Genomic DNA, 52,574 nt, shown 5'->3' with positions numbered 1-52,574 from the left:
TTTGGCCGGCCGAACCATCGCGGGAGGCCGCCCGAAGGGCGGCCGACCTCTTCTACTTGATCTCGACGGTGGCTCCGGCGCCTTCCAGGATGGCCTTCGCCTTCTCGGCGTCTTCCTTGGAGACGTGCTCGAGAACGGGCTTGGGCGCCTCGTCGACGAGAGCCTTCGCCTCCTTGAGCCCGAGGCTGGTGAGGCTGCGGACTTCCTTGATCACCTGGATCTTCTTGTCGCCGGCACCGGTGAGGATGACGTCGAACTCGTCCTGCTCCTCGACGACCGCGGCAGCGCCACCGCCGCCTCCCGCCATCGCCATCGCCATCGGGGCGGCGGCCGTCACATCGAACTTCTCCTCGAACTCCTTGAGGAACTCGGAGAGCTCGAGCACGGACATGTTCGCGAAGACCTCGAGCAGGTCGTCGTGGCTGAGCTTGGTTGCCATTGGTCTATTCCTCCTCGGCCTTTATGGCCGTTTCATCTTCGGTGATTACCTCGGCCGCGGCGGCCGCATCGTCGTCAGTGGTGGTTGCCTCAGCGGGGGCGTCGTCGCCGGTGACGACAGCCTCGGCTGCAGACTCCTCTTCGCCTGCCGAAGCAGCCGGTTCGGCTGTTGGAGCCGGGGACTTGTCGATCAACTGCTTGATCATCGAGGCGAGGTTGCGCGGCATCGCCGCCATCAGGCCGGCCATCGCCGCCATCGGCGCCTGCAATGCGCCGGCGATCTTCGCCAGCAGCACATCGCGCGGTTCGAGATCGGCGAGAGCGGCAACCCGCTCCGGCGTGAGGACCTCGGTGCCCAGCAGAGCGCCCTTGATGATCAGCCTGGCATGGTCCTTGGAGAAGTCGCGCAGCACCTTCGCGGTCGCCGCCGCGTCGCCCCTGGCAAAAGTCAGACCCGTCGGACCGACGAGCATCTCGAGTATCTCGTCGCGTCCCATCTCGGTGGCGGCAATTCGGGCGAGGGTCATCTTGTAGACCTTGAAGTCACCATCGGCGTCGCTCAGGGCACGACGCAGAGCCCGCTGCTCCTTCACCGAGAGGCCGGCGAATTCCGCCATGAAGACGGCCGACGAACCCTCGAGACGCTCTTTGATGTCGGCAACCGCCTGGACCTTTTCTGGTCGTGGCATGGCCGTTCTCCTTGTTATGGGGATCGCTCCCCTGAAACGGAAAAACTCCCGACGCGAGACATGCGCGGGAGCGGCAGAAACCTCTCTCGCCCACCTACGTTGGCGGCCTCATGGCCTTATCCCCAGCGGGGACCAACGGTCTCGGGTCGGCTCTTGATTGTCGAGCGGGAGCGTAGCGACACCGGCGGGGTTGAACAAAAGAGAGCTCGCCCGACGCCAGTCCGCGAAAAACGTCATTGGACACCGCCGCCGAGGGGGGAGACACTTAGGCAGCGGGAGCACCGGCGCTGGCGGGGCCGACCACCACCGCCCCGCACCGGCAACTCGGAGACGCAGGCTTGGATCCCTACCCCGGCCCGTCTGAGAAGAGGGGGAATGCGGCAACCCTGGCCGGCCGCAGGTCCCAGTGCCGACGAAGGCCCCGGTGCTCCCGCATTTCTTCCCGCCTCGGCGGGAGAAGCGCCGGCTGCGGGCTACTCGTCCAGGGTGTCCAATGCTCCGACGTCCACCTTGACGCCGGGGCCCATCGTCGAGGCGACGGCGAGCTTGCGGATGTAACGGCCCTTCGCCGAAGCCGGCTTCACCCTCATCAACTCGTCGATGGCCGCGGCGAGGTTCGCCCGCAGCTGGTCTGCGTCGAACGACACCTTCCCGATGGGCACATGGACATTGCCAAATTTGTCATTGCGATACTCGACCCGACCAGTGCGGAACTCGTTGACCGCCTTACCAATGTCCTCGGTGACGGTCCCCGCCTTCGGGTTCGGCATCAGGCCGCGCGGGCCCAGCACCCGGCCCAGCTTCCCCACCGCCGCCATCATCGACGGCGCGGCGATGGTCACGTCCCAATCGGCGGGCTGGGCGCCCGACTCGACCGCGGCGGCGAGCTCGTTACCTCCCACGACATAGGCCCCGGCCTCTTGCGCGGCACGCGCTTGGTCACCTTCTGCAAAGACGAGCACCCGCACCGACTTGCCGGTGCCATGAGGGAGTGAGATCGTGCCGCGAACGGCCTGATCGGCCTGCCGGGCGTCGATGCCGAGGTTGAAAGCGGCTTCGACGGTCTCGTCGAAGCCGGCGGTGGCCGTCGCCTTCACTAAATCCAGGGCCTCTACGGGGGAGTGCAGCTTCTCTCGATCGAGCCGCTTGATGGCGTCGTCGCGCTTCTTGCCCATGTCGATCATCTCCTTGCGGTGCAAACGGCGCTCACGCGCCTCCCACATCTGTCAGTCGGTAGTCACTTGGTCGGTAGCCAGGCGCCTAGGGGCGCTCAGCCTTCGACCTTCAAACCCATCGATCGTGCGGTTCCCTCGATGATCTTCATCGCGGCCTCGACGTCGTTGGCGTTGAGGTCGACCATCTTGGTCTCGGCGATCTGCTTCACCTGGGCACGAGTGACCGTGCCCACCTTCTCGGTGTGCGGTACCGCCGAACCCTTCTCGATGCGCGCTGCCTGGCGGAGCATCACCGATGCCGGTGGCGTCTTCGTCACGAAGGTGAATGACCGGTCGTCGTAGATAGTGATCTCGACCGGGACGATCGTCCCGGACTGACTCTCGGTGGCCGCGTTGTAAGCCTTGACGAAGTCCATGATGTTCACGCCGTGCTGGCCCAGCGCCGGACCCACCGGAGGTGCAGGGGTTGCCTGCCCGGCGGGAATCTGCAGCTTGAGCATCGCGGCGACTTTCTTGCGGCCCATTGGTCAGTTCCTTCCTAGAACTTCTGAATCTGCTCGAAGTTGAGCTCGACCGGGGTCTCCCGGCCGAAGATGTCGACGAGAACCCTGACCTTCGACTGGTCGAGGTTGATGTCTTCGATGACGCCGTTGAAATCGGCGAACGGGCCTTCGGTGACCCGAACCGTCTCGCCCACTTCCCAATCCGGCTTGAACCTGGGTGCCTTCTTCTCCTCGTCCTTGCGGACGCCGAGGATCCGTTCGACCTCGCGCCGCGACAGCGGAGTCGGCTTGGTACCCGATCCGACGAATCCGGTGACGCCGGGAGTGTTGCGGACCACGCCCCATGAGTCGTCGTCGAGGTACATGCGCACCAGCAAATAACCCGGGAACTGCTTGCGGGCCACGGTCACCTTCCGCCCACTCTTGATCTCGACGACATCCTCCATCGGAATGACGACGTCGAAGATGGCGTCCTCCATGTGCATCGAGGTGATGCGGGTGGTGAGGTTGGCCTTGACCTTGTTCTCGTAGCCGCTGTACGAGTGGATCACGAACCACGATCCCGGCAGGTCGAACGGGCTCGAGGGCGGACGCACCGGTTCGGCCCCGCCTTCGGCCCCCTCGCCGGGGGCGGAACCAACCGGCTCCTCCTCCGCCGACACCTCGGCCTCGGGCTCCTCGGGGCGCTCCTCGGTGGCGATCGACGTACCCAAGAGCTCACGGGCGCGGTCGAGCGCGTCCCCCGGGGAATCGGCGGCATCGTCGGCCGGGTCCGGTGTTGCAGTCAGGTCGTCAAGGGTTTCGTCGTTCACCGCAACTCCAGAAGCGCCAGGATGCCGCGCTTGAGCGTGAGGTCGAGCCCGAGGGTGTAGAGGGTGACGAACCCTGCAGTGATGAGAGTGACCACGGTGAAGGTGATGGTCTCGCGCCTTCCCGGCCAGGCCACCCGACGAAGTTCGGTACGGACCTCGGATACGAACTGGCGGAAGCCGACGCGCTCCTTACGACGCCGTTGCGTCATCGCCTGAGCGCGACGATCCTTCGCCCGCTTCTCTTCCATCTCCTGTAGCCGCCGCAACTCGCGGTTCATGTCGTTACCTCTCGGTCCGGATCACAGGCCGCAGCCACCGGTGGTCCGTCCTCTTGTTGTTGGGGCATCCAGCAGGGGCGGAGGGACTCGAACCCCCAACCGCTGGTTTTGGAGACCAGTGCTCTGCCAAATTGAGCTACGCCCCTTTGGGGTGTTCGATCCCGCGCGCGAGCCTAGGAGGCGAACGGCGGGCATTGTAGGCCGGGAAACCCTCACTGCACACTTTGGGAGGGCCTCCAACCATGGCCGTGAGCCAACCGGCCACAGCCACGGCCAGAGTCAGAAGCAGATTGGTGGGGGGGCTCGGTCTGGCTGTGGCTGTGGCTGTAGCCGGAGCCGAGAGAACTCAGTGCTCTCGCTTTGCGAGGGCGTGGGCAATCAGGGCTGCTGCCGTTGCTACGGCTATCGCTGCGGCGACCGAGTAGCGGACTGCGAGGCGGACCACCAGGGGTCGTCGTGGATCCGAGCCATCCTGGAAGGGAAGCCGCGACATCACGGTCGTGGCCAGCCCCTCGGGGGCAACGAGGGTCTCATGCCCGATCGAGGAGAGGTCGCGGGACATGCCGGTCGAACGGGCGACATCGGCCTGGCATCGGAGGCACTGTTCGCGGTGGGCTTCCAATACTCGATTCAGAGGCGTGTCAGGCGGGACCGTCGAAACCAGTCGACAGATGAGAGCGCTCATTCCGACCCCTCGAGGATCGACCGAACCCGCTTGCGCGCCCGATGCAACCTCACCTTCGCAGTGGTCTGGGTGATGCCGAGCTCGCGCCCGACCTCGGCGTGGCTCCACCCATAGACGTCCCGCAACACGAGCACCGCTCGCTGACCGGGGCTCAACTGGTTGATCGCCGAACCGAGTTCCGCTCTCACCTCCGCCAGCTCCCCCGCTCGCTCCGGGCCGGTGGCAGGGTCGATCAGCATCTCGTCGAGCTGCTGCACCTCGTGCCGGTTGGCTCGTTTGCGAAGGGTCCACGCCGTATTGACTGTGATCCGATGCAGCCAGGTTCCCAGTGCGGCGTCGCCCCGAAACCGCGGCATGGCACGCCAGGCGCGAATCAGCGCCTCCTGGGTCACATCGGGGGCGAGGTCGGGACCGACGAGCCTGACGGCAAGCGTGTACACGCTGTTTCGATACCTCCAGACGAGTTCTCCGAATGCATCCGAGTCACCACCCCGGGCGGCCTCGATGAGCTCGGCCTCGTCGCGTTGGACCCCGCCCCCGGTCATCGCGTTACCCGGGCGCGGCCCGTCACCAGCCGGTCTCCCCCGGATTCGAGGACCAGATCGATATCGGCTCCGTCAGCAGCGATTGCGCCGACGGTGCCGGTGACCGTCGCCGGCTCGGCCGGTCGCAACGGCTTACGAAACCGCACGCTCATCGCCGCCAGCGAGTGGGCGTTCGGCGAGTAACGAGCCGCGGCCCGGCCCATCCATGCCGCCATGAGCAGGCCATGGACGATCGTCCCTGACAAACCGGCGGCGCGGGCCGAATCGTGATCCCAATGAATCGGATTCCAGTCGCGGGTGGCTGCGGCATAGTGCACCAGGTCGAGGCGGGATGCGCCCGCGTTCAGCGGGACGATCGGCTCCCCTTCAATCGGCAGTGGCCTCGACGGTGCGGGCGGGTCGGTCGCCGGTCGTTCCCCGACCGCGGGCTCGGGTTGCTCGGGGAGGGCGCCCGCGGCCGCGTCGGCCATCACGAACACTGCCCTCCCGTCGAGCCACTCGCCGGCATCCGATTCGGCTTGCAGGCCGAACGTGACGAGGTTCAGCCCCGACCGGGCCTTGGCCCCCTCGACCTTGCCCACTATTCGAAGCCGCTCACCAACCTGCAGGCTGCGATGCCACTCGAACGACTGCTCGGAGTGAATCAACGACGTAGTGAACGGCACCACCGCCGGGTCTTCGAGAAACGCTGGAGCCGCCGCGAACAGGGCGACATTGGCGAACAGCGGAGGCGCATGCTCCACCCACCTGGCGGCGTCGTCACCGGTGGCGTCGGCGAACTCGGCCACCCGATCGGCGGTCACCTCAACCGTGAACGGCCCGTAGGAATGGCCGACCAGGCCGGCGAGGTGGCTCATCGGCGGACCTCGGCTGGCGACGAATGGCGAGTACCGGGTGGCGGGAGGGCGCCGACCATCAGGTCGCCCGGCCCACTACCGGGTCTCTTTGTGAGCCGTGTGCTCGCGGCACCAGCGGCAGAACTTCTTCAGCTCGAGCCGATCGCGCGTATTCGTCTTGTTCTTGTTCGTCACGTAGTTGCGGCGTTTGCACGACTCGCACGCGAGCGTGATCGGAGGCCGCTTGTCACTAGGCATCTAGAAAACTCTTCTCTGTTCTTGTCTTGCTGGGGCTGTGGCTGTGGCTGGGTTACTTGATGATCTTGACGACGCGGCCGGCGCCGACGGTGCGGCCACCCTCACGGATCGCGAACCGCAAACCATCTTCCATCGCGATCGCGTGGATCAACTCCACCGTCATCTCCGTGTTGTCACCCGGCATCACCATCTGCGTCCCCTCCGGCAACGTGATCGAACCAGTGATATCCGTCGTCCGGAAATAGAACTGCGGCCGATACCCCGAGAAGAACGGGTTATGACGCCCCCCCTCCTCCTTCGTCAACACATACACCTGCGCCGAGAAATCGGTATGAGGAGTAATCGACCCAGGCGCACACACCACCTGACCCCGCTCCACATCCTCCTTACCAATCCCCCGCAGGAGAAGCCCCACGTTGTCGCCAGCCCGCGCCTCATCCAACAACTTGCGGAACATCTCAACCCCAGTCACCGTCGTCTTCTGCGTCGCCCGGATCCCCACAATCTCCGCCTCCGCCCCCACCCGCAAAATCCCCTGCTCCACCCGACCAGTCACCACCGTCCCCCGACCCGTAATCGAAAACACGTCCTCGATCGGCATCTGGAACGGCTTATCCACATCCCGCTCCGGCTCCGGGATATACGAATCCACCGCCGCCATCAACTCCATCACCTGACCCGCAGCCTCCCCATCACCCTCCAACGCCTTCAACGCCGAACCCCGCACCACCGGCACCTCATCACCCGGATACTCATACTCCGTCAACAAATCCCGCACCTCCAACTCCACCAGATCAAGAAGCTCGGGATCATCGACCATGTCCACCTTGTTCAAGAACACCACAATGAACGGCACCCCCACCTGCCGAGCCAACAACACATGCTCCCGAGTCTGCGGCATCGGACCATCCGCCGCCGACACCACCAGAATCGCACCATCCACCTGCGCCGCACCCGTAATCATGTTCTTCACATAATCCGCATGACCCGGCATATCCACATGCGCATAATGACGATTCGCCGTCTCATACTCCACATGCGCAATCGCAATCGTGATACCCCGCTCACGCTCCTCCGGCGCCTTATCAATCTCATCAAACGCCGTAAACCGATTCGACCCACCCACCCCCGACTCCGCCAACACCTTCGTGATCGCAGCAGTCAACGTCGTCTTCCCATGATCAATATGACCCATCGTCCCCACATTCACATGCGGCTTCGACCGCTCAAACTTCTCCTTACCCATGGGTTCCGATCTCCTCGTTGTGTCGATCCGACGTTGCCGGGTGCGTAGCGGCGGGTGGACTCGAACCACCGACTACCCGATTATGAGCCGGGTGCTCTACCTCTGAGCTACGCCGCCTCGGCGACAGCACAATACCGTCGCCGCCTGAGCCCCCTCCCGGGATCGAACCGGGGACCCCTTCCTTACCATGGAAGTGCTCTACCGCTGAGCTAAGGGGGCGCGTAGGCGTCGGCAGGATAGTCAATGCTCAGCGCCCAGCGGCCGCTGAGCAGCAGGGGGCAAGTTCGCCGCCGGTAAGGCGGCGAACGAAGGCCGCCGTGGGGGGCGAAGGATTTGAACCTCCGTAGGCGTTAGCCGGCAGATTTACAGTCTGCTCCCTTTGGCCGCTCGGGCAGCCCCCCGGAAGGCGCGGAGGATAGTGCCAGGCTCGAGCACCTCCTGCCCGGTGTCGCAACACGTCGATCGATCCGAACCTTCCCGAGGCGGCCTCACCTGAACGGCCAGCGTCGAAGGTCTGGGGGCGCGGCCGATAGGCTGTGCCCCGCCACCTACCAGGGGAGATCATGACTGACAGGGACCGCTTGGTCGACCGGGGGGTCATCTCTTTCGAGCAGGCGGAGCGCCTTCACGGCGATGCGCCTCCCGACAAGCCGGGTGGGCCGAGGACCGCCGAAATGCTCGGTTACATCGGAGCCATCGCCCTCTTCATCGCCACATTCGCGGCAGTCGTCAAGGTGATGTTTCCCGACGACCCGACGTTCGCGCTCCTCACCGGCGACTACGACCACCTGCAAGGCGGTGGGGTCGCCCTGCTCGGCGCCGCGATCGTGTTCGGTACCGGTTACCGATTCGCCGACCGGGCCGGCGCCGTCCGCCGCAGCTCGGGGTTCCTGATGCTTCTGGGTTGGTCGCTGGCAACCGTCGCGACGGGACTGCTCATGCTCGACCTGGACATCGGTGACTTCACCCCGCTCGTGGTGGTGATCCCTTCAGCGGTCGTGGCCCTGATCGGATACGGCAGGCTGCGATCGGTGCCGACGTTGCTTGCGCTGTTCGCAGTGGCGACGAGGGTCCTCTCCGCGATCCTCGTGCTCGTCCAGGTGGAGGAACCCACCGAGGTGAGCGACCTGGTGCTGACGGCCGCACTCGGGGCATCGCCCGACCTCGGCAGTTGGATCTCGTTCCTGGCAAGTGTCGGCCTCGGGCTGACATGGATCTGGCTCGCCCGCACCGGCGGAGTAGGCCCGCGAAATGCGGCGTTCTTCATCGGCGCGGTGTACGCGATGCTGTTCTCGATCGCGCTGTTCTCGACCGCGGATGGATGGCTCGTCCTCTCACTCGGTCTCGTTCTCGCCTACCTCTGGGGTGCCCGGCAGTGGGGTACCTCGGTGTTGGCCGCGGTCGGGTCAGTCGGGATGATCGTGGTGATCTTCCAGTTGATCACACTCGTCCACGACGGGATCGGTGCCAACGAAGTGCTGCTCTGGTTCGGAGTAGCCGGCGCAGTGACGACCGGGGCGTTCTGGATGCTGAATGGCAAGGGTGACTCGGGGTCGCCCTTGCCGGCCCCTGCTCCGGCTCCGGCTCCGGCCAGTCAGGCGGGAGGCGAGTAGCTGCGAGGAGTGAACCGTGGGGTAGAAGAGGGGGCCGGGATTCACCCGGCCCCCTCTCACTTATCTCGTTTGCTCGGCAGTTACCGAATGATCCCGCTTTGGGCCATGTCGGTGAGCCGCCGAACGCGCTCGGTAATCGGGGGGTGAGTCGAGAACATCCGGGCCAGGCCGCCGGTCGAGCCGCTCCGCCCGAAGGCCTTCAACGGATCGGCGATAAACAGCTGGGCGGTGGAAGGGTTCACCTGCATGGGGATCTTGGCCGTACCGGCCTCGAGCTTCTCCAGGGCACGCGCCAGATTGAGTGGAGACCCGGTGATCTCCGCCCCGCTCCGATCGGCCTGGTACTCGCGCGACCGGCTGATCGCCATCTGGATGACCATGGCCGCCAGCGGAGCAAGGATGAGCGACGCGATCATGATCACCCCGGAGATGGGGTCGTTGCGACGACGATCGCCGCCGGTCCAAAAAGCGATCCTCGTCAGGAACGATAAGGCGACGGCCACGGTCGCGGCGATCGTCGAGATGAGGATGTCGCGGTTCTTGACGTGCGACAGCTCGTGGGCCAGCACGCCTTCGAGCTCGGAGTGGTCCATCAGGGTCAAGATCCCCGAGGTGACCGCGACCGCAGCGTTCTTCGGGTTGCGGCCCGTGGCGAATGCATTGGGCTGCGGTGAGTCGATCAGATAGATCTTGGGCATCGGCATGTTCTCGCGCTGAGCCAGCGAACGCACGATCGAGTAGACGTTGGGTAGATCCTTCTCCTCCGCCGGCTTGGCCTTCGCCGAAGCGAGGGCGATCTTGTGCGAGAAAAAGTACATCCCGAAGTTGATGAGCCCGGCGATCACCAGAGCCGTGATCGCGCCACTGGTACCCCCGAGCAACTGACCGACCAGGACAAAGAGAGCCCCGAGCCCCGCCATCAGAACCATCGTCTTGAAGTTGTTACGCATCGTGAGAAGAGTAACGGCGGGGGGTTCGGAGAGATTCCGGGAGGCCCGACGCGTTCTTGATTTCTGATTCTTGCCGGTAGCCGGTAGCGGGTAGCGATTCATTTACTCGCTACCAGCACTCTGAAATCACCGAGACCCCTCGGATGCAGCAGTGCTTCTGCTCCGGTGAGCTGGCTGCGCAGGGTCAGCCGCTCCATGGTTCGGCCTGTGCGGGCGGCATCCAGCTCGGCTTCGCGCAGCCCTCGCAGTGTGTCGCGCAGGCCCCACCGAGTCAGGAAGTCGTCTTGCCGCTCGACGGTGACCGTGGCTCCGGCGGATTCGGCCGCCGCCGCCAGGGCGGTGAAGTTCACGTCCATGGTGATGTCCGTCTCACCGGGTGTGAGCAACGGATCCGGGCCGAGATGATGTGACCGGTAGGTCCTCACGGTGCCCTGGGCTCGCCGGTGGCTCAACCCGTCTGCCGTCTCGCCGTAGTCGAACACCACCACCGAACCGACATCGAACCGCCCCAATGCGGTCGTAATCCATTCGCCGGCGACGACTTGCACCTCCACCAGGTCACCCTCGACCACCGGTCCCGCGAACGCGTCGGCCCAGGAAGCGACCTCGCGGCGCGCCGGCACCTCCTTCGTCATCAGACCGGCGTCTTCGAGGTCGATGACTTGCTCGGTCCAACCTGCTCCCCGTCGCACTGCCACCGCTGCGGGCAGATTGTCGATCAACTCGTTGGCGATGACCACGGCCGCGCCCCCTCGAGGGACCTGGGCCAGGTCGGCGACGACAATGGCCTCCGGCACCGAGCCACCGAGGCGTTCGGTGGCGGCCGCCGACACCTCCACGGCAAACACGGCCGCAGGCGCCTCGGCCAACTCCTCGAGCACGGCGCGGAGCAGGGCGCCCGAACCCGCCCCGGCCTCGACCAGAGTGAGCGGCCCGACCCGCTCCACCTCGGATGCCACAAAGTGAGCGACGGTGCCTCCGAACAAGGGGCTCACCTCCGGGCTGGTGAGGAAGTCGCCCTCCTCGGAGGACCGCAGGGTCGTCGACGCGGCGAAGTAACCCCCGTCGGGGTCGTAAAGGGCAAGCGTCATGAAGTGGTCGAATGGCAGCGGTCCGTGCGCGGCGATCTCGGATCGGATGCGTTCCAGCACCGGAGCATTGTGCCCCGGGCTGTCAGGCGACCGCGGTCACGTCGATCGTCGCGCCCAGCAGGCGTTCCACCTGGGAGGCGAAGCGGGCTGGATCACCGGTGGTGAGGTAGGTGGCGTCGCCAGAACCGGGGGAGTCGCCGGCGACACGAACCACCTGCCGGGCGACCGCGCCGGCGGGATCGATCACCGTGACGCCAGGAGCAGCCGCTGATATGGCGCCGGCGAGGAAGGAGTAGTGGGTGCAAGCGATCACCAGCGTGTCGACTCCCTGGTCGATCAACGGGGCGAGGTGGGCCGCGATCTCAGGGCCCGAGCCGTCCCAGCCGTCCTCCACCGCTTCCGCCCACCCGGGGCACGGGTGGGCGATCACTTTGATCCCCTCAGAGAACCGGCCCACCAAGTCCCCCAAGACCGAGGCGGCGAAGGTGGTCGGGGTCGCGAGCACCCCCACCACACCCGATCGAGTTGCGGCCACCGCGGGCTTCACCGCTGGCTCCATGCCGACGAAGGGAATCTCGGAGTGCTGATCCCGTAGGTGCTGGAGCGCCGCCGCCGAAGCGGTGTTGCAGGCGATCACCACGGTGTCGGCACCCCGGTCGACGAGCCGTTCGGTGGCCTGCTCGGAGAACTCCCGTACCTGGGCGATGGACCGCTGGCCGTACGGGGCGTTGCCTTGGTCGGCCAGATACACGATGTCGGCGGAGGGCAGCAGCATCGTCACCTCGCGGAGAACTGCGAGACCGCCAACGCCGGAGTCGAAGAATCCGATCATGCGGTTGGAGCGTACCGACGGCTCTGTCGGTTCCGTCGCGACCCGCTAGTTCGGGTTGTTCACCCACCCCGGCCAGTCGGCATTGACCAGGACGAGCGGTGAGCGAGTGACCCAGAAGTGGAGTTCGCGTTGGGTGCGCTGGGGCGAGAAGCCGAATCCCTTGATCATCACGCGCTCCATCAAGGAGCGACGCGCCGACCAATCGGTGACCGGCACGGCGGTCGCCTCGATGTCGGCCTCCACTGCACCCCTCAACTGAATCGTGAAGTGCGGATCGGCCTGGACATTGGCGTACCAGTCCCGCGTGCCCGGGCGCCCGGCGATTACCAAATTCCGATCGACGTTGTGAAGCGTCACGTCGACGGTGTGGGGACGGCCCGACGTCCGACCAGTAGTGGTAATGCCGACGATGCCGCCGCGCGCCAGCGCGACGACCACTGGATCGGTCAAGTCATATTCCTCGTACGCCGGTGGCATCTTAGGTCCGACCCACCCGCGAGGGCCCGGGAACGATGCCGCGGTACTCATGCGAAGATGTGCACATGAAATCGCTCTTCACTCGCATTGTCATCGGGCTGATCGTCGCCAACGCCGCATTCGCCATCTTCGTCCTGCTGGGTGGCGACATCGGGGACGTCGAAGGCCGCATTCTCGGCACCTCGCTGATCGCTACGGCCTCGGCGATCCTGGCGATGGCGTGCGCCCCCGCCCTTTCGAAGGGACGACTGGGATTCGTCCCTCACCTGGGAATGGCTGCCGCCGCCGTGGGATTCGTCGCGGTCACCATCTTCATCTGGGCCGATCTCGACTCGCTCACTCTCGGGAAGGTCGCCGGGAGCGCCTACGTGGTTGCCGGCGCCGCTGCCCTTGCCTGCTTGCTGTCGGGTTGGAGGCTGCAGGGCGGTTCCGCCTGGGTCGGGATGGCCGCAAACCTCTTGATCGCCGCGGTGGCGGCAATGATCCTGCTTCCCATTTGGACCGAGGTCGGCGGGGACGGCGGATATTGGAGAATGTTCGCCATCGTGGTGGTGCTGCTGTCGGCGTCGGTACTGGCGGTGCCGGTGCTGTATCGGGGGGGCGGGGGGCGGCCAGGCGATCAGTTTAAGAACTGCCCCTTCTGTGGGGCCGCCATCGAGGGGACGGCAGGAAAGCCGGTCACCTGCGGCAGCTGTGGGCGGAGATACACCGTCAACCAATAGCCAGGGGCCGGAATCCTCAAGGGAGCGGCGTTTTCGGTCGAAATTGATCAGACGACCCCAGGAGTTCTCTGATCTTCGACCGCCACCAACGCGTCAGCCGTCTCTGGCTGGCCAGCGCGGCCCTGACGGCATTGATTGCCGCCACTGCGGCGATCGTCGCCGTCCGCCATCAGGCAGACCTCACCCGCCCCGTCGGCGAGGGCGAGCTGTTCACCCATGACGCCGCGATGGCGGCCGATTTCCTCACCGGGGCCCTCGACCCGTCGCAGGCAGTGCGGGAGGCTCGGAACACCCTGCGGATCGAGGCGGTGTCGCTGCTCGACGACAACCTGACGTTCATCGCTTCGAGCTCGCGCAACCTCGTCGGATCGCACCTCGAATCGCCCTTCTTTGCGGGCAGTCCGATGCCATTGCGGGCCCTCGCCGCCCCGATCGGCCTGCCGGTGATGATCGACGGCATCGAGGAGTGGCCGGCGGACGCCGTGCTGTACCAGGTGATGCGACCCCTCGATGACGGGCGAATCGCCGTGCTGTTCTACGACCTCCAGAGGCTGGTCGAGCGCAGGGCAATTCCGCGTGGAATCCACCCGGAGACCCTGCAACTCGCCGGAGTCGCCGTGTTCTTCGGGGTGATGACCCTGGTGCTCGCGGCCGGTAGGGCCGGCGCCCATCGCCGCGTTCGGCGGTCGATCGAGGAGTCTTTCGGCCTCCAGGCTCGTGCCCGTGAACTGGCCACGCACAACAAGGAACTCGACGAGGCCCGGTCGGCGGCCGAACGCGCCCTGGCGCTGGCCGAGGAAAAGAACCGAATTCGTTCCGAGTTCGTGCTGATGATCAACCACGAATTGAATACACCGTTGACAGGGGTGGTGACCAGCGCCGAGCTGCTGGCCACACATCCCGAGATGCCTGCCGCCGATCGGGGCGAACTCCTGGCCGACATGGTGCGCGAGGGTGACAAGCTCCGCGGTCTCATCGACCGCATGCTGACCGTCGCCCGAATCGAGAACCAGGGGCTCGGCTACAGCCTCCGCCGAATCGAGGCAGCGACTCTGGTCGAACTCCTCCGCCCGGCCACCCAGACCGGAACGCTGGTGGCGCCGGCGGCCGCCGATGTCATGACCGACCCCGAGGGCCTGGTCGCACTGGTCGCATCGCTCACCGAGAACGCCCGCACCCACGGAGCCAAGACTGTGGCGGTCGACTTCCTCGAGGCGCTGCCATTCGAGCCGGATCTGATCGTCGGCACCCCTTCGAACGCCGCCATGTGGGTTGCGGTTCGAGATGACGGCCCCGGCATCGACCAGGAGTTCCTCCCCCGCATCTTCGAGAAGTTCGAGAAGCGCAGCGACAGCCCGGGGACCGGCCTGGGGCTGTACCTCGCCCGGTTGATCGCGGAGGCGATCGGCGCGTCGATCGCCGTCAAGTCCGGGCCTGATGGCACGACGATGGCCGTCGGAGTGGCACTCGCCCGCGAGGCGGCAGCCGCATGAGGAGAATCCCGGCCCTGGCGTTCACCACGATGATCCTCGCAGGGTGCGGATCGACGCCGGTGGACTCCGCGGTGATCGTGCTCGACGAGTATTCGATCGAGGTGTCCGCTCCAGTGGTCCAGACCGGACCGATCGTCTTGACCGTCGAAAACGCCGGCGAGTTCTCGCACACTCTGGTCGTCGCCCGCGCCGATGGGAGCGCAGTCGCCGCCACCGAGACGATCGCTCCGGGGAGCGCGGTCGAGTTGCCTCTCGACCTCGAACCCGGCGGTTACGAAGTGTCGTGCCGGATCGTGGTTCAACTCCTCGACGGCACGATCGTCGACCACTACGAGCAAGGAATGCTCGCGTCGATGGCCGTCGCCAACCCTGGGTGATCACCACGCCCGGTTGAGAGACCTCAGCCGTCGATCGGGTGAGGTCGGACGAACGCAACCACGTACCATTCGCCCGATCCCGAATGAGTGCTCTCCGCAATGTCCGAGCGCCCCAGCTTCCCTGGCCCCTCGCCGTCTCGTCCGTCCTCCTAGTTGCCGCGTTGATGGCGGCGTGCAGCGGGGCCAAGTCCGCATTCGGCGAGGAGTGCGACTCATTCCAACCCAACCTCGACGATCCCTTCCACGCGGTCAACCGGACGCTCACCGACCCCAGCCCGCTCGATTGGCCGACCGCCGATCCGGGTACGGTCGGTCTGGACTCGGCCGTGCTCGAGCAGGCGGCAGAAGAGGTGGCGTTGTCACCGATGACCGCCAGCCTGCTGGTCGTACGCAACGGCAAGCTGGTATTCGAGCGCTACTTCAACGGCTTCGATGCCACGGACGCCAACAACGTCCATTCGCTCTCGAAGTCCATCCTGTCGGTGGTCACTGGTATCGCGATCGACGAAGGTCATCTCACCCTAGATGCGCAGGTCGGCGACGTCCTGCCGCCGAACCTGGTCGTGAACCACGGAGAACTGACCGTTCGCGATCTCTTGACGATGGCAGGCGGGTTGGAGGTACCGGAACCGGACACCAACTACGAGTGGCAGCCCAGCACGGTGCCCGGGGAACCCTCCTTGGTGCGGGCAGTGTTGGCAAGCCCACGTGTCGTCGCACCGGGCACAGAGTTCGCTTACAACACCGGGTTGACTCAGGTACTGGCTGCGATGCTCACCGAGGCGACCGGGATGTCCCTATGCCAGTACGCGGCCGACCGGTTGCTAGGACCCTTGGGAATCGACGTCGAGGGGTGGCATGTCGAGCCCGGCGGCTACCTCTCGGGAGGCTTCGACATGTTCATGACCCCCCGGGAGATCGCCCGGTTCGGTCAGCTCGTCCTCGATGAGGGCGCTCTCGGCGGCGATCAAATCGTCTCGTCATCGTGGCTCGACCAATCCCTGTCGCCACGGTGGGATTTGGGCTGCGTGCAGTATCCGCCCATCCCCATGCGCTACGGGTACCTCTGGTGGGGTTATGACATCGGGGGGCATGAGGTCTGGATTGCCTCCGGGTACGGGGGACAGGACATGATGATCGTCGACGATCTCGATCTGGTGGCCGTCATCACCCATGACACGACCGAGATCGGTGGTGCGAGGGTCCCGATGCGTGCACTGTTCTACGAGTTACTGCTCCAAGCCGTCCACGGTCAAGCCCCGCCTACAGAACCCACCGAATGTCAGTCGTCGGTGTTCACGTTGGCAACCGTTGCCGCCGACGGTTCCACGCCGCCGTCGCCGGTTCCCGGCTGGCCCGCCAACACTGCCGGGCCGTTCTCACCGGGCGCCGAGCGACTGGCGTACACCGAGCTCTATCTGGACTACTGGGACCTGTACACCATCAGTCGCAACGGAACCGATATTCGTCGAGTCACCCGCGACGCGGTGCCCGATGCGATGCCGTCGTGGTCTCCTGACGGGACGATGCTGGCGTTCGTTCGAGGCGAACCTGGACAAAGCGACCTGTACCTGATCAACGCCGATGGATCCGCACTGACCCAGCTAACCGACCTCGACGGATACGCGCACGCCCCCGCCTGGTCAACCGATGGGACCAGGATCGCGTTCATCTGGGGACACGGCGACATCAGAGGTTGGGGTCACCCCGGGGAGCTGTGGGTGATCGATCGGGACGGGTCGAACCTCCGCCAGTTGCGCGAGGCACCCACTACCAACCCGATCTGGTCCCCCGACGGTCGCCAGATCGTCTTTGACAGCATTACCGCCGCCGGCCGCATCGGGTTGCTCGATCTGGACACTGGCACGGTCTCCGACCTCGGTCTGGGCTTTTTCCCGCGCTGGTCACCGGACGGAACCCGCATCGCCTTTGCAGCCCTCGATGAAGCCGGCGGCAGCGACATATTCAGCATGGCCGCAAATGGGACCGACCGTGTCCAACTCACCGATGACCCCAACTTCGACGGCCTCCCATCGTGGACACCAGATGGCACGACAATCCTCTACTGGACGACTCTGGCCCCGTCCGAGGTGTAGGCGCTTGCTGGGCGAGGGAAAAGTCAGCCGTCGATCAGGCCGATCAACTCTGCAGACCAGGGGCAGTAGCGATCGCCGTGCTGGTTGACGTACTCGTCAAAACCAAGGTCATCGATGTATGAGACGGTGCCGTCGCACACCTCGATGGCGAAGTCGGCGAACTCGACCTCGACGATGTGCCACTCGTGGCCGATGTTCACGCCACCATCGCCCGCAAGGATCTTCCCATTGGGAATCCCGGGGTTGGTCCCGGAAGCAAATGCCGCCCGGGCGGCGACCGCGGCATCGCCGGTGAGAAGGATCCGATAGGTCTCGCCGTCAGGAGTCTGGAACTCGGCGATCACCGACCCATCGGGAAGGGTGGTGGGCGTGGTGGTGGGACTCGTAGTGGTGGGAGTGGTGGTGGTGGATTCGCCGGCATCGTCGTCACCACAAGCAACAGCGACCACGGCGAGAAGTGCAATGAGAGATATCAGTTTCTTCATGACGGGTGAGACGGAGAAGTAGGCCGCCAGGTTCCCCGGCGCCTCGCCCCCAGCCTCCAGCCGCCAGCAAGAGTCAAGAGTCAAGAACAGTGGCGGGCCTAGTTCTTGCGGAAGTGAAGGCCCTTCTGGCTGGAGGCTGGAGGCTGGAGGCTGGTGGCTTCCCTACGGCCCCGCTACCAGCCGCTCCGTGATTTCTCCGAAGAAGGCGAGGATCTGGGGGAAGAAACCGACGGCGATGACCATCGCCGCGGTGACGCCGATCGCCAGGGCGAGCGGGCGAGCCACCGGCGTCTGGGTGGCCCGGTCGACCGGGACCGTGACAGGCACCGCGTCCATGTACACCGTCTTGACCACCTTGGCGTAGTAGACGAGTGCGATCACCGCGTTCACCGCGGCGATCACCGCCAGCGCCACCGCCCAGGGAGACTCGAACACGCCGATGACCGCCCGGAACATCACGAACTTGGCGAACCATCCGGCCAGCGGCGGGATACCGGCCAAAGAGAAGAAGAAGAGCCCTAGTAGTGCCGCCAGTCCCGGCGCGTACCGGTTCAGCCCTCCCCAATCCTCGATCTCGCCGCTCTCGGTCTTGGCGGCCACTGCGATCACCACCGCAAACGCCCCCAGGTTCATGAAGGCATAGACCAGCACGTACGTCACCGAGGCGAAGAATGCATCCGACAGGCCCACGGTGTCGTACGAGGCCGCCATCGCGAACGGCACCAGGATGAAACCGCCCTGGGCGATCGACGAGTAGCCGAGCAGGCGAACGATGTTGGTCTGCTTGAGGGCGATGAGATTCCCCACCGTCATCGAGGCAACCGCCAGCACCCACAGGAGGGGACCCCAGATCTCGGGGACCGTCGAGAACGCCTGGTAGCAGAGCGCCAGCAGCCCCACCACTCCCGCGGCCTTCGAGCCAACCGAGAGATAGGCCGCCACCGGGGTCGGAGCGCCCTGATAGGTGTCCGGCGCCCAGAAGTGGAACGGCACCGCCGACACCTTGAACGCAAAGCCCACGAGCACGAACACGACCCCGAGGACGAACGCCGGCGAGTCACCCACACCGCTCACCGATGCAGCCGAGGCGATGCCCCCGAAGGTCAACTGGCCGGTCAGCCCATAGATCAGGGACATCCCCATCAGCATCACCGCCACCGAGAGCACCCCTGTCAGGAAGAACTTCAGCGAGGCCTCATTGCTCCGCAGATCGCCCTTCCTCCAGCCGGCCAGCAGGAACGCCGGCGCCGACACCAGCTCGAGGCCAACGAACATCGTCAGGAGGTCACGGGAGGAGGCCATGATCAGCGCGCCGGTGACCGAGGCGAGCAGGAGGAAGTAGAACTCGCCCTGGTAGTAGTCGTCGCTCTCGAGGTACCCCACCGACAGCAGCAGCGACAGCACGCCCGAGACGATGAATAGCCCCTTGAGGACGAGGGCGAAGTCGTCGACCACATACGACCCCCCGAAGAACGTCCTGGTGCCGGTGTCGGTGCATCCGCTGATATCGCCACAGAGCGCCAGGGTGAGCAGGGGAACGGCCGCAGCCACCAGCCCCAGCAGCGCGGTCACCCCCACCAGGTACTTGAGCCGATCGGGCAACACCAGGTCGGCGACGATCGTCGCCAGCAGGGCGATGCCGATGATCAGTTCAGGGGCGAGGGCGTGGTAATCGAACACTCAGCCCCCGAACGCCCGGCGAACCAGCTCGGAGACCGCGTCGTTGGTGGCGCCGAAGACGATCTTGGGGTACACGCCGATGGCCACGATGCCGAGCACCAGCGGCACCCACGCCGCCAATTCGAACTTGTCGGCGTCGTGGAGGTCCTTGCCGGCCCATTCCTCGGAGGGCTCCCCGAGGTTGACCTTCTGGAGCATCCACAGCATGTAGCCGGCGGTGAGCACGGTGCCGACCGCGCCGACCACCATCGCCATCCGGAACAGCGCAAGGCTGAGCCCGTCGAGCGGGTTGAACGACGCCAGCAGCGCCATGAACTCGCCCCAGAAGCCGGCGAGGCCGGGGAGGCCGAGTGAGGCCATCGCGGTGAACGCCAACAAGCCACCGATGATCGGCAGCGTCTTCATGTTCCCGCCGAGGCGGGCCATGTCACGCGTGTGGTACCGATGCTGCATCGATCCGGCGAGGAAGAACAGCATCCCCGTGATGATTCCGTGGGCGACCATCCCGATGACGGCGGCATTGATGCCCACATCCGTCAGGGTCGAGATGCCGAGCATAACGAAGCCCATGTGCCCCACCGACGAGAACGCGATGAGCCGTTTCAGGTCGGTCTGGGCCAGACAGGCCAACGCCCCGTAGATGATGGCGATCACCGCCAGTACCGCGATGATCGGCGCCCAGTCCTGTGCCTGCTGCGGGAGGATCGGCAGGCTGATCCGGATGAAGCCGTAAGAACCCAGCTTCAAGAGGATGGCGGCCAGGAGCACCGAGCCCACGGTGGGGGCGGCGGTGTGGGCATCCGGCAACCAGGTGTGCAGCGGCCACATCGGCACCTTCACCGCGAATCCGATGAAGAGGGCGGCGAACACCCACGCGCCGAAGGTTCCGTCGAATAGTCCCATCTGGCCGGCCTCGGCCAGGGCGACCATGTCGAAGGTGTGCGGATCGCTCTTGAAGTAGAGCGCCAGGAACCCGAGGAGCATGAAGGCGGAGCCGAACAGCGTGAACAGGAAGAACTTGATCGAGGCGTAGAGCCTCGTCTCCACTTCGCGGCGGAACCCCGGCAGCCGGATCTTGGCGCGGTCGCCCCAGATCCCGATCATGAAGTACATCGGGAGGAGCACCAGCTCGAAGAAGATGAAGAAAAGCACCAGGTCGAGAGCGACGAAGGTGCCGTTCATCCCGGTGGCAAGCAGCAGCAGCAGCACCAGGAACGCCTTCGGGTTGTGCGGCTCCGGCCAGTGGTGCCACGAGTAGACGATCGCCAGCACGGTCATCAGCGTCGAGAGGACGAGGAGGGGCAGGCTGATGCCGTCGATGCCGATGTGATACCGCGAGCCGATGGCGGAGATCCACGAGAGGTCGGTGCCGAACTGGAACTGCTCGGCGGCCCCGAAGTCGAACCGCAGAATGGCGACGACCGACGCCGCGAACGACAGCAGGGCAGACGCCAGCCCCACGAGCTTGATCAGGGCTTCCTGCGCCTTGGGCAACAGCAATATCAGCCCCGCGCCCGCAAGGGGCAGGAACACGATGAGGCTCAGGCCCCACCCGTCGTCGAACATCTCCATCACGCTCGTCCTCCTCCTACGTGAAGATCAGCAAACCGAGCACCAGGAGCACCGCTCCTGCAAACAAGGCTCCTGCGTACTGCTGTACCCGCCCGGTCGTCGTGTGGCGAAGGGCCTCCCCCGCCTCCCCGGTCGCTCCGGCGACGGCGTTGATCGCCAGGTCGATCCCTCGCTGATCGATCCCGCGGTAGACGCCCTTCGCCAAGACCATGCTCAACCCGCCAAAGGCGTTCACCACCGCGTCGATGACATAGGTGTTCGTCCAGTTGACGAACCGTGCCACCGGCCCCCTGATCGGATCGACCAGCGCCACCCGATAGAAGTCGTCGATGTAGTACTTGTGCTCGAGCACCGGATACAACACCGGAATCCGGAACCGATCGCGTTCCGCCTGGGTGGCGGCGTCCTTGCGCCACAGGCGGGTTCCGGCGCCGATTCCGGCGAGAGCAACCAGCAGCCCGATGGCGGCGAGGGCGAAGTTGATGGACTCGGCATGATGGTCGCCCATCGGGAACGGACGGGCGGCGAGCCATTCGGTGAAGCCGGTGTACACCCCCGGGACATTGACGAAGCCGGCCACGATGGACAGCCCGGCGAGGCCGATCAGCGGATAGGTCATGATCTTCGGCGACTCGTGCGGATGGGCATGACCCTTGTACTCGCCGAAGAAGGTGAGATAGACCGCCCGTGCCATGTAGAACGCGGTGACGAAGGCGCCCGCGATGGCGATCCACAGCACCACCGAGGCGACGGTCCCGCCCCCGTGCCCGGCGTCGTAGGAGATGGAGGCGAGGATCTCGTCCTTCGACCAGAAGCCGGCCAGCGGAAAGATGCCTGCAAGCGCGAGCGACCCCACCAAGAACGTCTTGTACGTCCAGGGCATCGATTTTCGCAGGCCACCCATGTCGCTCATGTTGTTGGAGTGGACCGCATGGATCACCGACCCGGCGGCGAGGAAGAGCAGGCCCTTGAAGAAGGCGTGAGTGAATAGGTGGAACAGGCCGGCGGTGTATGCCCCCGCCCCCATCGCCACGGTCATGTATCCCAGCTGCGACAGGGTCGAATACGCCAGCACCTTCTTGATGTCGTCCTGGACCAGGGCGATGAGGCCCATGGCAAAGAGGGTGATTGCCCCGATGACGATGATGATCGTTTTGACGTCGGCGGCGAACACGTCCGACTGATAGAACGGGAACATCCTTCCCAGCAGGTACACCCCGGCGGTGACCATGGTGGCGGCGTGCATCAGGGACGACACCGGGGTGGGGCCTGCCATGGCGTCGGGGAGCCACACATGGAAGGGGAACTGGGCGCTCTTGCCCATCGCCCCGATGAAGAGCGCCAGACCTGCCCAGAATGCCACCTGGGCCAGGGCCGAATCGCCCTCGAATACCGCACTGAGCACGTCGTTGAACCGGAACGACCCAACGGTGACGCCGATGATGATGATCCCGATGACCAACCCCACGTCGGCGATCTTGTTGGTCAGGAAGGCCTTGATCGCCGCGGCGTTGTTGGAGTGGTCCTCCCAGTAGTGACCGATCAACAGGTAGGACGCCAGGCCCACCAGCTCCCAGCCGACGAGCAGCTGGATCATGTTCGCCGAGGAGACCAGCACCAGCATCGCCCCGGCGAAGAGGGTGAACGCCGCGAAGAACCAGGTGTAACGGACGTCGCCCATCATGTAGCCCTTGGAGTAGGTGAACACCGCCAGACCCACCACGCCGACCACCGAATACATCATGATGGAAAGGCCGTCGACCACCCATCCCCACTCGATCGTGTAGGCCCCGATCCGGGCGATTTCGACCGACCCCTCGTGGTAGATGCCGCCTGAGGCGTTCATGACCAGCAGCGTCACGCCGTAGACGGCCACGAACAGCATCGCCGCCTCGGCCAGCTCCCATCCCTTGTACGGAAGGCGCTTGCCGACGAAGACGATGGCGACCATCAGCACCAGGGGGACGAGGGGTATCAGCCAGGCGAACTCGGCGAGCACCCCGCCGTCGGACAGGTGCCCCGGCTCGTGGGCCTGAAGAGCGAACAGCGCAAGGGTCGGGCTCATCGGCTCACCACCGCATCAGATCTAGTTCGTCGACGTTCGCCGACGACCGGTTGCGGAATATGAGCACCACGATCGCCAGGCCGATGCCGACTTCGGCCGCGGCGATGGTGATCACGAACAAGGCGAATGCCTGGCCACCGAGCATCGTGTCCTGGAGGAACGCACCGAATGCCACCAGGTTGATGTTCACCGCGGCCAGCATCAGTTCGATCGAGAGCAGCACCAGGACCGCGTTCCGACGCACCAATACGCCGTAGATCCCGATGGAGAAGAGGAGGGCGCCGAGGATGAGGAACTGGGTGACCAGCATCACTCAGGGTCCTTCCGGGCGAGGACGATGCCGCCGATCAGGGCGGCCAGCAGGACGAACGACACGGCTTCGAACGGAATCACGTAGCGGGTGAACAGCAGCTCGCCAAGTTCGTCGGTCCGGGTGACCTGCCCCTCGATCACCGCGTCCTCAAAGGCCGCCACGCTCACCGACGCCAAGGTGACGAAGGTGGCGAAAGCCACCAGCGCCGCCGGCCAGCGCCGCTTGTGGTCGAGGCGAACCGGGTCGCGTCCGGTTGGCGCCCGGGTGATCATGATGCCGAAGAGGAACAGCACGACCACGGCGCCGATGTAGACGAGCACCAGCGCCCAGGCCACGAACTCCGCCCCCAGCATCAGAAACAGCACCGCCGAACCCCCGAGGGCGACCACCAGCATCAGCGCCGCATGGACCACGTTGGGGCTGGTGACGACGCGCAAGGCCGCCGCCACCATCGCCAGCGCCATTACGACGAACAGCACGTTCTGCGCGTTCGACAGCCAGTCCAGGGTCCAGTCGATCCACGCCCCCACGTCCATCAGTTCTTCTCCAGCGGGGGAGCGGAGGGCACGGTGGCGAGCCAGTCGGTGAGGCGCTCCTTGTCATGAAGCATCGCCGACATCGACCCTTCCGAGTACTCGTACTCCGGCGACCAGAACAGGGCATCGAACGGGCACACCTCGACGCAGATGCCGCAGTACATGCATAGGGCGTAATCGATGTCGAAGCGGTCGAGCGTGGCCCGGCTGCGCGGGCGCCCGCCTTCCTTCGCCGGCGGCTGCATCTCCTTATGACCCTCGATATAGATGCACCAGTCGGGGCACTCCCGGGCACACAACATGCAGACGGTGCACGCCTCCACGTCGAGGGCGATCACCCCGCGCGCCCGCGGCACGGGGATCTCCTTCTCCTTCGGGTAGTTGATGGTCACCGGCCGCTTGAACAGGGTGCGCAGCGTCAGCCACATGCCCTTACCCAGGCCGATTCCCGGCACCTTCGGAAGCTTCAACGCCACGGTCCCTCCCCGGGGGGAATGTAGAACATCAGAAAACCACCTTTGCGACCGCGGTCACCGCGATGTTCGCCAACGCCAGAGGGATCAACCAGTGCCAGGCGAGCGCCTGCAGCTGGTCCTCGCGCAAGCGGGGGAAGGTCCACCGCATCCAGATGATCACGAACACCAGGAAGCTCACCTTCCCCATCAGGATCAGGGGACCGAGGTAGTCGAGCGCCCCGAGCGGGATGCCCGGCAGGTAGTAGCCACCGAGGAACAGGGTGGACGCGATCGCCGACATCGAGAACATCCCGGCGTACTCGGCGAGGAAGAACATCGTGAAGCGGATGCCGGAGTACTCGGTCAGGTAGCCCATCACCAGTTCGGACTCGGCGATCGGCATGTCGAACGGCGTCCGGTTCAACTCGGCGAGGGCGGCAATCATGAAAATGGCGAACCCGATCACCTGCCCCTGGAGCAGGAAGGGCAGCCGTATGGCGACCTCGCCGATGTGGAACACTGGCTCGATCTGGGCGGCGACGATGCCGTTCATCGACATCGTGCCCGCCTGGATGACCACGCCGACGACCGCCAGCAGGAGCGGCAACTCATAGGCGATCAACTGAGCGCCGGCACGGAGGCCACCCATCAACGAGTACTTGTTGGCCGACGACCAGCCGGCCATCAGCACGCCGATGGTCGTGACCGATCCGGCAGCCAATGCGAAGAAGATGCCGACGTCGAGGTCACGGACGATCAGGTTGGGTCCGAACGGCACGATCACGAACACCGCCAGCGTGCCCATCAGCACCACCATCGGGGCAAATTTGAAGACGGGCCGGTCGGCGTCGGCCGGGACCAGGTCCTCCTTCTGCATGAACTTGATGCCGTCGGCCAGGGGCTGCGCCCATCCCCACCGCCCTCCGGCAAAGTACGGACCGATGCGGGACTGCATGTGGGCCGAGATCTTCAGCTCGGCGAAGATGAACACCAGGGCGACACCGGGGATCACGGCGGCGATGATCAGGACCTTCAGCGCCAGCAGCACCCAGAAGTTCTCGAACAACGCCGTCATCGGTCCACGTCCCCGAGCACGAAGTCGAGGCTGCCGAGAATGGCGATGATGTCGGGCACCAACTGGCCCTTCAGCAGCCAGGGGAGCACCGACAGGTTCGAGAACGACGCCGAGCGGATCTTCAAGCGGTAGGGACCGCGGCCGCCCTCGGACACGATGTGGTAGCCCATCTCCCCCTTGGGGTTCTCGGCCCGGACGTACACCTCACCCTTGGGCACCTTGATGATCCGCGGCACCTTCGCCAGAAGATCACCCGACGGGAGCGTGGTAACCGCCTGCCGAACGATGCTGGCCGCCTCGCGGATCTCCTGCAGCCTGACCCAGTAGCGGTCGAAGCAGTCGCCGTTCTCGCCTGCTGGGATGTTGAAGTCGAACCGGTCGTAGGGCAGGTAGTCATCGGTTTTGCGCAGATCGAAGCGCACTCCGGAGGCTCGCAGGTTGGGCCCGGACACCCCGAAGGCGAGGGCCTTGTCGGCCGGGATGAGCCCTACTCCTTTGGTGCGCTGGAGGAAGATCTCGTTGCCGACGACCAGATCATCCATGTCGTCGCATACGTCGAGCACGGCCGTCATCGCCGCCAGCGTCTGGTCGATGAAACCCTGAGGCAGGTCCTGCGACGCCTTCTTCTGGGTGCTGCCTGCCCCGGCGACAGGCTTGACGCCGCCGATCCGATTGAAGTTCGGGTGGAAGCGGCCGCCGGTGACCATCTCGATCAGCTCGAGGACCCGCTCGCGCTCGCGGAGGGCGTGCATCAGCGGCGTCGCCGCCCCGAGTTCGAGCGGATAGGACGAGAGGAACACCAGATGCGATGAGATGCGCGCCAGCTCGGTGAGTATCAGCCGGATGTACTGGGCGCGTTCCGGCGGCTCGATGTCCATCAGGCGCTCCACCGCCACCATCAGCGGAACTTCGCTGGCGTACCCCGACACCCAGTCGATCCGCGACACCAGGGCGACGATCTGTGGGTAGGTGCGGACCTCGGCGAGCTTCTCGTAGCCGCGGTGCATGTACCCGATCACCGGCTCGACTTCCTGGATCACCTCGCCGTCCACCTTCGCCACCAGGCGGAGCACGCCGTGGGTCGACGGATGCTGAGGGCCGATGTTGAGCGTGACGTCGGGGGTCTCCAGCTCCACCGAGACCTGGACCTCGGAGTGGTGCATGGCAAGGAGGTGCTGGTCGGTCACTCCGCCTCCCCATCGCTCGCGAGCGCGTCGGCTTCCACGTTCTCGGTGCCGGGCATCGCCTCGACGTCCACGGTGCCCGGCCACGGCTTCACCTCGCGGCTCAGCAGCGGGAACGTCTTGCGGAGCGGGTGACCCTCGAAACCGTCGGGCAGGTACAGGTTGTCGAGTTTGGGATGGCCCTCGAACACGATGCCGAACATCTCATGAGCCTCGCGCTCGTGCCAGTTGGCGCCGCCGAAGACCTCGATCAAGGTGGGGAGCCTCGGGTCGTCCTTCGAGATGTCGGTCGAGATGATCACCCCTTCGCCCTTGCCCACGTCGGCGAGCCGGGTGAACACCTCGTAACGCTCCGCCACCTCGCCTTCCGGCGGATCACCGACCGCCACCTCGCTCGCCCAGTCGATCGCCGACAGAAACGAGAAGAACGGCAGGTGCGTGGAAAGTGTGCGGTGGGTGTCCACCCACTGGTCGGGCGTAACCCGGATGCGGGCGGTGGCGAAGTCCCCGCTGGTGGCGACGGCACCGACCATGGCCCCAAAGCGCTCGGCGACGGCTGCCGCCGCCGATGGAGCCGCGGGAGCCGATGTGTCAGACGGGCTGTCGGTCACGCCGGCTCCACTTCTCCTTGATGTTCTCGTTGGTGATCAGCTGCTGGAGCAGGACGATGCCCTCCATCAGCGCCTCGGGGCGAGGGGGGCAACCCGGCACGTATACGTCGACAGGGATGATTTGATCGACGCCCTTGGTCACGCTGTAGGAGTCCCAATACGGCCCGCCGCAGTTGGCGCACGAGCCCATCGAGATGACGTACTTGGGGTCGGGCATCTGGTCGTAGAGCTTGCGGATCGCCGGCGCCATCTTGTCGGTGACCGTGCCCGCCACGATCATCAGGTCGGCCTGGCGCGGCGAGGCGGGCAACGGGATGATCCCGAAGCGCATGAAGTCGTAGCGGGGGCCGGAGGCGGCCATCATCTCGATGGCACAGCAGGCCAGGCCGAACTGAAACATCCACAGCGAGTACTTGCGGCCCCAGTTGAGGAGCCACGAGAGCGGTTTGGGCGCCTCGAAGCGGTCTAGGACTCCCACCGGAGCACTCCCTTGCGGATGGCGTACACGAGCCCGGCCAGCAGGATCACCAGGAAGATCACCATCTCGACGAGTGCGAATGCGCCCAGCGACTCCAACCTGATCGCCCACGGGAAGATGAACACCGCCTCGACGTCGAAGATCAGGAACAGCAGGGCAAAGATGTAGTAGCGAACGTGGGTCTGGCTGAACCCGGTCCCCACCGGGTCGATGCCGCACTCATAGGTCTGCCGCTTGACCTTGGTCGGATTGTTCGGCCTGAGGAGGGCGCTGAGGCCGATCGCCACCGCGACCAGCAGAATGCCGACACCTGCGAAGACGGCCACGGTGATGTAGTCGTGGAAGTACCGCGTCACGATTCCTCAGTGGTCGATGTCGGTGCCGGGGGGAGTATAGGAAGCGGCGCGCGTGCGGCTGAAACGGTTGGGAGCCTCGCTGCGCTCGGCGGGTGGCAGGGAGCAGGTGGCAGTCAGCAGGTGGCAGGTGGCAGGTCGCAGGAAGAGCTGCCTAGGGCAAGCGCGGGGTCTCCTTGGGGAGTTTGCGCACATCGACGTTCGCCTCGTATCCGGCGGCGATGGCGATCAGGGTCTCCTCCGAGAAGGGGCGGCCCATCAGCTCGAGGCCTACCGGCAGGCCGCCGGTGAACCCGGCCGGAACCACGATGGCGGGAAGGCCGCCCACGGAGGCGGTGCCACAGTTGTTCCTCCCCGACTGCTGGGCGCCGATCGCACTGGGCGGGTAGGTGATCGTCGGATAGGCGAGGGCGTCGAGATCGCGATCGTCCATGAAGTCGACGATGGCGTCGCGCACCAGGTCGCGCCGGGAAAGGGCGTCGTGGTAGTCGGCAGTGTCGAGGGTGTCGACCGCCAACGCGCTCACCAGGGCGGTGTGGATTGCCGGGTGGTACCGCCCCGAGTCGAACACCTCTTGAAGTGACCCAACCGGAGCGCCCGGGTGGTCGTCGAGATAGTCGTCGAAGGCGAACTTGAACTCACGGAGGAAGATCACGGCCGCGCTCCCCCGCAGGTCGTTCAGATTCGGAATCACCACCGGGATGACGACCGCCCCGTGCGCCTCCATCTCGTCGAGCGCGGCCCGGACCGTCGAGTCGACCCCGGCGTGTGATCCTTCGAAGAGCACGTTGAGCACGCCGATCCGCATTCCTTCGAGGCCGTCGGGGTCGACCGCGCCCGAGTAGTCGGCGTTCACGAACACCGTCGTCGGGTCGTCGGGATCGACCCCCACGGTGGCATCGAGGACGATCGCCAGGTCGATGACGCTTCTCGCAAGAGGCCCGGCGGTGTCTTCCGTGAAGGAGAGCGGCACGATGCCGGCGCGCGATGAGAGCCCGATGGTCGGGCGGAGACCGTAGAGGTTGTTGTGAGCGGCGGGGATCCGAATCGAGCCGCAGCTGTCGGTCCCCATTCCCGCGGCGGCGAACTCGGCGGCGAGGGCGGCGCCGGTGCCGCCGCTCGACCCGCCCGGATTTCGGGCCAGGTCGTAGGGATTTCTGGTTTGCCCCCCGAGCGACGAGACCGTGGTGATGTTGCGGGCGAACTCGTGGAGATTGGTCTTGGCGAGGATGATCGCCCCTGCGGAGCGCAGTCGGGCCACCTGGAACGCATCCTCGCCGGGGATGAATCCTTCGAGCGAGAGCGATCCGGCGGTCGTGGCCATGCCGATGGTGCCCATGTTGTCTTTGAGAACGATCGGGATGCCGTGGAGCGGACCGCGTGGTCCGAGCAGCGACCGCTCGACATCCAGCGCTTGCGCGTCGGAGTGTGCGTCGGGGTTCAGAGCGATGATCGCCCTGAGCTGCGGGCCTTCGTCGTCGTAGGCGGCGATCCGCGCCAGGTAGAAATCCACCAGCCCGACCGAGGTCACCAGGCCCGACTCCAAGGCCGCCTGCATCTGGGGAATCGTCTTGCCGAGCGGGTTGAACGACACCGAGAGCGGCAGCTCGCACCCCCGGAAGTACTCACCGGTGATGCACTGGTCGGTCCCGCCGCCCGCCGACAATCCGTCGAACCCCTTGTTCCCTACCAGGGTGTCGTGGCCCCGTCCCCCGAACAGCAGGTCGCCGCCCTTGTTGCCGAACAGGGTGTCGGACCCACTACCGCCGTAGATGCTGTCAGGCCCGCCACCGCCACATATCGTGTCGTTCCCCCCACGACCGCGGATGACGTCCTGCCCCCCGAGACCCACGATCACATCGTCGCCGGAGGTCCCCACGATCACATCGTCCCCAAAAGTTCCCACGATGGTCGCCACCAACCCGTTGCATCGGTGAACCTTCTCACCGGCGCCGGACGAGGCCAGCGGAGCCAACAGCGACCCGACCAGGGCCGTGATCAGAAACAAGGCACGGGGCCCCAAAGGGATGAGTCGCGTCATTGGCACCATTCTCTATCGGTACGAGGGGTAAGAGAAAATAGCCTCCAGCCTCCAGTCTCCAGTCCCCAGAAGGAAGAGCAGGCAGGCGATCTTGCGGAAGGCGGACGGCCATCTTGCTGGAGACTGGTGACTGGAGACTGGCGACTTCCTACCCTTCCTCCGAAATGCGCTCCCCCGACTATTCCGGCGCCAACCTTCTCGATCTGGTGAACGAAATCGAGCGGCGGATGACCGGGTCGGCGCCGGGGTCCGGGCTGTCGCCGGAGCTGGCCGGGTCGGTGCCCGACGCCCGATCGTATGTCGTAGTGCTCTTCGACGGGCTCGGCGATCACCAGCTCGACCATCTCGCCGCCGGAACGATGCGTTCCCACCGGGTGGGAGCGCTGGACTCGCCGTTTCCTGCCACCACCACAGTGAGCCTGGCGACGATCGCCACGGGGCGCTCCCCGGCCGAGCACGGTCTGCTCGGGTATCAGCTCTGGATGCCGGACCTCGACACCGTGATCAACACAATCCAGTGGTCGACGCTGTGGGGTGAACGAGTCGAGTACGACACCGGCGGCTTCCTCCCCTCACCGAATCTTTGGGAGCGCCTCCGCGCCGCCGGCGCCGAGCCGATCACCCTCCAGCCATGGAACTTCGAGCGATCGCCGATGTCGCGAATGCTCTACCGCGGCGCCCGGTTCGAACCGTGGGCCAGCGAAGACGAGGCCGCCGACGCCGCGGTCTCGCTGGCCGCCGAGCCGGGTCGTTTGGTGTTCCTCTATATCCCCCATGTCGACTTCGCCGCCCATGTCGGCGGGCAGGACGACGAGGGGTATCACGAGGCGATGCGAATCGTCGATCGGCTATGGGAGCGGCTGGCGCGGCGCATGCCACCGGGGGCGGCACTCATCGGCACTGCCGACCACGGACACGTCGACATCCCACTCGACCATCAGGTCCGCCTCACCAACGCCGACCAGGACGATCGAACCTTCTATGGGGACACCCGGGCCATGTTCGTGCGCGGCGATGGGGCTTCGTTGGCGGATCGGCTGCCGGCGATCTGGGTGCCCCGGTCCGAAATGGAGCACTGGTGGGGCCCCGGCACCCGTCACCCCGAGTTCGACGCCCGGGCACCGGACGGGGTGCTCATCGCCGACGAGGGATACGCCCTCCTCCATCGCCACAGCGACGACAGCCTCATCGGCCAGCACGGAGCGCCCACGGATGCGGAGTTGCGGATACCTCTTCTGGTCACCGGCGGCTAGAGGGGAATCAAGAGTCAAGAATCAAGACAGGACCCCGGATCACGACTCGAGGGTGACCCGCGCTTCTTGATTCTTGATTCTTGATTCTTCCGCGGCTCGATCGTCGACCCCACCACCAGCCCGGCGGCGAGTAGCACCAGATTCTTGATGACGAACTCACCCTCGACGGTGAGTTTGAGGGGGTTGTTGTCCTGGAAGGCCACCTCCGGAAGGGTCACGAACACCAGGGCCGTGCCGACCATTTGAGCAACGAAGGCGAGGAGCACCCAGCGCAGCAGCCAGCCACCGATGAGACCGATGCCGATCAGGATCTCGGCCACCCCAAGGGTCGGCACGAACCAGTCGGGGTCGACCCAGTACACGGTGGCCGCCACGAGGTCGAAAACGGGAGTCACCCCAAGGACCTTGAGTGCCCCGAACCAGACGAAGACGACCCCGAGGGAGATCCGGAGGACCGGCAGGCTCCACCGGCGCAGCCACGGGATGAGGAAGGAGTCGATCCGGGCGATCAATCTCATGGCCGGAGTATGGGCGACGAGCGAACCGGGAGCCAAGACTCAAGGGTCAAGAGTGATCGAAATCCGGGATATAGCCCGCTGTCTTGGCCGTCGGCCGTCGGCCGTCGGCTCTTATCAGTAACCCCCCTTTAACTATTTGTAACACCCAACTTGACAATTCCGGACGGTGCCGTAGATTCCCCCGCCATGTACAAAACACTCTCAAAAACCCGTCTGGTGCTTATCGCCGTGGTCCTCGCCGTATTCGCTACTGCCTGCAGTGACGACTCCGGCGGCGGAACCCTGACCGTCTACTCGGGCCGCAACGAAGAACTCGTCGGAGCCCTCATCGACCAATTCGAGGCCGAAACCGGCATCGAGGTCGAGGTCCGGTACGCCTCGAGTACCGACCTGGCCGCCACTCTCCGTGAGGAGGGCGCCAATACTCCCGCCGACGTGTTCTTCGCCCAAGACCCGGCTTCGCTCGGCGCAGTAGCCGAAGCAGGCATGTTCCAGGCCCTCTCGGATGAGGTGCTCGCGCTGGTGCCCTCGCGGTTCTCCGATCGGGAAGGCCTGTGGGTCGGAGTAAGCGCACGGTCTCGGGTGGTCATCTACGACTCGACCCGGATCTCCCCCGACGACCTACCCGACTCGGTGGACGGGTTCACCGATCCCGAATGGGATGGCCGTCTCGCCATCGCCCCATCGAATGCGTCGTTCCTCGCCTTCGTGGCAGCGATGATCTTAGAGCGAGGCGAAGACGCCACCCGGGAGTGGCTGGAGGCCATTGCCGCCAACAACCCCCAGAGATTCGAGGGCAACTCCCCGATAGTCGCCGCGACCAATGACGGCACGGTGGAGGTCGGCCTGGTGAACCACTACTACCTGCTGCAGCTTCGGGCCGAACTCGGCGAGGTGACCGCCGCCAACTACTTCTTCGCGAACCCGAGCCCCGGCTCGCTCGTGATGCCTGCCGGCGTCGGGATCCTCAACACCACCGACAACGGTGACGAGGCGGAGCAGTTCGTCGAGTTCCTGCTGAGCCAGTCGGCCCAGGAGTACTTCGCCACCAAGACGTTCGAGTACCCGGTGATCGAAGGAGTGGCCCCGGATCCCATCCTGCCGCCATTGGCTTCGCTTGCCCAGCCCGACATCGACCTGTCGGACCTGGCGGCGGCCCTCGACCTGGCCACCGATCTCGTCGCCGAGGCCGGCCTCTTGTGACATCGTTGCCGGCCCCTGCGCCGGCAGAGAGCCCACTCGTGGGGACGCGGACGCCACGGCGTTCGCGTCCCCGCGCGAAGCCGCCGGCATGGCTGTGGTTCCCCGCAATCGTTGCGCTGATCCCCACCGTCGTGCCCTTCGGCTTTCTCCTCGGGCGGGTGCTGAACGACGGCGCGACCGCGGCCCGGGTGGTGGTGTCGTCGAACACGGCACGGCTCATCTGGAACACCTCCCTGCTGATCATCCTCGTAGTCGTCACGACCGCAGTCGTCGGAGTGGCCGCGGCGTGGCTCACAGAACGGACCGACCTGCCAGGGCGGAGGATCTGGAGGGTGCTCGTGGCCCTTCCGCTGGTGATCCCCTCATACGTGGTGGCGCTGGCCCTCCTGTCGGCCACCGGACCCCGCGGCCTACTCGCAGAGACCCTCGGGATCACCGTCCCCTCCCTTGTCGGATTGCCGGGCGCCTGGCTGGCGCTCACCCTTGCGACCTATCCGTTCGTCTACCTCACCACCGCCACGGCGTTGCGGCGGATGGACCCAGCCCACGAGGAGGCGGCCCGAGGCCTCGGCGCCTCGCAAGGAAAGGTGTTCCGGACGATCGTCGCGCCGCAGTTGCGGCCATCCCTTGGCGCCGGGTTGCTTCTCGTCGCCCTCTACACGCTCTCTGACTTTGGGGCGGTATCCCTGGTCCGCTTCGACTCATTCACCCGGGTGATCTACGCCCACTACGCCGGCCGCCTCGACCGCACCCCTGCTGCCGCCCTGGCCGTGCTCCTGGTACTCCTCGCCCTGGTGATCGTGTGGGCCGAACGCGCCACCCGGGGGAGGGCGGCGTATCACGGGCGACCGGTCACCCGCCCCGCCCGCATCTCCCGGCTCAGCACGCGGGGGCGATGGGCAGGGATCGCCGGCCTTTCGATGTTGGCTGTCATCTCCCTTGGCGTCCCGATCGGAACCCTGGTCGGTTGGCTCGACCGCGGCAGCGGCGCCGGTCGGCCTTTCCCGTGGGGCGCCGTCGGTGGGTCACTGGCCGGATCCCTCCTCGCCGCCCTACTGGTGGCACTGCTGGCACTGCCTACCGCCGTCCTGGTCACCCGTCACGCTTCGCGCCGCACCGCCTGGGTGGAGCGGGCGGCATACACGGTGTTTGCCCTACCCCACATCACGGTGGGCCTGGCGATGGTCTTCTTCGCGTCCCGGTATCTCGGCGACTGGTATCAGAGCCTCACGGTCCTAGTCCTCGTCTACGCCTCCATCTTCTTCGCCCAGGCACTTGGCGCGGCCCGCTCGTCCCTCCTCCAGTTGAGCCCGTCGGTGGAAGAGGCGTCGCGAAGCCTCGGGGTCGGACCACTGAAGACGATGCTCCGAGTGACTGCACCGATGGTCCGCCGGGGGCTAATCGCCGGAAGCCTGTTGGTGTTCCTCACCACCATGAAGGAGCTTCCCGCCACCCTCCTCCTCCGCCCCACCGGGTTCGACACGCTGGCGGTCGGCATCTGGTCGGCGGCGGATTCGCTGCTCTATTCGAGGGCGGCCGCCCCGGCGTTACTGTTGATCGCGGTCTCCGCCATACCGATGTACCTGCTCGCAACGAGAGAACGATGACCGACGCCATCAACTGCCGCAGCCTCTCCAAGTCGTATGCGGGCGTCGTCGCCCTCGACGACTTCTCGCTTGACGCCGCCGCGGGCCAGGTCCTCGGACTCCTCGGCCCGTCCGGCTCCGGTAAGACCACCGCCCTCCGCCTCATCGCCGGGTTCGAGCGGCCTGACGGCGGCTCGGTCGAGGTGGCCGGTGAGACAGTCGTCGACGGCGATACCTTCATCCCGCCCGAGCGGAGGCGGGTGGGAATGGTCTTCCAGGATTTCGCCCTTTTCCCGCACATGACGGTGGGCGACAACGTCGCCTACGGACTTTCCAAGGGGGCGGAGCGAAGGCGTCGGGTCGGTGAGGTGCTCGAGATGGTGGGTCTCTCCGGGATGGAGAAGCGGATGCCCCACGAGTTGTCGGGCGGCGAACAGCAACGGGTCGCCCTTGCCCGAGCGCTGGCCCCTTCACCGGCGGTGGTACTCCTCGACGAGCCCTTCTCCAACCTCGATGCCCCCCAGCGGGAGCGAGTGCGACGCGAGGTGCGGGGGATCCTCGTCGAAGCCCGCGCCACGGCGATCTTCGTCACCCACGATCAGGAGGAGGCGCTGGCGGTCAGCGACATCCTCGCCGTCATGCGCGAGGGCCGGGTGCTGCAGTCGGCCACCCCCCACGATCTGTACCGCAAGCCGGTGGACCGCTGGGTGGCCCGCTTTCTCGGCGAGGGGGAGTTCCTCGACGGCACTGTCAGTAACGGCGTGGTCGACACCGCCCTGGGGCGCTTTCCGGTCGATACCCACCTGATCGGCCCGGTCGAGGTACTGATCCGCCCCGAGCACGTCCGCCTCACAGAAGACGAGGGCGGCTCGGCCCTGGTGGTCGAGCGTGAGTTCTACGGCCACGACCAGTTGGTCACCCTCCACCTCGACGGCGGTCGCCGCCTGCTCGCCCGGGCCGGGCCTGATGTGATCTTCAACCCGGGCGACCATGCGAGATACGAGATCACCGAGGTGGTGGTGTTCGAGGCAGTCCCCAGTCACCAGTCCCCAGTCCCCAGCAAGATGGGCTGAGGGTTCACTGCTGCCGGGCGAGGCCTCAGCCCGGCGCCACGCCTGAAGCGCGCCGTTGCTCCCAGGCTGCCAGGACCGCGGCGCCCAGGCCGATCAGCAGCGCACTGAGGTAGAGCACTGCGGCCAGCAGCGGCAGCAGCCACATCGCCCCCCGCCACACCAGGGTCCCGATCACCAGGCCCACGACCATCCCACCCCGGGTGAGGCGTGTGCCCACCCAGGTGACCGCGGGGAGTGGCCCGAGGAAAAGGGCGACCAGCCACAACAGCAGCAGCACCAGTGCTACCGGAATCCCCACCAGCGTGAGGAATAGCGGCAGCACCAGGACGGGCACCAGCAACACCACCCCCAGGCCCACGAGAGCGGCGCGCCCTGGGCGGGCACCAACCTCGGCCACCGCCCGACGGGAGGTTCCCCGGAAGAGCCAGGACCCGATCATGCCGGCGACGACGAAACCGAAAACGCTGAGGATGGCGAACAACCGCGTCAGCGCTTTCGCCCACACGGGTGCGAGCGCGTCGCGACGGGTGATCGCCCCGAGGACGAGGGCGTCGGAGGAGACCCGTGCCGCCTCGGTGCCCTTGTAGAAGACGTCGCCGCCTACGAAGGCGTTGTCGCCCAGGATGAGGGAGTCCACCCGCACCTTGACGTCCTTGCCCACCGGGCCATCGATCGACATCCGCCAGGCGTGCGCCCTGATCTCGCGGCCGATGATCCCTTCGGTAGACATCTCGCCGGTGTAGAGGAAGGCGTCGCGACCGATCCCGCCGGAGATGGTGGTCTCCACCGCGGCTGCGGCCAGGTCGTCGCGGATCGCTCCTGTGATCGAAATGGTGTTGGCGGCGAGACGCACCGACCCGATCACCTCGCCGGAGATGACGGCGGGTCCGCCCACCAACCCCAGCACATCCCCCTCGACCCGCCCCGCCACGGTGAGGTGGCCGGCGATGACGAACAGGTCGCCCTGGATGACCCCCTCGACGATGACCCGCTCCCCCATCGCGTAGAGGTCCTCGCGCACCACCTCGTCCTCGGCGACGATCACGACGCCACCCACCCGCAGCCCCGCGATGAGCAGGGGGATCGCGGCTATGAGTCCGAGGGAGGTGAGGCCAAGCAGCCGATCAGAGCGGGAGCGCATCCCGCAGCCATTCGAGCAGTGGCCAGGGCACCAGCCCGGCCAGGAGGGTGACTAGCGCAGCCATCGTCAGCGCGATCCCTGCCCCCAGCGGCACGGACAATCGCCCCCCCGGAGTGCCCGGAGGCTCGGCGGCAGGCTGCATGTACATCAGCACGATGACCCGAAGGTAGAAGAACAAACCAGCAACGGTGGCCACCACGCCGGTGATCACCAGCCACAGGTAGCCGGCGTCGATCGCCGAACGGAACACCGCCACCTTGCCCACGAACCCGGCGGTCACCGGGATACCGCCCATCGCCAGCATCGTCAGCCCGAGCATCGCCGCCAGGAAGGGTGATCGCGCCGACAAGCCGGCGTAGTCGGTGAGCGGCGCCCGGCCCACCGCAGGACCTGACACCACCGCGGCAACCGCAAAGGCCGCCAGCACCTGGACCGAATAGGTGGCGACGTAGAACCACATGTCAGGCACCCCCGAGGCGCCGGCGACCAGCGCGCTGAGAATGAACCCGGCATGGGCGACCGAGGAGTAGGCCAGCATCCGCTTCAGGTCGGTCTGGGCAAGGGCGAGCAGGGTGCCGATCACGATCGACAAGGCGGCGATCACCGCCACCGCCGGCGCCCAGTCGTCGATACGGGCACCGAGTGCCACCGTCAGCACCCGGGCGAGGGCGGCGAAGCCCGCCACCTTGGCGCTGGAAGCGAGGAAGCCGGTGACTGCGCCCGGCGCCCCCTGATAAACGTCGGGGGCCCACACATGGAAGGGCGCCGCCGACACCTTGAAGCCGAGGCCCACCACCAGCAGGGCGATCCCGGCGAGGAGGATCCCCGGCCGCAGGAGCACCGTGGTGTCCAGGTACTCCCCGATCCCGTTGATCGACAGCGACCCGGTGGCGGCGAACACCAGCGCCACGCCGTAGAGGAAGATCGCCGAAGCCAGGCCGCCGAGCAGGAAGTACTTCAGCGCCGCCTCATCGGAGTCCACCCGGTCGCGAGTGAAGCCGGCGAGCACATAGAGGCTGATCGAGAACACCTCGAGGCCGACGAACAGCATCACCAGGTTGCCGGCGCCCGCCATCAGATCGGCCCCGGTTGCGGCGATCAGCACCAAGGTGACGAATTCGGCGCCCCGCCCCTCGAGCCGCCGCACCAGCGGCCACGCCGTCATCAGCGCGAGGCCGGTAAGCGGGAAGATCACCATGCCGGCGAAAGACGAGAACCCGTCCACCAGCATCATCCCGCCGAAGAACGCCTCGCCGTCGGCGCCCCGGAAATCGACCCACTGCAGCACGGAGGCGGCAGTGGCGCCAAACAGCCCCAACCCCGCCGCTAACCCCCACCACCGGTGCCCCGGATGAAACTGCACATCGACGAGCAGCAGCACGACGACGGCCAAGGTGAGGATGGCTTCGGGAGCGATGGCGAGGAGGTCGAGGTTCACGATTTGCCCTTCGGGCGAGCAATTGGCGATTGGCGATTGGCGATTGGCAAGAGCGCGCCGGCGCGCACGCTGTCTCCGCTGCCCCCTCCGTCACCGCCCCAGGCGGCCGAAGGCTGCCCGATGGCGGCGCCACCTCCCCCGTGCCTTCGGCACGGAGGAGGACGCTCTGGGGACTGGAGACTGGAGACTGGAGACTGGAGACTCATGGCTGCGGAACCTCGTACTCGGTGCTCTGCTCTATCCGTTCCAGTACCCGGTTCACTGAGGGCTCGATTCGGTCGAGGGCGGGCTTGGGGTAGATGCCGAGAAAGAGGATGAGGGCGAGCAGGGGGGCGAGGATCGCCACCTCGCGGAACCCGATGTCGCGCAGCGCCCGGTTCTCTTCGACGACGATCGGGCCGGTGAACATCCGCTGGTAGGCCCACAACAGGTACACCGCGGCGAGGACCACCCCGCTGGCGCCGACGATGGTGTAGACGGGCAGCGACAGATACGCGCCGATGAGGATGAAGAATTCGCCAACGAACCCGTTGAGGCCGGGGAGACCGATCGAGGCGAAGGCGACGAACAGGAAGGCGGCGGCGTAGCGGGGCATCACCGTGGCCAGGCCGCCGAACTGGGAGATCTCGCGGGTGTGGCGGCGCTCGTAGATCATGCCGACCAACAGGAAGAGAGCGCCGGTGGTGAGGCCGTGGTTCACCATCTGCAACACGCTCCCCTGGAGGCCGTGGGAGGTGAGGGCGAAGATGCCGAGAACGACGAAGCCGAGGTGGCTCACCGACGAGTACGCCACCAGCCGCTTGATGTCGGTCTGGACGATGGCGACGATCGCCCCGTAGACGATGCCGATCACGGCGAGCACCGCCAGCACCGGCACCAACTCCACGGCCGCCTCGGGGAACAGCGTGAGGTTGAAGCGGAGCAGCCCGTAGGCGCCCAGCTTGAGCAGCACGCCCGCCAGGATCACCGAGCCGGCGGTGGGCGCTTCGACATGGGCGTCGGGGAGCCAGGTGTGGAACGGGAACACCGGCACCTTGATGGCGAACGAGAGGCCGAACGCGGCGAACAGCCAGAACTGAGTGGTGCGGGAGAGGTCGGCGCCGAGCAGCTCCACGAAGTCGAAGGTGGGACCACCCTCCCCGCCGGTGAGGCCGAGGAAGATGATTCCGGACAGCATCAACGCCGACCCCAGCGCGGTGTAGAGGAAGAACTTGATGGCGGCGTGGACCCGGCGCTCGCCGCCCCAGATCCCGATGATGAAGTACATCGGGACGAGCATCGCCTCCCAGAAGATGAAGAAGACCAGGAGGTCGAGGCAGAGGAACACCCCGAGGATCCCCGCCTCGAGGAACAGCATCGACGCGGCGTACTCGCGGACCCGATGGGTGATTCCGGTGGAGGCAGCGAGGCTGATCGGGAACAACAGCGCGGTGAGCGCCACCAGCAGCAGCGAGATCCCGTCCACCCCGACATGCCAGCCGACACCCCAGTCGGCGTACCAGGAGACCTGCTCGACGAACTGGAACCCGGCCTCCCCCGCCTCGAACTCGACCAGCAACCACCCGACGGCGCCCAGAGTCACCAACGATCCTGCGATCGCCACCGGCAACACCAACTCCGGCCGCCGCGAAGGCAAGAACATCACAACAATCGCCCCGGCAATGGGGAGGAGGATGATGGTGGAGAGGATGGGGAAGTCCATCAGTCTCCAGTCTCCAGTCGCCAGTCTCCAGCGGGAACGGGTGATCGGGTTCGGTGCTGCAGGCGCGGGTCTTGCGGAAGGCGGAAGGCGGAAGGCGTGGCGAGCTGCGAAACGCCCGATCGCATCTCTTGCTGGAGACTGGAGACTGGAGACTGGAGACTCACAGCGCCCCCCTACTCAAGAACCACGCCAGTAGGGCCACTCCGCCGAGGAGGATTGCTACGCCGTAGGAGCGGACGAAGCCGGTTTGGAGGGGGCGGAGCCAGGAGGCGACCCGACGGGTGAGGCCGCCTACGCCTTCCACTGCGCCGTCGATGCCGCGCGAATCGAAGCGGAACGCCAGCCAGGCGGCGCCGAGTTTGCCAGAGCGGGCGAACACCTGGCCGTACACGTCGTCGAGGTAGTAGCCGCGGCTGAGGACTCGCCATCCCAGCCCTTGCTCGGCAGGGATTCGGTCGCGGTAGCGCAGGGCGGCCATCCCTATGCCGGCCACCGCGGCCACCACCGAGATCCCGGCGAGGATCCAGGCAGCGGCACCCTCGGGAGGATGGCTCAGGTGGACGGCGGCGAAAGCCGGAGCGAGGAAGTGCTCGAGCGATGTGCGGAACGGAGTGTTGACCAGGCCACCGACGATGGAGAGCCCGGCCAACGCCATCAACGGCACGGTCATCACTCGCGGGGATTCGTGTGGCTCCACCCCATCGGCCCACCGAGGGGCACCGAAGAAGGTGAGCCACATCATCCGGGTCATGTAGAAGGCGGTGAGCAGCGCGGTGAAGATCCCGACGCCCCAGAGGACTGTCCACAACCCACCTCGCTCGAACACCGCGCCAAGGATCTCATCCTTCGACCAGAAGCCGGCCAGCGGCGGGATGCCGGAGATGGCGAGCCAGCCGATCGCCATCGTGGCGAAGGTCACCGGCATCTTCCGGGCGAGGCCGCCCATCCGGGTCATGTCCTGCTCGTCATGCATCCCGTGGATCACCGAACCGGCGCCGAGGAAGAGCAGTGCCTTGAAGAAGGCGTGGGTCATCAGATGGAACATGCCCGCCACATGGGCGGCGGCGCCCACGGACATGAACATGAAGCCGAGTTGGCTGATCGTCGAGTAGGCCAGCACCCGTTTGATGTCGGCCTGGGCCACGGCGATGGTGGCGGCGAACAGCGCGGTTGCGGTGCCGACGATGGCAACCACCGCGGCGGCCACCGGAGCCAGCTCGAAGATCACCCCGGTGCGGGCCACCAGGTAGACACCGGCGGTGACCATGGTGGCGGCGTGGATCAGGGCCGACACCGGGGTGGGGCCCTCCATCGCGTCGGGCAGCCACACATAGAGGGGCAGCTGCGCCGACTTGCCGGCGGCGCCCAAGAGCAGCAGGAGTCCGATGGCGGTGGCGGTCCCGGTGGTGAGCACCGACGGGGCGGCGGCGAACACCTCGCCGAAGTCGAAGGTACCGAAGGTGACGAACACGATCATCATCGCCACGAGGAACCCGAGGTCGCCCACCCGGTTGACCACGAACGCCTTCTTCCCCGCCGCGGCCGCGGTCTCGCGTTCGAACCAGAACGAGATCAAAAGGTACGAGCACAGACCGACCAGTTCCCACCCCACGAACATCACCGCGAAGTTGCCGGCAAGCACCAGGATCAGCATGGAGGTGATGAACAGGTTCAAGTAGGTGAAGAACTGCCCGAACCGCGGGTCGCCATGCATGTACCCGATCGAGTAGAGGTGGATCAGCGTGCCCACGCCGGTGACCACCAGGGTCATCAACGCAGAAAGCTGGTCGAAGTGGAAGGCGACGTCCACCCCGAAGGCGGGGAACCACTCGAACCAGGTGACCACCAGAGGTTCACCCGAACCGGCGAAGAAGTCCAACGAGGCGAGGGCGACGCACCCGAACGATCCGGCCACCGTGAGGGTGCCGACCACGCCGGCGAGCGGCTCGGGGAGCCGTCGGCCGAACCCGGCGAGCAGAACGGTCCCGGCGAGGGGCAGGAGCACGGCGAGGGTGACCAGCGACTCCATCAGCCCTTCAACTCCGCCAACTCGTCGACGGAGGCGGTGCTCCGGCGGCGGAACACCGCGACGATGATCGCCAGGCCCACGACCACCTCGGCGGCGGCCACCACCATCACGAACAGCACCGAGATCTGGCCGTCGATGAGGTTCAGCTCGCGACCGGCCGCCACGAAGGTGAGGTTGACCGCGTTGAGCATCAACTCGATCGACATGAACATCACCAGGGCATTGCGGCGGAGGAGGATGCCGGACGCGCCTATCAGGAACAGCACCGCGGCGAGCGCCATGTACCAGCCGGGGGTGACGATCATGACCCGGCCTCCCGGTCCCCCTTGAAAAGCGCCAGGCCGATGGCACCAACGGAGGCGATGATCAACAGCAGGGCGGTCACCTCGAACGGCAGCACCCATTTGCGGAACAATTCTTCGCCGATCACCTCGACGGTCCCGTTGATCGGCTCACCCGCCGTGGTCGGCCCGGTCACCCAGGCGACCCGGCCCGCCACCAGCACCCCCGCCCCGAAGAGGGCCAGGACCACGAGCGCGATCGGCCGGTGGAAAGGGATCGACTCGCGGCGGTGCTCCTCGCGGTCGACCCCGATCAGCATGATCACGAAGAGGAACAGCGTCATCACCGCCCCGGCATAGATGATCACCTGGACCACCGCGATGAAGTGGGCGGCGTTCGACACATAGAACACCGCCACCGAAAACATGGTGAGCATCAACCCCATCGCCGAATACACCGGATTCCGAGCCCAAACCATGCTGACCGCCCCAAAGAGCGCCGCAGTCCCAAAGATGACGAACAGCACGAGTTCCACCATCAGGACTCGTCCCCAGTCCCGGACCCACTCCCAGCGCCGTCCGCATCTTCTCCTTCTTCCTCTTGCGGGAGGCGGGAAGCGGGAGGCGGGAGGCCCTCCGTGTCCTGGAGACCGGAGACTGGAGACTGGAGACTTCCACTCTGCCCCCTCTCCGGCGGTCGAATCCCCACCCCCGCCGTCGGCGTCCAGGCCACCACACCCTCGTAGGCGGCCCGGCCGGATGGCGAGGTGGCCCGCATCCAGCCGTCGGACAGCAGCAGCTCTCCCTTGTCGATGAGGATGCTGTCCGCCTCCGGATGGGGGACGTTGCCGTGCTCGTCCATCAGCAGCTCGTCCCGGGTGTAGATGGCATCGTCCCGGTTGGTCACCGACATCTCGAACAACTGGCTCATCGTGATCGCCTCGGTGGGGCACGCCTCGACGCACAGTGCGCAGAAGATGCAGCGGAGCATGTTGATCTCGTAGATGAAGCCGTACCGCTCCCCGGGGCTCACCGGGGCGTCGGGCGGGTTTTCCTTGCCACGCACGTAGATGCAGCGGGCCGGGCACACCCCGGCGCACAGCTCGCAGCCGATGCACTTCTCCATCCCGTCCGGATAGCGGTTCAGCACATGCCGCCCGTGGAACCGCTGCGGCTTGACCCGCTTCTCCTTCGGGTACTGAGTGGTGACCTTCTTCTTGAAGATCTGCCTGAGAGTGATGGCGAAGCCTTCGAGGGGGCCGAGACGGCTCATGTTGAGTCCCCAGTCGCCAGTCTCCAGTCGCCAGGAAGAGGGCCCTCCGCCTTCAGCCCTCCGCCTTCAGCAAGAGACGGTTCATGCTCTACGAACGCGATCGCCGGTTCCTGCGGGGGGCGGGAGGCGGGTGGCGGGAGGCGAGTTATGCCCATGGGAACCACTCCGGGACTTCTACTGGCCATCCGAAGTTGTCGAGGGCCATCACCAGCGAGAAGAGGACCAGCCAGCCGATGCTGAAGGGGATCATCCGCTTCCACCCGAAGGACATCAGTTGGTCGTAGCGCATCCGGGGAAGGGTGGCCCGCAGCCATACGAACACGAAGAGCAGCGCGTAGGTCTTCGCGAAGAACCAGAAGATCGGCATCACCCAGGCAAGCCCCGAAGGCAGGCCGAGGTCGGGGCCGAGCCATCCGCCCAGGAACAGGGTCACCGCGATCGCCGAGACGTTGAACATGTTGACGTACTCGGCGAGGAAGAACAGGGCGAACCTGATCCCCGAGTACTCCGTGTGGTATCCGCCGACGATCTCCGACTCGGCCTCGACCAGGTCGAAGGGCGCCCGGTTGGTCTCGGCCACCCCGGCCACCAAGAAGATGAGAAACGAGGGTAGGAGCCAGAAGACGAACCACCCGGGGATCAGCCCCCGGAAGGAGCCCTGCTGGAGTTCGACAATCGTGGCGAGGGACATCGACCCCACCCCGCCCTCGCCCAGGTTGACCGCGGCGAGCACCACCACCGGCACCAATGCCAGGCCCATCGCCGCCTCGTAGGAGATCATCTGCGCGGTGGCCCGCACCCCGCCCAGCAGCGGGTACTTGGAGCCGGATGCCCAACCGGCGAGGACGATCGAGTACACCGCCAGCGACGACATCGCCAGGATGAACAGCAGCCCCACATTGAGGTCGGTGCCCTGGAGGGTCACGGTGGTCTCGCCGATGGTGATCGGCGCCCCAAACGGAACTACCAGGAAGATGAGGAACGCGGGGAGCAGCGCCGCCATCGGCGCCAGCAGATACATCCCCAGTTCCACCTTGCGGGGGGTGATCTGCTCCTTGAAGAACAGTTTGAGCCCGTCGGCCAGGGTCTGGAGGATTCCGAAGGGCCCGGCGCGGTTGGGGCCGATGCGGTTCTGCATGAACGCCACCACCCGGCGCTCGAACCACACGAGGAGCAGCGTGTTGACCACCAGCAGCCCGAACGCCACCACCACTTTGATCGCCGCCGACCAGAAGACATTTTCGAACAGGCCGTCGAGAAACGAAGTCATGGCGCCTCCCCCGGACCCGCCGCGGCGGACACCTCGACCGAATTCCCGCTGAGGGCGAGGGCGAAGTTGAGGGGCACGTAGACCGTCCCCGGAGCGAGCGATGGGTCGATCGCCGCGGGGAGCACCGCCTCACCCGAACCAGCGCCCACCTTCGCCCAGCCTCCGTCGGCGATCCCGAGACGCGCCGCATCGTCGGGATGGAGGTGCGCCATCGGACGAGCCGCCAACTTCGCCAGCGACGGCCCCGAGGTGACCATCGTCCCGGCGTCATAGAGCACCCTCCCCAGGTGCAGCGCGAGACCGGGCGCAGGAGAGTCGATGTCGGAGCCGGGTCGGGGCAAGGGAAGCCCGGAATTCAAGGCGAGGATGCCGTCGCGCCCGGCGCTCCACGCCAGCCCGTCCCAGGTGATATGCCTATAGGCCGGCGCCACCGCGGAGATCTCCTTGAACAGCGCATCCGCCGGGCCGCCCAGCGATCCGCCGAGCAGTACCGCGAGATCGCCCAGCACTTCGGTGGCCTGGCGTGACTGACCGATTCCCGGCGCGACCCGGTTCACCTTCTGCACCCGGCCCTCGAGGTTGGTGACGGTGCCCTCGACCTCAGAGAACCCGTCCACCGGGAGGATCACGTCGGCAGCCCGGTTCGAGTCGTTCACGAACAGATCGAGAGACACCACGAACTCTGCGCCGGCCACGGCGGCTGCCCGGTCGGGATTGTCGGCGGCGGGGTCCGCCCCGAGCAGGAGGAGGCCGCGAACCGAGCCGTCGGCGAGACCCGCCAGGATCCCGTCGGCGTCACGACCGGGCTCCGGGACGGACAGCCCCCAAGCGGTGGCGAGTTCGTCGCGGCCCGCCTCGTCGGCGAGCACCCGGCCGGGCAACAAACCGGGGACGACTCCCATGTCGACCGCCCCGTAGACGTTCCCCCTGCGAGTGACGGGCAGCACCGATGCGTCAGGGAGTCCGGCGGCGAACGCCGCCACCGCCGCAGCCAGGTCGGGCGACTCGGCCAGGCCCGGCCGGCCCACGATCGCCACCACGGGACCGGCGGTCAGGGCCTCACGCACCGCGGCGAGATCGCCGTCGCCCCGAGTCAGGCGATCGAGCAGCGCGGCGCCTTCGCCTGGCCGATACCGCACGACGTGGGTCGCCTCGCGGTCGAGGCCGGAGGCACGCGGGTGGACGACGATCAGGGTGGCGCCGAGCGCAGTCGCCGCCCGCCGAACCCGCAGGTAAAGGACCGGAAGCTCTTCCTTCAGATCGGGCCCCCACACCAACACCGTCTTGGCTCGCTCCAGGTCGCCGATCAGACCGCGCGCTTCGCCGGTGGCCATCAGCGTCGGGTCGAGGGCGTCCCCCACCCGGGCGTCGAGGTTGCCGGTGCCGATCACTCCCCGCAGCAGCTTGCCGAAGGCGTAGGCCTCCTCGTTGGTGCTGCGAGCCCCACCGAGCCCGGCGATCGCGCCCGCCCCATGGCGAGCGACGACTCCCTTGATCCCCTCCGCAGCCACCGACAGAGCCTCACCCCACGCTGCTTCGCGCAGTTCACCGTCGTCGCCACGGACGAGCGGCGTCCCCAGTCGGGCCGGGGACCGCAAGTACTCGTAGCCGAACCGACCCTTGTCGCAGAGCCAACCGTGGCCAACGGGCTCGGAGTCGACCGCCAGCAGCCGGAGCACCTCGTTCTGACTCGCCTGTACCGACACCCGGCAGCCCACGGAGCACATGGTGCAGGTGCTCTCTACCGCCTCGAGGTCCCACGGTCTTGCCCGGAACCGGTAGGGAGTGGCCGTGAGTGCGCCTACCGGGCAAAGCTGCACGGTGTTGCCCGAGAAGTACGAGGAGAACGGCTCGTCGGGGAATGTGTTGATCTGGGTGTAGTTCCCTCGATCGATGAACTCGATGAGCGGGTCGCCGGAGATCTCGTCGCTGAATCGGGTGCACCGGGCACAGAGGATGCAGCGCTCGCGGTCGAGCATCACCAGATCGCTGATCGGGATCGGCTTCTCGAAGTGACGTTTCTCTTCGACGAACCGACTCTCGCCTGGTCCGTGCGACAGGGTCTGGTCCTGGAGCGGGCACTCACCTCCGCGGTCGCACACCGGGCAGTCGAGGGGGTGGTTGATCAGGAGGAACTCCAGCACCCCTTCCTGCGCCTTCTTGACGACCTCCGACTTGGTGTCGATCACCACGCCGTCGGCCACCCGCTGGGTGCAGGCGGTGATCAAGCCCTTGCCGCGCGGGGTCTCCACTTCGACCAGGCACATCCGGCACATCCCCACCGGCTCCATGCGCGGGTGCCAGCAGAACCGGGGGATGTAGGTGCCGTGATCCTGGGCGGCCTTGATGATCAGCTCGCCGGCCGGGACCTCCACCTCGACCCCGTCGATCGTGACCTTCACCATCTCAGACACCGGCCGGCACCTCCCCGCCGATCATCGCCACCACCTCGTCGCGGAAGTTCGCCATGATCGAAGTGATCGGCGACACGGCCGAAGGTCCCAGCGGGCAGATCGTGGTCATCGTCGGCGGCCACCGCAGTCCGGGGCTGATGTTGTCGCTGACATCCAGCAGTAGCTCGAGATCGGACATCCGGCCCTGGCCGTGGAGGATCCGCTCGAGGATCCGCTCCAGCCACGAGGTGCCTTCCCGGCATGGGGTGCACTTGCCACACGATTCGTGGGCGAAGAAGCGCACCAGGCTGAGCGCGGCCGCGACCACGTTGGTGGTCTCATCCATCACCACGATCCCCCCGGAGCCGAGCATGGTGCCGAGCCGGGTACACGCCTGGATCGTGATGGGTTCGTCCAGGTGCTCCGGGGTCAGCCACGGGGCCGACGCCCCGCCGGGGATCCAGCACTTGAGGGCCTTGCCTCCGCGCACCCCGCCGCCCACGTCGTATATGAGATCGCGCCAGGACATCCCCATGACGATCTCGTAGTTGCCGGGGCGCTCGACATGACCGGACACCGAGAAGAGCCGGGTGCCACGGGAGCCCTCGGGACCGATGGCGTCGTAGGCGGCCCCCCCGTGAGTGACGATCCAGGGGAGATTCGAGATCGTCTCGACGTTGTTGACGATCGTCGGCTGGGCGTATAGGCCGGCCACCGCCGGGAACGGGGGCTTGATCCGCGGCTCCCCCCGCAACCCCTCGAGGCTGTTGAGCAGGGCGGTTTCCTCCCCACAGATGTACGCCCCGGCGCCGAGGTGAATCGTCACCTCGAGGGCGAAGCCGCTGCCGAGCACGTCGTCGCCGATGTATCCGGCGGTGCGCGCCTCCTCGATCGCAGCGTGCAGACGGCGGGCGGGCCGGGGATATTCGCCGCGGATGTACACGAAGGCGCGGTTGGCGTTCAGTGCGTAAGCTGCGATGACGATGCCTTCGACCAACTGATGGGGATCGCGCTCGAGCAACTGCCGGTCCTTGAAGGTGCCGGGCTCGGACTCGTCGGCATTGATCACCAGGTAGCGGGGAGTCGCCGGGGCGAGGAAACCCCACTTCACGCCGGTGGGAAACCCGGCTCCGCCCCGGCCGGCGAGGTTCGAGGCTTTGACCTCCGCGGCGATCTCCTCCGGCTTCATCTTGAGCGCCTTGCGCAGCGCCTCATACCCCCCGGTCGCCTCGTACCGGGCGATGGTGTGCGAATCGGCGGGATGGGCGTCCATCCGTGACGTGAGGAGAGACTCGATCATCTTGAGCCTCCCACGGTGCCGTAAGGCCCGTAGGCCGGGAAGGGCCCCACCGCCTCAGCGGAGTCGGCTGGTCCCCAGTCGAAGGAGCGGGCTCCTCCGAACCGTTCCTGCAGATCGTCCGACCGCACCGTCTCAGGGCGCTCGTCGAGCAGCCATCGCACCAGGGCCCGTGCCTTGTCAGGGGTCACGCCTTCGACCATCTCGTAATCCACCTGGACCGCCGGAGCTCCGCCGCACGCCCCGATGCATTCGACCGTCTCCACCGTGATCGAGCCGTCCGCTGCCGTCTCGCCCGCAGGCACCCCCGCCTCGTCGGCGACCGCATCGATCACCGCCGAGGAGTCGAGCAGATGGCAGGAGATCGACCGGCACACCGACACCAGGTGGCGCCCCACATGCTGCTTGTACATGGTGTAGAAGGAAGCCACCGCCAGCACCTGGGCGGAAGAAACCCCGGTCCACCTGGCCACCTCCTGCATCCCTTCGTCGGTGAGCCGCCCCTCCTCATGCATCGCCATATAAAGGAGCGGCATCACGGCAGACCGCGGGTTCGGGTAGAGCGAAACAATCGCCTCGGCGCGTTCGACGGTGGCGGGGGACCAGGTCATGAGAAGTCCCCAGTCTCCAGTCCCCAGTCCCCAGTCAGACACCGGAAAGGCCCGATCGACGCGCTTCTTCTTGCGGATGGCGGAAGGCGGAAGGCGGAAGGCCACCACCCCTCGACCCTTCCTACTGGAGACTGGAGACTGGAGACTGGAGACTTCCTTCTCATCGATCCACATCCCCCATCACGGGGTCGGCGCTGGCGAGGGCGGCGATGGTGTCGGCTATCAGGGAGTCGGTGAGCATTGCGGGGAGGGCCTGGACGTGGGCGAAGGATGGGCCGCGGACGTGGAGGCGCCACGGCTTGGCGCTGCCGTCGGACACCAGGTACATCCCCAGCTCCCCGCGCGGCGACTCGACGGCCTGGTACACCTCGCCCGCCGGAACCTTGAAGCCCTCGGTGAAGATCTTGAAGTGATGGATGAGAGCCTCCATCGACTGGTCGATCCGGGCGCGAGGGGGCGGGGTGACCTTGCGATCCTCGGTGCGGGTGTCGCCGAGCGGCATCGCTTCCGCCGCCTGGCGGACGATCCGCAGCGACTGCCTGATCTCCTCGAACCGCACGATGAACCGGTCGTACACATCGCCGTGCTGGGCGGTGGGAACCTCGAACTCGTAGTTCTCGATCCCTGAGTAGGGGAATGCTTTGCGGAGGTCGAAGTCGATGCCCGACGCCCGGGCCATCGGGCCGGTCACCCCGAAGGCGAAGCATTCGGCCGGAGTGAGCACCCCCACGCCCTGGGTGCGCTCGATGAAGATAGGGTTTCCCATGAGGAGGCCCTCGTAGTCGGTGAGGCCGGCCAACACGGTCTTCTCGATCGAAACCACGTCTTCTTCCCACCCGTCGGGAAGATCGGCGGCGACCCCGCCGGGACGGATGTAGTTGTGGTTCATCCGCAGGCCCGTGGTCTTCTCGAAGAATGCCAGCACCGCCTCGCGTTCCCGCCACCCGTAGATCATCATCGAGAGAGCGCCGAGGTCGAGTCCCGTGGTGGCCGCCCACAGCAGATGGCTGGCCACCCGGTTGAGCTCGGTCATCAGGATTCTGATGGTCTGCGCCCGAGGCGGGATCTCCAGATCGAGCAGGTGCTCTACTGCCAGCGAGAACGCCAGTTCATTGTGAAACGGCGACAGGTAGTCCATGCGAGTGACGTTGGTGGGCCCCTGCATGTAGGTGAGGGCCTCGGCGGTGCGCTCCATGCCGGTGTGCAGGTAACCGATGATCGGCTTCACCCGCTTGATCGTCTCGCCCTCGAGTTCCAAGTGGAGGCGAAGCACCCCATGGGTCGCCGGATGTTGCGGACCCATGTTGATGATCTGGGTGACCTCGTCCGAGACCGCGTCATCGCCGTAGTCGTCGACCACCAGGGTGCCCCGTTGCCCGGCGAGCACCTCCGGACCCTCGTCGAGCAACATCTCCTGGGCGCCCTCATCGGTGAAGCGGCCGGTGCCGGTGGGGGCTTCGGTGCCGCTCAGCCAGAGATCGTGAGTGACGCGGCGCTCCGAAGCCGGCGTCACCAGCCCCTGCTTGGCAGCCTCGGCGATTTCCGGCGCTTCGGTGTCGCCGGTGATGATGTCGGGAGGTTTGCTCATGAGACCCGGTGCGTCCCCTTGAACTGCACGGGCACGGACCCCACCGGCACGTCCTTGCGAAGGGGATGCCCCTCCCAGTCGTCGGGCAGGAGGATCCGGGTCAAGTCGGGGTGCCCCTCGAACTGGACTCCGAACAGGTCGAACGCCTCCCGCTCGTAGAAGTCGGCCCCCGGGAAGACGCCGGTGATCGACGGCACGGATTCGCCGGCGGGCACCCCGACCAGGATGCGAACCCGTGCCGGCGGATCAATCGACAGCAGGTTGATGACCACCTCGAATCGAGGGTCGCGATGTAGGTAGTCCACCGCGCATAGGTCGATGAACATCCGGAACCCGACGTCCTTGGCGGCGTCGACGAAGCCGACCAGATCGGCCGACGGCACCCGGACGATCACCTGCCCCTTCGAGTCGCCGAACCCGGCCGACTCGAATCGCGACGCCAGGTCCTCGTACATCGAGTCGAGCGAGGGTGTCGTCATCGGATCGCGTACTCCCCCGCGCTGATGCGGTTCTGCAGCGTGAGGATCCCGTGGATCAGTCCCTGCGGTCCGGGCGGGCATCCGGGCACATACACGTCGACCGGAACCACCTGATCGACCCCCTGCACCAACGCGTAGTTGTTGAACATGCCGCCCGTGGAAGCACAAGCCCCCATCGAAATGACCCACTTGGGTTCGGCCATCTGGTCGTACACCTGGCGGAGAACCGGGGCCATCTTCTGTGACACCCGGCCGGCGACGATCATCAGATCGGCCTGGCGGGGAGAGGCTCGGAAGACCTCCATGCCGAAGCGGGCCAGGTCGTTGTGGGCGGCCCCGGTGGCCATCATCTCGATCGCACAGCACGCCAGTCCGAAGGATGCGGGCCACATCGAGCGGGTTCGGGCCCAGCCGACGGCCTTGCCCAGTACCGCCGTGAGGAAATTCGGCGGCGCCGACGGGCGAGCCATCTAGGCCGCCTCCCTCGCGGCGTCGACGGCCACCACACGCCGGTAGCGCGCCCGATGCGGGACGTTCCAATCGAGGGCGCCCCGCTTCCACACGTAGACCAGCGTCTCGACCAGCAGAAGGGTGAAGATTCCCACGGCGGCGATCCCGTACCACCCGAGGTCGACGAAGCGGGCTGCCCACGCGAAGAGGAAAACGATCTCGATGTCGAAGATCACGAACAGCATCGCCACGACGTAGAACTTCACCGGGAACCGTTGCACGGGCTCCTGCAACGGAACGATGCCGCACTCGTATGGATCGAGTTTGGCCGGCGTCGGGTTGTGAGGGGCGATTGCCCGGCTCAACACCATCGACACACCGGCAAACCCCACCACCAGGATGAACATCAATGCGATCGGGAGGTAGGCGCTCAGCGTCATGGCCTTCCAAAGGTTCGCGGTCGGCCCGAGATTAGAAGAGGTTGAGCGATCGTCCGAAACCGGGGGGTACCGGAGACCGGCGGTGTGGGGGCTGCCCGCTACCCGCTGCCCGCTACCGGCAAGAAGAGAGACGGCTGCCGGCTGCCGGCTTCGACTATCTCGGGGAAATCGACTGGCTCGCTGTGCTGGCGGGGGCCGTCGCCATCATGGTGTTCGGTTGGCTGTGGTACGGACCACTGTTCGGCAAGAAGTGGTCCGCGGCGACCGGTCAGCCGGTGGCGTCGGGCAGGCCGGAGACAAGCAAGTTGGTTGGCACCTTCTTGTACTCGTTCGTGTTCAACATCGGCATCGCTTACACCACCCCACTCGACGACATCGAGCAAGCCCTGGTCTTTGGTGGGCTCGTCATCGGCGTCCTGCTGATCGGGTCAATGATGTACTCGGCGGTGGTGTGGATGAACTACAAGATGAATGCCTACGTCATCGACCTGCTGTTCGTGGCCCTCGCCGCGGCGATTTCGATCTACGTCCAGGGACTGATAATCGCGTAGGCGGTCGGTTCGAGTCGCTCGGGGCCGGCGGAAG

General features: G+C 66.2%; 54 protein-coding genes and 4 tRNA genes. 10 read left to right on the top strand and 48 right to left on the bottom strand.

Annotation, left to right across the window (positions count from 1 at the left end; translation table 11 throughout):
* Positions 1–52: 52 nt before the first annotated feature.
* From rplL to WD184_05030, 15 genes are all read right to left on the bottom strand, one after another.
* Positions 53–439 carry a 50S ribosomal protein L7/L12 gene (gene rplL, locus WD184_05100; protein MEX0826108.1) on the bottom strand — a complete coding sequence of 129 codons (387 nt, stop codon included), beginning with the start codon at positions 437–439 and terminating at the stop codon, positions 53–55.
* A gap of 4 nt (positions 440–443) precedes the next feature.
* Positions 444–1,127 carry a 50S ribosomal protein L10 gene (rplJ, locus tag WD184_05095; GenBank protein ID MEX0826107.1) on the bottom strand — a complete coding sequence of 228 codons (684 nt, stop codon included), beginning with the start codon at positions 1,125–1,127 and terminating at the stop codon, positions 444–446.
* A 473-nt stretch (positions 1,128–1,600) separates the two neighbouring features.
* Positions 1,601–2,311: a 50S ribosomal protein L1 gene (gene rplA / locus WD184_05090; protein MEX0826106.1), complete on the bottom strand. Its 711-nt coding sequence runs from the start codon at positions 2,309–2,311 to the stop codon at positions 1,601–1,603.
* A gap of 86 nt (positions 2,312–2,397) precedes the next feature.
* On the bottom strand, positions 2,398–2,826 hold the full coding sequence (gene rplK, locus WD184_05085; GenBank protein ID MEX0826105.1) for a 50S ribosomal protein L11: 429 nt from the start codon (positions 2,824–2,826) through the stop codon (positions 2,398–2,400).
* 14 nt (positions 2,827–2,840) lie between these two features.
* Positions 2,841–3,617, bottom strand: a complete 777-nt coding sequence (gene nusG, locus WD184_05080; protein MEX0826104.1) for a transcription termination/antitermination protein NusG — start codon at positions 3,615–3,617, stop codon at positions 2,841–2,843.
* Positions 3,614–3,895, bottom strand: coding sequence for a preprotein translocase subunit SecE (gene secE / locus WD184_05075; GenBank protein ID MEX0826103.1), 282 nt, complete (start codon positions 3,893–3,895; stop codon positions 3,614–3,616). Before secE ends, nusG begins: the two co-directional genes overlap by 4 nt.
* Before the next feature lie 72 nt (positions 3,896–3,967).
* A tRNA-Trp gene (locus tag WD184_05070) sits at positions 3,968–4,041 on the bottom strand.
* Between the two features lie 200 nt (positions 4,042–4,241).
* The gene (locus tag WD184_05065) at positions 4,242–4,580 is read right to left on the bottom strand and encodes a hypothetical protein (GenBank protein ID MEX0826102.1); all 339 of its coding nucleotides are present in this window, start codon (positions 4,578–4,580) and stop codon (positions 4,242–4,244) included.
* Positions 4,577–5,125 (bottom strand): sigma-70 family RNA polymerase sigma factor, encoded by a 549-nt coding sequence (locus WD184_05060; protein ID MEX0826101.1) that lies wholly within the window; start codon positions 5,123–5,125, stop codon positions 4,577–4,579. Before WD184_05060 ends, WD184_05065 begins: the two co-directional genes overlap by 4 nt.
* Entirely contained in the window at positions 5,122–5,982 is an 861-nt protein-coding gene (locus WD184_05055; protein MEX0826100.1) for a MaoC/PaaZ C-terminal domain-containing protein, read from the bottom strand. The genes WD184_05060 and WD184_05055 overlap by 4 nt, the downstream gene beginning before the upstream one ends.
* A gap of 75 nt (positions 5,983–6,057) precedes the next feature.
* Entirely contained in the window at positions 6,058–6,219 is a 162-nt protein-coding gene (gene rpmG, locus WD184_05050) for a 50S ribosomal protein L33 (protein ID MEX0826099.1), read from the bottom strand.
* Between the two features lie 52 nt (positions 6,220–6,271).
* Positions 6,272–7,465 carry an elongation factor Tu gene (gene tuf / locus WD184_05045; GenBank protein MEX0826098.1) on the bottom strand — a complete coding sequence of 398 codons (1,194 nt, stop codon included), beginning with the start codon at positions 7,463–7,465 and terminating at the stop codon, positions 6,272–6,274.
* Between the two features lie 45 nt (positions 7,466–7,510).
* Positions 7,511–7,582, bottom strand: a tRNA-Met gene (locus WD184_05040).
* A gap of 30 nt (positions 7,583–7,612) precedes the next feature.
* Positions 7,613–7,684 (bottom strand) — tRNA-Thr (locus WD184_05035).
* Between the two features lie 99 nt (positions 7,685–7,783).
* Positions 7,784–7,866: transfer RNA gene (locus WD184_05030), tRNA-Tyr, on the bottom strand.
* Between the two features lie 162 nt (positions 7,867–8,028).
* On the opposite strand from WD184_05030, the gene WD184_05025 reads away from it, so the two are divergent.
* Entirely contained in the window at positions 8,029–9,078 is a 1,050-nt protein-coding gene (locus WD184_05025) for a hypothetical protein (GenBank protein MEX0826097.1), read from the top strand.
* Positions 9,079–9,158: 80 nt separating this feature from the next.
* Here WD184_05025 and WD184_05020 read toward each other — a convergent pair whose 3' ends face one another.
* The 4 genes from WD184_05020 to WD184_05005 form a co-directional block, all read right to left on the bottom strand.
* The gene (locus WD184_05020; protein ID MEX0826096.1) at positions 9,159–10,028 is read right to left on the bottom strand and encodes a zinc metalloprotease HtpX; all 870 of its coding nucleotides are present in this window, start codon (positions 10,026–10,028) and stop codon (positions 9,159–9,161) included.
* A gap of 98 nt (positions 10,029–10,126) precedes the next feature.
* Complete coding sequence (locus WD184_05015) at positions 10,127–11,179, bottom strand: SAM-dependent methyltransferase (protein ID MEX0826095.1); 1,053 nt, start codon at positions 11,177–11,179, stop codon at positions 10,127–10,129.
* 22 nt (positions 11,180–11,201) lie between these two features.
* On the bottom strand, positions 11,202–11,951 hold the full coding sequence (gene murI / locus WD184_05010) for a glutamate racemase (protein ID MEX0826094.1): 750 nt from the start codon (positions 11,949–11,951) through the stop codon (positions 11,202–11,204).
* 45 nt (positions 11,952–11,996) lie between these two features.
* On the bottom strand, positions 11,997–12,401 hold the full coding sequence (locus tag WD184_05005) for a nitroreductase/quinone reductase family protein (GenBank protein MEX0826093.1): 405 nt from the start codon (positions 12,399–12,401) through the stop codon (positions 11,997–11,999).
* A gap of 92 nt (positions 12,402–12,493) precedes the next feature.
* On the opposite strand from WD184_05005, the gene WD184_05000 reads away from it, so the two are divergent.
* The 4 genes from WD184_05000 to WD184_04985 all read left to right on the top strand — a co-directional run bounded on the left by WD184_05000 (position 12,494) and on the right by WD184_04985 (position 17,116).
* The gene (locus WD184_05000; GenBank protein ID MEX0826092.1) at positions 12,494–13,150 is read left to right on the top strand and encodes a hypothetical protein; all 657 of its coding nucleotides are present in this window, start codon (positions 12,494–12,496) and stop codon (positions 13,148–13,150) included.
* Between the two features lie 131 nt (positions 13,151–13,281).
* The gene (locus WD184_04995; GenBank protein MEX0826091.1) at positions 13,282–14,643 is read left to right on the top strand and encodes a HAMP domain-containing sensor histidine kinase; all 1,362 of its coding nucleotides are present in this window, start codon (positions 13,282–13,284) and stop codon (positions 14,641–14,643) included.
* Positions 14,640–15,020, top strand: coding sequence for a hypothetical protein (locus WD184_04990; protein MEX0826090.1), 381 nt, complete (start codon positions 14,640–14,642; stop codon positions 15,018–15,020). The genes WD184_04995 and WD184_04990 overlap by 4 nt, the downstream gene beginning before the upstream one ends.
* An 83-nt stretch (positions 15,021–15,103) precedes the next feature.
* Positions 15,104–17,116 (top strand): serine hydrolase, encoded by a 2,013-nt coding sequence (locus tag WD184_04985; protein MEX0826089.1) that lies wholly within the window; start codon positions 15,104–15,106, stop codon positions 17,114–17,116.
* Positions 17,117–17,139: 23 nt separating this feature from the next.
* Here WD184_04985 and WD184_04980 read toward each other — a convergent pair whose 3' ends face one another.
* From WD184_04980 to WD184_04920, 13 genes are all read right to left on the bottom strand, one after another.
* Positions 17,140–17,601, bottom strand: coding sequence for a hypothetical protein (locus tag WD184_04980; GenBank protein MEX0826088.1), 462 nt, complete (start codon positions 17,599–17,601; stop codon positions 17,140–17,142).
* A 162-nt stretch (positions 17,602–17,763) separates the two neighbouring features.
* Positions 17,764–19,281, bottom strand: a complete 1,518-nt coding sequence (locus tag WD184_04975) for an NADH-quinone oxidoreductase subunit N (GenBank protein ID MEX0826087.1) — start codon at positions 19,279–19,281, stop codon at positions 17,764–17,766.
* A complete protein-coding gene (locus WD184_04970) occupies positions 19,282–20,853 on the bottom strand; it encodes an NADH-quinone oxidoreductase subunit M (GenBank protein ID MEX0826086.1) in 1,572 nt (523 codons plus the stop codon).
* A 16-nt stretch (positions 20,854–20,869) separates the two neighbouring features.
* Complete coding sequence (gene nuoL / locus WD184_04965; protein MEX0826085.1) at positions 20,870–22,918, bottom strand: NADH-quinone oxidoreductase subunit L; 2,049 nt, start codon at positions 22,916–22,918, stop codon at positions 20,870–20,872.
* Between the two features lie 4 nt (positions 22,919–22,922).
* Entirely contained in the window at positions 22,923–23,228 is a 306-nt protein-coding gene (nuoK, locus tag WD184_04960) for an NADH-quinone oxidoreductase subunit NuoK (GenBank protein ID MEX0826084.1), read from the bottom strand.
* Positions 23,228–23,767 carry an NADH-quinone oxidoreductase subunit J gene (locus WD184_04955; protein MEX0826083.1) on the bottom strand — a complete coding sequence of 180 codons (540 nt, stop codon included), beginning with the start codon at positions 23,765–23,767 and terminating at the stop codon, positions 23,228–23,230. Before WD184_04955 ends, nuoK (WD184_04960) begins: the two co-directional genes overlap by 1 nt.
* Complete coding sequence (locus WD184_04950) at positions 23,767–24,243, bottom strand: NADH-quinone oxidoreductase subunit I (protein MEX0826082.1); 477 nt, start codon at positions 24,241–24,243, stop codon at positions 23,767–23,769. Before WD184_04950 ends, WD184_04955 begins: the two co-directional genes overlap by 1 nt.
* 28 nt (positions 24,244–24,271) lie before the next feature.
* Positions 24,272–25,297 (bottom strand): NADH-quinone oxidoreductase subunit NuoH, encoded by a 1,026-nt coding sequence (gene nuoH, locus WD184_04945; GenBank protein ID MEX0826081.1) that lies wholly within the window; start codon positions 25,295–25,297, stop codon positions 24,272–24,274.
* Positions 25,294–26,484, bottom strand: a complete 1,191-nt coding sequence (locus WD184_04940; protein MEX0826080.1) for an NADH-quinone oxidoreductase subunit D 1 — start codon at positions 26,482–26,484, stop codon at positions 25,294–25,296. Before WD184_04940 ends, nuoH (WD184_04945) begins: the two co-directional genes overlap by 4 nt.
* Positions 26,481–27,092: an NADH-quinone oxidoreductase subunit C gene (locus WD184_04935; GenBank protein ID MEX0826079.1), complete on the bottom strand. Its 612-nt coding sequence runs from the start codon at positions 27,090–27,092 to the stop codon at positions 26,481–26,483. The genes WD184_04940 and WD184_04935 overlap by 4 nt, the downstream gene beginning before the upstream one ends.
* Positions 27,073–27,570: an NADH-quinone oxidoreductase subunit B family protein gene (locus tag WD184_04930; GenBank protein ID MEX0826078.1), complete on the bottom strand. Its 498-nt coding sequence runs from the start codon at positions 27,568–27,570 to the stop codon at positions 27,073–27,075. Before WD184_04930 ends, WD184_04935 begins: the two co-directional genes overlap by 20 nt.
* Positions 27,558–27,926 carry an NADH-quinone oxidoreductase subunit A gene (gene ndhC / locus WD184_04925; protein ID MEX0826077.1) on the bottom strand — a complete coding sequence of 123 codons (369 nt, stop codon included), beginning with the start codon at positions 27,924–27,926 and terminating at the stop codon, positions 27,558–27,560. The genes WD184_04930 and ndhC overlap by 13 nt, the downstream gene beginning before the upstream one ends.
* Positions 27,927–28,077: 151 nt before the next feature.
* Positions 28,078–29,964: an amidase family protein gene (locus WD184_04920; protein MEX0826076.1), complete on the bottom strand. Its 1,887-nt coding sequence runs from the start codon at positions 29,962–29,964 to the stop codon at positions 28,078–28,080.
* Between the two features lie 164 nt (positions 29,965–30,128).
* Between WD184_04920 and WD184_04915 the strand changes: the two genes are divergently transcribed.
* Positions 30,129–31,217 (top strand): alkaline phosphatase family protein, encoded by a 1,089-nt coding sequence (locus tag WD184_04915; GenBank protein MEX0826075.1) that lies wholly within the window; start codon positions 30,129–30,131, stop codon positions 31,215–31,217.
* A gap of 14 nt (positions 31,218–31,231) precedes the next feature.
* Here WD184_04915 and WD184_04910 read toward each other — a convergent pair whose 3' ends face one another.
* Complete coding sequence (locus WD184_04910) at positions 31,232–31,735, bottom strand: DUF417 family protein (protein MEX0826074.1); 504 nt, start codon at positions 31,733–31,735, stop codon at positions 31,232–31,234.
* Between the two features lie 186 nt (positions 31,736–31,921).
* Here WD184_04910 and WD184_04905 point away from each other — a divergent pair, with 186 nt between their 5' ends.
* The 3 genes from WD184_04905 (at position 31,922) to WD184_04895 (ending at position 35,597) form a co-directional block, all read left to right on the top strand.
* The gene (locus WD184_04905; GenBank protein MEX0826073.1) at positions 31,922–32,938 is read left to right on the top strand and encodes an iron ABC transporter substrate-binding protein; all 1,017 of its coding nucleotides are present in this window, start codon (positions 31,922–31,924) and stop codon (positions 32,936–32,938) included.
* A gap of 158 nt (positions 32,939–33,096) precedes the next feature.
* Positions 33,097–34,545 carry an iron ABC transporter permease gene (locus WD184_04900; GenBank protein ID MEX0826072.1) on the top strand — a complete coding sequence of 483 codons (1,449 nt, stop codon included), beginning with the start codon at positions 33,097–33,099 and terminating at the stop codon, positions 34,543–34,545.
* The gene (locus WD184_04895; protein ID MEX0826071.1) at positions 34,542–35,597 is read left to right on the top strand and encodes an ABC transporter ATP-binding protein; all 1,056 of its coding nucleotides are present in this window, start codon (positions 34,542–34,544) and stop codon (positions 35,595–35,597) included. Before WD184_04900 ends, WD184_04895 begins: the two co-directional genes overlap by 4 nt.
* A 25-nt stretch (positions 35,598–35,622) precedes the next feature.
* Here the strand turns inward: WD184_04895 and WD184_04890 are convergent, their stop codons facing one another.
* The 15 genes from WD184_04890 to WD184_04820 form a co-directional block, all read right to left on the bottom strand.
* The gene (locus WD184_04890; protein MEX0826070.1) at positions 35,623–36,738 is read right to left on the bottom strand and encodes a hypothetical protein; all 1,116 of its coding nucleotides are present in this window, start codon (positions 36,736–36,738) and stop codon (positions 35,623–35,625) included.
* Complete coding sequence (locus WD184_04885) at positions 36,722–38,176, bottom strand: NADH-quinone oxidoreductase subunit N (protein MEX0826069.1); 1,455 nt, start codon at positions 38,174–38,176, stop codon at positions 36,722–36,724. Before WD184_04885 ends, WD184_04890 begins: the two co-directional genes overlap by 17 nt.
* Positions 38,177–38,378: 202 nt before the next feature.
* The gene (locus WD184_04880; protein MEX0826068.1) at positions 38,379–39,878 is read right to left on the bottom strand and encodes an NADH-quinone oxidoreductase subunit M; all 1,500 of its coding nucleotides are present in this window, start codon (positions 39,876–39,878) and stop codon (positions 38,379–38,381) included.
* 160 nt (positions 39,879–40,038) lie between these two features.
* Positions 40,039–41,907, bottom strand: a complete 1,869-nt coding sequence (gene nuoL, locus WD184_04875) for an NADH-quinone oxidoreductase subunit L (protein ID MEX0826067.1) — start codon at positions 41,905–41,907, stop codon at positions 40,039–40,041.
* The gene (gene nuoK, locus WD184_04870; protein ID MEX0826066.1) at positions 41,907–42,212 is read right to left on the bottom strand and encodes an NADH-quinone oxidoreductase subunit NuoK; all 306 of its coding nucleotides are present in this window, start codon (positions 42,210–42,212) and stop codon (positions 41,907–41,909) included. The genes nuoL (WD184_04875) and nuoK (WD184_04870) overlap by 1 nt, the downstream gene beginning before the upstream one ends.
* Positions 42,209–42,727: an NADH-quinone oxidoreductase subunit J gene (locus WD184_04865; GenBank protein ID MEX0826065.1), complete on the bottom strand. Its 519-nt coding sequence runs from the start codon at positions 42,725–42,727 to the stop codon at positions 42,209–42,211. The genes nuoK (WD184_04870) and WD184_04865 overlap by 4 nt, the downstream gene beginning before the upstream one ends.
* Positions 42,727–43,461 carry an NADH-quinone oxidoreductase subunit NuoI gene (gene nuoI / locus WD184_04860; protein MEX0826064.1) on the bottom strand — a complete coding sequence of 245 codons (735 nt, stop codon included), beginning with the start codon at positions 43,459–43,461 and terminating at the stop codon, positions 42,727–42,729. Before nuoI ends, WD184_04865 begins: the two co-directional genes overlap by 1 nt.
* Positions 43,462–43,606: 145 nt before the next feature.
* Entirely contained in the window at positions 43,607–44,731 is a 1,125-nt protein-coding gene (gene nuoH / locus WD184_04855; protein ID MEX0826063.1) for an NADH-quinone oxidoreductase subunit NuoH, read from the bottom strand.
* Complete coding sequence (gene nuoG, locus WD184_04850) at positions 44,728–47,136, bottom strand: NADH-quinone oxidoreductase subunit NuoG (GenBank protein ID MEX0826062.1); 2,409 nt, start codon at positions 47,134–47,136, stop codon at positions 44,728–44,730. Before nuoG ends, nuoH (WD184_04855) begins: the two co-directional genes overlap by 4 nt.
* A gap of 1 nt (position 47,137) precedes the next feature.
* The gene (nuoF, locus tag WD184_04845) at positions 47,138–48,424 is read right to left on the bottom strand and encodes an NADH-quinone oxidoreductase subunit NuoF (GenBank protein MEX0826061.1); all 1,287 of its coding nucleotides are present in this window, start codon (positions 48,422–48,424) and stop codon (positions 47,138–47,140) included.
* Positions 48,421–49,032 (bottom strand): NAD(P)H-dependent oxidoreductase subunit E, encoded by a 612-nt coding sequence (locus WD184_04840; GenBank protein ID MEX0826060.1) that lies wholly within the window; start codon positions 49,030–49,032, stop codon positions 48,421–48,423. The genes nuoF and WD184_04840 overlap by 4 nt, the downstream gene beginning before the upstream one ends.
* A gap of 160 nt (positions 49,033–49,192) precedes the next feature.
* On the bottom strand, positions 49,193–50,620 hold the full coding sequence (locus tag WD184_04835; GenBank protein ID MEX0826059.1) for an NADH-quinone oxidoreductase subunit D: 1,428 nt from the start codon (positions 50,618–50,620) through the stop codon (positions 49,193–49,195).
* Positions 50,617–51,075: an NADH-quinone oxidoreductase subunit C gene (locus WD184_04830; GenBank protein ID MEX0826058.1), complete on the bottom strand. Its 459-nt coding sequence runs from the start codon at positions 51,073–51,075 to the stop codon at positions 50,617–50,619. Before WD184_04830 ends, WD184_04835 begins: the two co-directional genes overlap by 4 nt.
* Before the next feature lie 20 nt (positions 51,076–51,095).
* Positions 51,096–51,569: an NADH-quinone oxidoreductase subunit B family protein gene (locus WD184_04825; protein MEX0826057.1), complete on the bottom strand. Its 474-nt coding sequence runs from the start codon at positions 51,567–51,569 to the stop codon at positions 51,096–51,098.
* Positions 51,570–51,989, bottom strand: coding sequence for an NADH-quinone oxidoreductase subunit A (locus WD184_04820; GenBank protein ID MEX0826056.1), 420 nt, complete (start codon positions 51,987–51,989; stop codon positions 51,570–51,572). It abuts the gene before it with no gap.
* Between the two features lie 41 nt (positions 51,990–52,030).
* Here WD184_04820 and WD184_04815 point away from each other — a divergent pair, with 41 nt between their 5' ends.
* Positions 52,031–52,540, top strand: a complete 510-nt coding sequence (locus WD184_04815) for a DUF1761 domain-containing protein (protein ID MEX0826055.1) — start codon at positions 52,031–52,033, stop codon at positions 52,538–52,540.
* Positions 52,541–52,574 lie beyond the last annotated feature (34 nt).

Source organism: Acidimicrobiia bacterium (assembly GCA_040878325.1).
Classification (GTDB): domain Bacteria; phylum Actinomycetota; class Acidimicrobiia; order Spongiisociales; family UBA11373; genus JAUYIV01.
Note: the sequence above shows the minus strand (reverse complement) of the source record. Positions and strands in the feature narration are given on the sequence as shown.

Coding starts and splice junctions, on each gene's coding strand:
- rplL (MEX0826108.1), bottom strand. CDS start 439: ATGGCAACCAAGCTCAGCCACGACGACCTGCTCGAGGTCTTCGCGAAC.
- rplJ (MEX0826107.1), bottom strand. CDS start 1,127: ATGCCACGACCAGAAAAGGTCCAGGCGGTTGCCGACATCAAAGAGCGT.
- rplA (MEX0826106.1), bottom strand. CDS start 2,311: ATGATCGACATGGGCAAGAAGCGCGACGACGCCATCAAGCGGCTCGAT.
- rplK (MEX0826105.1), bottom strand. CDS start 2,826: ATGGGCCGCAAGAAAGTCGCCGCGATGCTCAAGCTGCAGATTCCCGCC.
- secE (MEX0826103.1), bottom strand. CDS start 3,895: ATGAACCGCGAGTTGCGGCGGCTACAGGAGATGGAAGAGAAGCGGGCG.
- WD184_05065 (MEX0826102.1), bottom strand. CDS start 4,580: ATGAGCGCTCTCATCTGTCGACTGGTTTCGACGGTCCCGCCTGACACG.
- WD184_05060 (MEX0826101.1), bottom strand. CDS start 5,125: ATGACCGGGGGCGGGGTCCAACGCGACGAGGCCGAGCTCATCGAGGCC.
- WD184_05055 (MEX0826100.1), bottom strand. CDS start 5,982: ATGAGCCACCTCGCCGGCCTGGTCGGCCATTCCTACGGGCCGTTCACG.
- rpmG (MEX0826099.1), bottom strand. CDS start 6,219: ATGCCTAGTGACAAGCGGCCTCCGATCACGCTCGCGTGCGAGTCGTGC.
- tuf (MEX0826098.1), bottom strand. CDS start 7,465: ATGGGTAAGGAGAAGTTTGAGCGGTCGAAGCCGCATGTGAATGTGGGG.
- WD184_05025 (MEX0826097.1), top strand. CDS start 8,029: ATGACTGACAGGGACCGCTTGGTCGACCGGGGGGTCATCTCTTTCGAG.
- WD184_05020 (MEX0826096.1), bottom strand. CDS start 10,028: ATGCGTAACAACTTCAAGACGATGGTTCTGATGGCGGGGCTCGGGGCT.
- murI (MEX0826094.1), bottom strand. CDS start 11,951: ATGATCGGATTCTTCGACTCCGGCGTTGGCGGTCTCGCAGTTCTCCGC.
- WD184_05000 (MEX0826092.1), top strand. CDS start 12,494: ATGAAATCGCTCTTCACTCGCATTGTCATCGGGCTGATCGTCGCCAAC.
- WD184_04990 (MEX0826090.1), top strand. CDS start 14,640: ATGAGGAGAATCCCGGCCCTGGCGTTCACCACGATGATCCTCGCAGGG.
- WD184_04985 (MEX0826089.1), top strand. CDS start 15,104: ATGAGTGCTCTCCGCAATGTCCGAGCGCCCCAGCTTCCCTGGCCCCTC.
- WD184_04980 (MEX0826088.1), bottom strand. CDS start 17,601: ATGAAGAAACTGATATCTCTCATTGCACTTCTCGCCGTGGTCGCTGTT.
- WD184_04970 (MEX0826086.1), bottom strand. CDS start 20,853: ATGGAGATGTTCGACGACGGGTGGGGCCTGAGCCTCATCGTGTTCCTG.
- nuoL (MEX0826085.1), bottom strand. CDS start 22,918: ATGAGCCCGACCCTTGCGCTGTTCGCTCTTCAGGCCCACGAGCCGGGG.
- nuoK (MEX0826084.1), bottom strand. CDS start 23,228: ATGCTGGTCACCCAGTTCCTCATCCTCGGCGCCCTCCTCTTCTCCATC.
- WD184_04955 (MEX0826083.1), bottom strand. CDS start 23,767: ATGGACGTGGGGGCGTGGATCGACTGGACCCTGGACTGGCTGTCGAAC.
- nuoH (MEX0826081.1), bottom strand. CDS start 25,297: ATGACGGCGTTGTTCGAGAACTTCTGGGTGCTGCTGGCGCTGAAGGTC.
- WD184_04920 (MEX0826076.1), bottom strand. CDS start 29,964: ATGACGCGACTCATCCCTTTGGGGCCCCGTGCCTTGTTTCTGATCACG.
- WD184_04915 (MEX0826075.1), top strand. CDS start 30,129: ATGCGCTCCCCCGACTATTCCGGCGCCAACCTTCTCGATCTGGTGAAC.
- WD184_04910 (MEX0826074.1), bottom strand. CDS start 31,735: ATGAGATTGATCGCCCGGATCGACTCCTTCCTCATCCCGTGGCTGCGC.
- WD184_04905 (MEX0826073.1), top strand. CDS start 31,922: ATGTACAAAACACTCTCAAAAACCCGTCTGGTGCTTATCGCCGTGGTC.
- WD184_04895 (MEX0826071.1), top strand. CDS start 34,542: ATGACCGACGCCATCAACTGCCGCAGCCTCTCCAAGTCGTATGCGGGC.
- WD184_04890 (MEX0826070.1), bottom strand. CDS start 36,738: ATGCGCTCCCGCTCTGATCGGCTGCTTGGCCTCACCTCCCTCGGACTC.
- WD184_04880 (MEX0826068.1), bottom strand. CDS start 39,878: ATGGACTTCCCCATCCTCTCCACCATCATCCTCCTCCCCATTGCCGGG.
- nuoL (MEX0826067.1), bottom strand. CDS start 41,907: ATGGAGTCGCTGGTCACCCTCGCCGTGCTCCTGCCCCTCGCCGGGACC.
- nuoK (MEX0826066.1), bottom strand. CDS start 42,212: ATGATCGTCACCCCCGGCTGGTACATGGCGCTCGCCGCGGTGCTGTTC.
- WD184_04865 (MEX0826065.1), bottom strand. CDS start 42,727: ATGGTGGAACTCGTGCTGTTCGTCATCTTTGGGACTGCGGCGCTCTTT.
- nuoI (MEX0826064.1), bottom strand. CDS start 43,461: ATGAGCCGTCTCGGCCCCCTCGAAGGCTTCGCCATCACTCTCAGGCAG.
- nuoH (MEX0826063.1), bottom strand. CDS start 44,731: ATGACTTCGTTTCTCGACGGCCTGTTCGAAAATGTCTTCTGGTCGGCG.
- nuoG (MEX0826062.1), bottom strand. CDS start 47,136: ATGGTGAAGGTCACGATCGACGGGGTCGAGGTGGAGGTCCCGGCCGGC.
- nuoF (MEX0826061.1), bottom strand. CDS start 48,424: ATGATCGAGTCTCTCCTCACGTCACGGATGGACGCCCATCCCGCCGAT.
- WD184_04840 (MEX0826060.1), bottom strand. CDS start 49,032: ATGACCTGGTCCCCCGCCACCGTCGAACGCGCCGAGGCGATTGTTTCG.
- WD184_04835 (MEX0826059.1), bottom strand. CDS start 50,620: ATGAGCAAACCTCCCGACATCATCACCGGCGACACCGAAGCGCCGGAA.
- WD184_04830 (MEX0826058.1), bottom strand. CDS start 51,075: ATGTACGAGGACCTGGCGTCGCGATTCGAGTCGGCCGGGTTCGGCGAC.
- WD184_04825 (MEX0826057.1), bottom strand. CDS start 51,569: ATGGCTCGCCCGTCGGCGCCGCCGAATTTCCTCACGGCGGTACTGGGC.
- WD184_04820 (MEX0826056.1), bottom strand. CDS start 51,989: ATGACGCTGAGCGCCTACCTCCCGATCGCATTGATGTTCATCCTGGTG.